Consider the following 56,148-nt stretch of genomic DNA (forward strand, 5'->3'; position numbering starts at 1 on the left):
TGCGCGCGGCTGCACCCGTGCACGACGCAGACGTCGAGCCGGCCGTCGCCGCTCTCCGCCTGCGGGCAGATCAGCAGCCCGCCGCCATAGCTTGGCAGGTTGCAGACCGAGACGAGCCAGGCCTGGTCAAAGGCCTGCTCTTTGCGTCGAGGTCACGCTCACGCGGCAAGGCCTGAAGGTGATCAGCGTATGCAATATGCCGATGATATAAGCTAGCTGCCCGGCGCCGACGGCGTTGCACAGCCGCTTGTAGCGGCTGTTATTCACGTTCACGGCGACCTGGGCATCGAAGCCGCTGGCGACGGCGGTCAGCGTCAGGCCGCCCGTGCCGGCGAGCAGATCCGCTTCCAGGCAGCGGTCCTGCAGCGCGGCGTCCAGCGCGGCCTCCGTGTCCAGCGGGATTCCGAAGCCGCGCGCCGTGTCATTGCCCGAGCCGGCGGGAATCACGCCCAGCGGGACGCCCCGGCGCCGCAGTGCGCCAAGCACGCTGTGGATCGTGCCGTCCCCGCCGATCAGGATGGCGGCACGCCAGTCCTCGCGGCGGGTGAGGGCGTGCAGCACCTGCGCCTCTGCCTGTTCGGCGCTCTTGGTAAATAGCGCTTCATAGGCAATACCGCGAGCTTTCAACATCGCTTCGATGCTCAGCCAGGTCCGCTGGCCGGCACCGCCGCCGGAACGGGGATTTATAATTAATAAGTACATGGATGTTCCTCCAGCCTGCAGATTCCTGTATGTCCTGATTCCATTGTACGGAGTAGGCAGGCAAAAGGGAATCACTATTACACTGTCTGCAGCGGGAGTAGCCGGCTACAGCTGGCGGAGCTGGCTCTCCGCAAGATCACCGGCCCAGGGCAGCTTATACCACCTGCCGCCAAGAGAATGGAACAGCATTAGCAGCCAGACAGAAAAGGCGAGCAGCGAGAGGATCGCTCCGATAAACCCGCCGATTAGCGGGATGAATCCGCTGATCACATGGGCGACCATCAGCACGCCGAACGCAATCAGCGACTGCAGCGTATGGAAGAGCACGAAACGGCTGCGCTTCTCCAGCGCCAGGAATACGACAGGGCCAACAAAGGGAAAAAAATAACAGACAGCAGCAGCGATATTCTCGGGCAGTCCGGTCGAAGATTTGAAAGGGGACATAGCGCTCACTCCTTATACTTGGAGAAGAAGGCGGAGAGCAGGCGTCCTGAGGATTTTCGGGGACGCTTTCACTGCACCTTCCTTATTAGGAGACTATGATTTGCCGGTACAAAGTATGTGAAGGAAGCATCAGGGATTCATCGCCGGAATGATATACTGCTCAACCAAACGGCGAGGATTCCTCCACCGGCTTACTGCACTTTCGGCGGTAAAGATCACTGCAGCATCCAGCTCCGGCAGCAGCCAGAGCTGCTGGCCTCCGTGCCCGTGGGCAAGCCGGTAGGGCTGGCTGCTCATGCATCCGTTCCAGAACTGGTAGCCATAGTTCCCGTAGGCAGGGTAACCGTCAGTATGGGGCTGGAAGGACGCCTCCAGCCAGTCCTGCGGGACAACCTGCCGACCGCCATAGCTTCCTCTGCAGAGCAAACAGATGCCGACCCTGGCCATATCCCTAGAGGTCAGGTACAGCCCGATGTGGCCCATGCTGTGTCCTTCAGGGCTGGGGAGCCAGGCTGCATGGGTAATGTCCAGCGGACCGAAAAGATGCTCCTTGGCATAGCTGAAGGCATCCAGCCCTGTGCATTCGCTTAGTATGGCAGAGAGCAGATGGGAGTCGCTGCTGCGGTACTGGAAACGGCCGATATTAGCGGCATCCACCGGAAGATTCAATATATAAGGCACCCAGCGGCGGCTGCGCTGCATGTTGCGCACCAGCGGTTCGCCAAGCTTATTGCCGGTAATCCAGCTGAACCCTGAGGTCATAGTCAGCAGATGATGCAGCGTCAGCCGGTTAAGCTGCGGATCTGAACGGGCAGAAAGGTAGCGCCGGAGTGTATCTGCAACTGGAAGGTCCGTGCCGGAAATCTCGCCCCTGCCGATGGCGATCCCGGTGAGCAGCGACACGAAGCTTTTGGTCGCGGACCGCAGGTCACCCAGCATGCCGGCATGGTGGTTCCCGTAATACCGTTCAAATATCAGTTTCCCGTGGCGCACGACAAGCATACTATGCATTTTAGGATATGCTTTGAGAATCGTCTCATGAGCCTGCTCCAGCAGTCCGCCGGCGGTTCCGGTCTCCTCCGGATCAGCGGACGAAATCGGGGGAGCAGCCGCATAGGGGGTGCTCAGCAGGGACAGCTGTTTGTCCATAACGTCTCCTTTCCTTTCAGCAGGTATTTTTTAGGGGCATATAGTGTATTTTAACCAGAAGGCCCCTATCTCACCTGCCGGAGAGACATAAATATTTGCAAAATTCCATACGCATATTTTACAAGGAAAGGTGGAACTTGGCCTTGAATATGATACAATAAGACGATAAGGCCCGAAAGGAGTGATTCAGCAAGTGGCTCTTCGGGTAAGTAAAGTGTCAAGATGTCTTTACCTTAAGGCGTCTTACTCTCAGCCCAAATCACGACGAACCTGCTTCACCGGCAAGGCGGACCTCCAGAACTCTGGAATGATAGTCTAGGCGGATAATGCAAGCTACGTATGTGTTACGGTTCTTATCTTGCATTTCGAGGTTACGGCGGACTTTTCATCATGCATTCTCTACAACGGAGCATTCATTTTCAATGTTTTGGGAGGGAACTGATCATGGCAAGTAAAGGTCATAACGAAGTCAAGGAAAGTCTACGGGAAATGACACGCATTTTCCGGCCCAAAGATCCCAAGAAATTTGTAAAGGAGTACGTCCGGAAGTATCGGATCACAGGAGGCTATGAAGAAGAGCTGACTATGGTCGTGGAGCATGAGATGGGCAGAATTAACTCATCTGTCTCCTGATTTACACACAAGGATAGTGTTCTGAATTGATGACATGAAATGTGCAATAACATCCATGAGGATTCTCATAAACCGTGCCCGGCTGACCTATAATGCTGGATACGGTTTTTTTGCTTGTTTTCCGGCGGGAGAGAGGTCATGCATTTCAAAATAAGTCAAGAGGTGCGGACCGAACGGGATAATATGAAATCGCTTACCAGGTATTATACTCTACTTCTATCAAAAATGTAAGCGCTATAAAATGGCGGATTGACAAGCTTTTTTGAGTTTAAAAAAGTATTTGTGAACTTGCTGTGAACGATTGACAAAACACCCCCTTGAACTTATATTAATAGTGATTGTTATAATTGACAGGAAAATCCTCTAATCTACGAAATCGGGAAAAGCGGGGTTGATCAATGATGAAAACGTGGCAGGCCGGAAAGCGGCTTCTTCCCATGACTGCAGCGCTTGGATTATTTCTGGCCGGCTGCGGACGGGAGGACCTGTCGGTACTGAGACCGCAGGGACCTGCAGCTGAAAGCTCGTTCGATCTGATGAAGCTGGCGATTACGATTATGATTGTCGTACTGCTGATCGTTTTTTCTATTGCGGCCTATGTGCTTATCCGGTTCCGCAGAAAGCCGGGCCAGCGTGAAATCCCCGAGCAGGTGGAGGGTAACTTCAAGCTCGAGGTCATCTGGACGGTCATCCCCCTGATTCTGGTAGTGATACTTGCCGTACCTACAGTCAGGGAAGTATTTGCCGCCGGCAATGACCATTCCAACGATAAAAATGCAGTCAAGGTCAAAGTGATCGGACACCAATACTGGTGGGAATTCGAATATACGGATTATGGCGTGAAAACGGCCCAGGATCTGGTGATCCCCGCCGGCAAGGATATTGCTTTTGAGCTGAGAACGGCGGATGTGCTGCACTCCTTCTGGGTTCCTTCCCTGTCCGGCAAAATAGATACCAACCCTGACGGTACGGTGAACCGCTTCAGCTTCAGTGCGCCAAATGAAGGCGTTTACCGCGGAAAATGCGCGGAGCTGTGCGGACCCTCCCACGGGTTCATGGAGTTTAAGGTAAAGTCAGTCAGCGAGGCGGAGTTTGAGCAGTGGCTGGCTTCGATGAAGGCTCCGGCCGTGCTGCCGGAAGATCCGCAGCTAGCCGAGAAGTTTAAATCGGCCTGCCTTACCTGCCATGCTGTCGGCGATCAGGGCACTGCGGTCGGCCCGAATCTGACCGGGATCGGCTCCCGGGAATCGGTGGCAGGCATTCTGCTGAATGATGATACAGGCGTGGATGGTGCGCCGATCCTCGATAACCTCAAAACCTGGCTGCATGATCCGAAGAGCGTCAAGCCGGGCAATACGATGCCTGATCCCAAAAAGGACCTGGGTCTGACCGATGAAGAGGTCGATGGCATTGCCGAATATCTGGCCGGCTACACGCTGGAATAGAGCCAGGCATCTCATAGCGGAAGCAGCAATTTTGAAAAGGGGGTACGAACCTTGGCTCAAACAGCGCAATCCCTGAATCCCGCCCGGCCGCCGGAGGCCGCCACAGTGTTAAGCGTTATACCGGGCTGATGGACTGGATCACTACCGTAGACCACAAAAAAATCGCCATCCTCTACCTGTGGGCCGGAGGTTTCTTTTTCGGAATCGGCGGGCTTGAGGCCATCCTGATCCGCATCCAGCTGATCAAGCCGATGAACACCTTTCTGGACGCCCAGACGTTCAACGAATTAATCACGATGCACGGGACGACGATGATTTTTCTCGGGGTCATGCCCGTTATCTTCGCGCTGATGAATGCGGTCATTCCGCTGCAGATCGGCGCGCGCGATGTGGCCTTCCCTTTTCTCAATGCGCTCGGCTTCTGGACCTTTTTGTTCGGCGGCCTGCTGCTCAATCTCAGCTGGGTTATGGGCGGAGCACCCGATGCCGGCTGGACCTCTTACACTCCGTTATCCAGTACAACTTACAGTGCCACCCACGGGGTGGACTTTTATACGATCGGGCTGCAGATTGCCGGACTGGGTACGCTGATCGGCGGCATTAACTTTCTGGCTACAATCATCACGATGCGTGCGCCGGGAATGTCCTATATGCGGATGCCGATGTTCGCCTGGACTACCTTTATCACCTCCGCTATTATTCTGTTCGCTTTTCCTGCTATCACTGTCGGGCTTGTATTGCTTACCTTTGACCGGATTCTTGAAGCTAATTTCTTCAATCCTCTTACGGGCGGCAATCCGGTGCTCTGGCAGCATATATTCTGGATTTTCGGGCATCCCGAAGTATACATTCTCATTCTGCCGGCGTTCGGCATCATCTCTGAGGTCATTCCAACCTTTTCTCGCAAAAGATTATTCGGCTACAGCTCGATGGTCTTCGCTACCATTCTGATCGCCTTTTTGGGCTTCATGGTCTGGGCGCATCATATGTTTACAACCGGCCTCGGTCCGGTGGCGAATGCTTTATTCTCGGTGTCCACGATGCTGATTGCCGTTCCAACCGGGATCAAAATCTTCAACTGGCTGTTTACGATGTGGGGCGGGCAGGTGCGTTTTACTACTCCGAATCTGTTCGCTGTCGGCTTCATTCCAACGTTCACCATGGGCGGGGTAACGGGCGTTATGCTCGCTTCGGCTCCGGCGGACTTCCAGTTTCATGACACTTATTTTGTCGTAGCCCATTTCCATTATGTTATCGTCGGCGGTCTGGTGCTGGGGCTGTTTGCCGGGCTGCACTACTGGTGGCCAAAAATGTTCGGGCGGATGCTAAGTGAAAAGCTGGGAAAATGGACGTTCTGGACCTTTATTATCGGCTTCCATCTGACCTTCTTCGTCCAGCACTTCCTGGGACTCATGGGGATGCAGCGCCGCGTGTTTACGTACCTGCCGAACCAGCAGTTTGATACGCTGAATCTGGTCAGTACAATCGGTGCCGGGCTGATGGGTGTCGGAATGCTGATCTTCCTGTGGAATATCTTCATCACTTCCCGCAAACCGGCTGATGCCGCGGATGATCCGTGGGAAGACGGGCGGACGCTGGAGTGGACGATTCCTTCGCCGCCGCCGGAATACAATTTCAAGCAGACGCCCCTGGTACGCGGAATAGATGCCTTCTGGAAGGAAAAGCTGGCCGGCCACAAAAGCATGACGCCGGCCGAGCCGGTCGGTTCCATCCACATGCCGTCTGCGACGATTCTGCCGTTCCTGATGTCGGTGGGGATTTTTATCGCCGGGCTTGGCTTCATGTTCAGCCGTGATACATTTGGCAGCGAGGTGCTAAGCTTCCTGTTCAACAACTATATCGTGACCGGTCTTGGTCTGGTGATTACGTTCGGGTCGATGCTGATGCGTTCCTTGTTTGACGACCATGGCTGGCATATCGAGCCTGAAGAGCTGGAAGGAAGGTGAGTAGGGGATGACGACTGTACATGCTGAAGCCGGAAAAGGCACTCTCCCGCATGAGCCTGAAAAAGCGACGCTGGAGGGCCGTAACAAGGTGCTCGCCTTCTGGCTGTTCCTCGGCGGGGAGGCCGTACTCTTCGGAACGCTGTTCGCCACCTTTCTGGCGCTGCGTAACTCGACGAACGACGGCCCCTCTGCGGCTGAGCTGTTCCACCTGCCGCTGGTAGCGGCAGCAACGTTTCTGCTGCTGGCCAGCAGCCTCACCAGCGTATTCGCCATTCAGGCGATGCACCGCAACAAGCCGAAAGAGCTGCGCGGCTGGCTGCTCATCACTGTGGTGCTTGGAGCGGCATTTCTTGCGCTGGAGATATACGAGTTCAGTGTATATGTGAGGCATGAGGAATTCGGGATGACTACGAGCGCCTTCAGTTCTGCATTCTACACGCTGGTCGGCTTCCACGGTGCACATGTTGCGTTCGGTATTGTGTGGATCGCTATCCTGATCGGGCAGCTCGTCCGCAAAGGACTGACCGTAGTAACGGCGCCCAAAATCTACGTATCTGCGATGTACTGGCATTTCATCGATGTCGTGTGGGTATTCATTTTTACGGTAGTTTACCTGCTTGGAAAGGTGGGCTGAGCCATGGCGACGGAACAGCATTCGCAGGAGGGCGGCGGCGTGAAGCACCGTCACCGGCACGAGGGGCCGCAGCGCCATATCGTAGTGTTTGTTTTTTCGGTGCTGCTGACGCTGCTTGCCTTCGCGGCTGTAGCCGCCGGAGGGGTTAACGCCACCTTTGCCGTCATTTTGCTGCTGGTAATGGCTGCGCTGCAGGTGGTGCTGCAGATGGGCTTCTGGATGCATTTGAAGGACAAAGGGCATCTGCTGCCAATTATTTTCATGCTGGGCGGTTTTTTTATCGCCGGAACCTGTATTGTTATGGCTCTTTACTGGGTCTGGTGGGATTAGCATTATATTCAGGAGGCCGGCGGGAGCTGCTGCCTCTTTTTGCTGTCGGGGGATTGCCATGGTTAAAAGACAGAGGACAAGGCGGAAGGCCGCTGCCTGCAGTTGCTGTCCGTAACAGACGCGAATGCCGCGGTCTCTAATATTTTTGATGGAGGAGGACTGTCCGATGCTTGGCTTGCAATACTTCAGCTTTGCCGATCTGTGGAGCCCGCTGCTGCTGGCGGCAACGCTGCTGCTGGCTGCGGGGTATCTCGTGCTGATCGGGCCGCTGGCTCAGCGGTTCCCTGGCTCAGCGGAGGTTCCGCTCCGGCAGAGGTCGATGTTTCTGGGCGGGCTGCTGGTGCTCTATCTGGCCCAGGGCGGTCCGGTCAGTCTGCTGGGACATATCCTGTTTTCTTTTCATATGGTCAGTATGGCGCTGTCTTATCTGATTGCGGTGCCGCTGATGATGCTGGGGATTCCGGATTGGTGCTGGCGTGCTCTGGTGAGGGTCAATCCGCTGCGGAGGCTCTCCTTTCTGGCTCATCCGGTGGTGGCTGCGCTGCTGTTCAACGGACTGTTCTCGCTGTATCATATCCCGGTAATTCACGACTATGTAATGCTGCACTTTACGGTGCACCGGCTGTATTATGCTGTGCTTTTTGTGACCTCGGCGCTGATGTGGTGGACGCTGATCAATCCGCTGCCGGAGCATCGGCGGGCCGGAGGGCCTGTCAAAATCGGCTTTATTTTTCTGAATATGGTGCTGCTCACACCGGCTTGCGGGCTGATTATTTTTGCAAGCGCTCCGCTCTATGCTACCTATAGTGATCCGGCTGTCTGGGCGCGGGCGATGGGCTATTGTGTGTCCGGTGATCCGGCTGTGCTGCTGCAGGCTTTTGGCGGACCGGGATTCTTTGGAGGGCTGTCACCCAAGGTGGATCAGCAGGTCGGCGGAATCGTGATGAAGTTCATTCAGGAATTTATTTTTGCCTCGATGCTTGCTTATGTGTTCTATCATTGGTATAAAAAAGAGAACGGGCAAGACGATCCGGATCTTTCCGGACCCTCCGGCGAGCTGGGGGATGGCGCATTGACCCGGGTATAGCTGGCAAGCACCGAGGAGGATAAGCATGGATATCTTTACAGTGTTTCCAACGATCAGTACATCGTTCATCGTAATCAGTGCGGTGCTGGTGGCTATCGGCTGGAGACAGATCATCATTGGCAAACGTGAAGCGCACAAGAAGACAATGATCGCCGCCGCCGTGGCTGCAACTCTGTTTTTCATTGTGTACATGTCAAGAACGGTATTTGTAGGAAATACATCGTGGGGCGGACCGGATCATCTGTCGACGCTGTATCATATTTTTCTGATCTTCCATATCGTACTTGCCACCGTCGCCGCCGTGTTCGGGATCACGACACTGGTGTGGGGCTTTCAGGCCAAGTACGCGAAGCACCGCAAGCTGGGCAGAATCACGGCTGTGACCTGGTTCATTACAGCTATCACAGGAGTCGCGGTATATGTGCTGCTGTACATATTTTATCCGGGCGGCCACACCAAGCCGGTCTGGGATGCCATCTGGGGCTTCTAACCTTATATGCATGTAGGCGAATCGGCCTGCGTACAGCTTTATCCACTATGGAGCGGGCTGCTGCGCAGGCCTTTTTATGTGTATGGGAGGGTGGATGGGGGAAATAACCGGATGTCCTTTGCGGGGTGGACAGATAGTGGACTGATATATGAAGGCCGGCTACCCCGCGTTACGTGGTTGGGCAGCAGGCCGTGTGGCTTAATGGGAAAAATCCCTTTAATGGTGCCCGATAGAGGTTGAAAAGGGTGGATTAAAGGGAAAAATCCCATTAATGGTGCTCAGATGAGGGTGGTTAGCCATTGGCCCCCCCGCAACCTTTATAACCTCTGCCCCCATCTAACACAGCCGCCAGCGCAGATCCTGAATAGTCCGCTTCCCTTAAACCACATGCCTATGTATTGCATCATCCATCAACGTGGAAATCCGGGCAGACGATGCCGGCTAACCTCTACCCCTGTCAAAACACATTCTCCAATGCAGGTACCTAGTAGCTCGCCCTCTTTAAACCCAATCTCTAAGCACCGAATCAGCCAACCCAGCAGTCCGAGCAGACAGACAATGCACTTTATCCAAATCTTTATCTAGCACATTCACCACCGCTGATTCCGAATAGTCCGCTTCCTTTAAACCACATCCCTAATTATTGCGTTCACAAGCGCAGGAGTCCGATTAGCCAGCAGCACCAGATCCCCCTCCGCTAACCCCTGCCTCTATCAAGTCATGGCCTTCAACCCAGATTTCCAATAGGCTCCCTTTTAAAACACATCCTTAAGTATCGTTCGCCATCCTAGCAATCCAACTAACCAGCGTACGATAACTTGCAACATCCACCAATCCGGATTCGGAAAAAGCCCCTTACTCCACGAGTCTAGAACCGCACACTAAACCCGTTAAAGGAATGCGTACCCGTGCCGAAGGAGGCCAGATTTTTCTCTCTCAGTGTCTTGGCGGCGAGTTTTACCTCAACCAGGATCTCCCGGTCCAGTCCCAGCGTATTGTGAGAGCCGAAGATCTTAGTGACACCGGGAATGTCTGCGATTCGCTCCCACGAACGGACCAGGTCTGCAGGACTTGTCGAAGGATAAAAGGCATAGACTGGCGTCTCATCATACAGCAAGTCCCCTGTAAACAGATAACCGGAGGCTCCCTCGAAAAAGCACGCATGTCCCGGTGAATGCCCCGGCGTATGATATACCTCAAGGCATCTCCCGCCCAGATCAATGATCTGGCCATCCTCTAGCAGCCCGGCCGGTCTGCCACAGTATGGTGTATAGGTATCTGCATTAAAGCCCTCCGGCAGCGGCTGACTCAGATCACGCACAAGATCCGCCCTGATGTGCTCAATTGATAAGCCCTGGATACCATGGATTAGCCAATCACAATCGCCTTCATGTACATAAATTTCGCTGAACAGCCCGTGGCCACCGATATGGTCGGTATGGACGTGGGTGGTGAGGACGCAAACCGGGAGTGTTGTCAGCCGGCTGGTTACCTCACGGATATTACCGATACCGAGTCCGGTATCAATCAGGGCAGCCTTCTGATGCCCGAGCAGCAGGAAGGAATGGACCTTCTCCCAGTGCCCGTATTCACTAATGGCAAAAGTGGAATCATCTATGCGCTGCACCGTAAACCAAGGATTATTCATCATATTGCCTCCCCTGAATAATGTTTGTCCTAAGCCGCATCTTCACAGTAGCATAACCGGCCGCGCTAAAAAATTCCAAGAATTTCTTATAAAACTATTGACGGTGGAAAAAACAGGGCATATACTGTGTATATAGATATACACAGTAAGCACACAGTAATCACAGTAATCACAGTGAGCACAGTAAGTAATTACACAGAGCACACGAAGCTTTTTTAAAGTGTTCCGGGTGATCTGCCTGATGCACTGTGCCGTATATCTGCTGAACTAAAGAGAGGTTAAAGCAAAATGACAAATTTAAAACAGGCGTTGATCATTGTAAGATGTGACTTCAACGGCGACAGGCTGAAGTTATTATGGATGCTGCTATGGGCGCTGCTGTTCATGGGTTACATGGGCGGGCTGACCAGTATGATCATTCAGGATACGCTGGATAACGGTGACGGGAAGATTCTTGCTGACATCATGTTCATGACAGTCATACCGATGCTCGGCTTCACCTTTTCCAAGCGGACGATGAAGTACCTGACGGAGGATTCCTACACCCGGATGCTGGCCTATATGCGCACCTTGCCTATTCCAACTGCTGTGATTCTCTGCAAAAGAAAGCTGAATGCACTCTTTTCCATCGGATTGAACGGAGTGGTCTTTTTCGGACTTATCTATGCAATCAGCAGTAACCTGCGGCAGGAGCTGCCGCTTCCGGATTACCTGGCGTTTGCGTTAACCTGGATCGGGCTGGGGCTGCTCATTTCAGGGCTTTACATTTTTATCGAGCTGCTGGCAAGCGGGAGGGCTTACTTTTTCTACGTGCTGCTCTTTACGGTCATTTACATCGGGACGGCACTATTGACCTGGCTGGCTGGGGGAAATCTTATTTTGTTCACTGTCAGCTATTCCAGTGAGTGGGGGCTGCTCTCCCCGCTGATGTGGGGAACGCTGATACTCGGAACCCTGTCGGTTCAGCTCTTCTCCGCTTGGACGATACACCGGCTTAAGAGCCGCGATCTCGTATGAGAGGGCGGGGGTAAGGATGTGGATACCCATTCAAATTAATGAAAACAGCGCCGAACCGCTATACTCGCAGATTGAGACGCAGCTGCGGTCACTCATTATAGGCGGCAGTATTACTGAAGGAACGCTGCTTCCTTCCATCCGTGAATTTGCGGGTGAGCTGAAGTGCAGCGTCATTACAGTCCGCCGGGTCTATCAGGATCTGGAGAATGAAGGGCTGCTGCGGACGAGGCAGGGCACAGGCACATTCGTCTCTCATGTCGGAGCAGGTGCGATGGAGGAATATAAGCGGGAAGCTATCCGCAAAGCGCTTGAAGGTGCGGTCGATGTAGGATTGTCTGTTCAATGCACTGCAGAAGAGCTGACCCGGATGTTCACAGAAATTGTAGAGAGCAAATACAACACACAGTCATGAAAGGTGGGGGCGTTTCATGGTACAGCAGGCCATAGAACTGCGGAATGTAAGCAAGAAGCGGCATAAGCGGACGGTCGGGCCGCTTAATCTCAGCCTTCCGCAAGGCTATATTACCGCGCTGGTCGGACAGAATGGCTCCGGCAAAAGCACACTGCTGCATATGCTGCTGCAGCTGAGCTTTCCTGAGAAGGGGGAAATCCGCTGGTTCGAACAGCCGCATGCCGGAGGGCTGCCGCTTGCGCTCCGTCAGGGAATGGCTTATGTGCCGGAGACTTCTCAGCCGGAAGAGAATTACTGGACAGCAGAGGAGGCGGCGGACTTCCGCCGGCAGTGGTATCCTTCATGGGACCAGAAGTACTTTGAAGAGCTGGTCCGGAAATTTGAAATTCCGCAGGATGCCCGGCTGGGTAAAATGTCCAAGGGGGAACGGCGCAAATTCGAAATCGCTGCAGCGCTGGCCGCACGGCCCCGCCTGCTGCTGCTGGATGAGCCATCTTCCGGTCTTGATCCGTTTGCCTGGAAGATCATGATTGAAACGCTGCGCAAGTTTATGGATGATACAGACGCAACTGTGCTGATCTGTACTCATATTGTTGAAGAAGTGCGCCGGCTCGCCGATTATATTGTGCTTATGCATCAGGGACAGCTGCTCGGCATGGCAGAGAAAGACAGCCTGTTCGGCTTATGGAATGAGGTATGGGTGAATGCGGCGGATGAAGCGGAGCTGCAGGAGCTGGCGGCAGAACTGCCGGAAGCATTACATTTCGGCTGGGAGCAGCCCGGGCTCGCTTCATTTATAATCCGGGAATTTTCCAGAAATGAGAAACGTATCATGGACATGGGCGTAAAGGTAATCAAGAGCCGGGCACTCGAGCTGGATGAAATTCTTAGCCTATGGACACAAGGACACAGTCCGAACCTGATAGACCAGAAGAGAGGGGATTAACCAATGGAAGCTTTAAAGCTGGAGCGGGTAGTGAAGCAGTACGGCGATAAAACAGCGGTTAACGGTATTAATCTGAAGGTGGAGCAAGGCGAGATTTACGGGCTGCTCGGTGCGAACGGAGCCGGCAAAACAACAACAATGCGTATGGTGCTTGGCCTGATCTATCCCGATGAAGGGAAGATTCTCTACAACGGCAAGGAGTTCAGCAACGAGCTGCAGCATCTGATGGGCTATCTGCCCGAGGAACGCGGGTTGTATCCGAAGGTGAAGGTCAGCGATCAGATTATCTATCTTGCCCGGCTGCGCGGCATGGCTGCCGGTGATGCGGAGAAGAGCCTGCGTTACTGGCTGGACCGTTTCGAGGTTCCGGAGTACTACAACAAAAAGATTGAAGAGCTGTCCAAGGGTAATCAGCAGAAAATGGGCTTCATTGCCGCCGTTGTCCACAAGCCGAAGATTCTCGTGCTTGATGAAGCATTCAGCGGACTGGATCCGGTCAATGTGGAGCTGCTGAAAGATACAGTCAAAGAGCTGCGCGACCAGGGAACAAGCATCCTGTTCTCCACCCACCGGATGGAGCATGTGGAGGAGCTGTGCCGGCACATCACGATTCTCGACCGTTCCAATACAGTGGTTCAGGGCGATATCCGCGAGATCAAGAAGGGTTATCCGCGGGAGGAAGTCATTCTGCGGACGGCCGGAGAAGTTGCAGGGCTTGAGGGAATTGCCGGTGTTACTGCAGTCCAGCGGCAGGAGCGGGGTTATGCAATATCAATCAGTGAAATCGGAGCAGCACAGCGCATTCTGCAGCAGGCCGTTCTTGCCGGCGAAGTTGAGCATTTCGAGATAAAAGAACCGACGCTAAACCAAATCTTTATCAGAGCGGTGGGTGAATCGAATGAATAAGATGGGAACGATTATCGGATTTACATTTAAGAACAAGGTGAAGACCAAAGCCTTTCTTGTAACAACGCTGATTCTTGTTATTCTGCTCAGCATCGGGATGAACATTCCTTATTTCATTAAAGTGTTCAAGGGTGAGGATAAGGCTGATGGCGGAAACCGCAGCCAAATCGCGGTAATAGCAGAAACGGGTAATCCTGCGGCTGAGCTGCTCCTGTCCTCTTCTGCACCTCCAGTACCAGCTGATCAGGAGGAAGACGCCTTTGCTGTAACGTTCGTGTCTTATACTTCTGCTGATGATGCGGCACTGAAGGAAGGCCTGGATAAAGGCGACATCGAAGGTTACCTGACCTTCGGGGAGGCAAGCGGTGAAGGCCTGCCGCCGGTAACCTATCACAATGAAGACGGCGAGCTTGACGGAGAACTGCAGACCTATCTGCAGAGCGCCCTGCAGGCGGTAAATACACAGCTGATTGTCGGTGACAAGCTGACGGACAGCCAGGTTGCCGCTATGTATGCCCCGGTAACGATCGATACGCAGGAGCTTAGCGCCAGCGGAGCCCAAGGCGGGGAAGAGGCTGAACAGACGGCCGCAACGATCAACTATGTAGTGGTGTATGTGCTTCTGATTCTGTTCTTCATGTCGATTATGATGACAGGCAATATGATTTCGGCGGAAGTAACCTCGGAGAAAAGCTCGCGTATCATGGAGATTCTCATTACGAGTGCTTCCCCGCTGACGCAGATGTTCGGCAAGGTGATTGGTATCTTCCTGGTCGGACTGATGCAGATTGCAATTATTGCGCTCAGTGTGACCGCCAATCTGATGCTGCCGCATAACTCCGGTATCTTGGCTGATTTTGAACTGGATCTGAGCCAGCTGAACATCGGGCTATTGGTTTACGGACTTATCCTGTATATCCTGGGCTACTTCCTGTATGCCCTGATCTACGCGGCGGTCGGATCGATTGTCAGCCGTACTGAGGACCTCGGCCAGGCGGTAACGCCGATTATGATGATCGGCTTCGTGAACTTCTACGTTCCTTTATTCAGTATCTGGGCTCCTAATACAACCCTGGTCAAGGTAGCCAGCTTTATCCCGTTCACCTCACCGCTCAGCATGCTGTTGCGCATTGGAGTCGGCCAGGTCGCTTTCTGGGAGATCATCGTTTCACTGGTTATCCTGCTGGCAACTACCTTTGCATTCGGCTGGCTGGCGGCGAAGATTTACCGCACAGGCGTCCTGATGTACGGCAAACGCCCGAGCATTAAGGAAATCAGAAAAGCTATGAAGGCTTACAAAATCTAATAATACAAAAATTTAAAATAAGAGGAGCAACCCAATATGATGAGTAAAAAAAATCAGAACCTTCTTTTTCTTGCAGTATGTGCTTTGAACATGATTATGTTTGGTCTTGTAATCGATACAGGCGGTTCTCCGGTGCGTGACTTCATCCAGGGACTGACAGTAGGCCTAAGCGGTGCAGCAGTCTTGGTTATGCTGTGGGGTCTGGCAAAAGAACGCAGAAGCAGAGCGTAACGGTCATCCTCTACTTGTCATAAAAACTTTATAGTGAAGTGTCTCAAACCTCCTGATTGTGCTTAATTATATTGTGTTCATTAGTTGACTATATGAAGCTGAAGGAGACAACGTTGATGAAGAATTGGAAGCAAATGCTATTCTCTCTTACTCTTTCCGCAGGACTGCTTACCGGGGCAGCAGCTCCGGCTCTGGCTGCTCCGCAGCAGCCAGCGGTAAAGGTGGATAACCAGACCGTAGAATACAAGACAGGATCACCGGTCAACAAACAGGGTACAATGCTTGTTCCGCTTAGGGCTACGCTCGAGGCGATGGATGCGAAGCTGCAGAATGCGGCTGGAGACACCATCTATGCAATCATTGACGGCAAAGCCGTAACATTAAAAAGCAAGCTGACGGTAATCAACGGTGTAACGTATGCACCGGTCCGGATCCTCGGTGATGCTGCAGGTTACGAGGTCAGCTGGGATGCGCAGACCCGTACTGTTATTCTGCAGACTAAGACTGCGTCTGGAGGCAGCCAGACAGCAGTAAATACTGCAGGCGGCCGCGGCTTCATGTGGGAAGTCGAAAGCAACGGCAATACCGTGTATCTGGTCGGCTCCATGCATATTGCCGATGACAGCTTCTATCCGCTGAGCCCGGAGTTTGAAGAGGCTTTTGCCGAAGCCGATTATCTTGGTGTAGAAATCGACATCAGCAAAGCAGCCGATGAAGCACAGCAGAAGCTGGTTCTGGAAATGGGAATGTACCAGGATGGCACTACACTGAAGGATCATATCTCCGGTGAGACGTATGCCAAGCTGGGCGTGGTGCTGAAGCAGGCAGGGCTTCAGGCAAATGCGCTGGATAAATTCAAGCCTTGGGTAGCGGAAACGACCCTCAGCAGCCTGAAATCAGCGACGGCCGGCTACGAGGCTTCCTCCGGCATCGACTTGTATTTTATACAGAAGGCCATTGAGCGCAAGCTTCCGATTGTAGAGCTGGAATCCTACGAATCCCAGCTGGGCATGTTCAACAATTTCTCAAAAGAGCTGCAGGAGGCTAATCTGTTAGCCGCGATAGAAAACTACGATGAGATTGATGAGAGCATTGATGTGATGGCCGAAATCTGGAAATCAGGTGATGATGAGCTGCTGCTTCAGCTGACCAACAGCTTTGCAGGGGATGCAGAATACTACAAGGCAATGCTGGTTGACCGCAATATCGGTATGGCCGACAAGATTGACGGATATCTCAAAAACGGCAAAAACGAGGAATATTTCATCGTGGTCGGCGCGGCCCATTATCTGGGTGAGCATGGCATTGTGAAGCTGCTGCAGGATAAGGGATATACAGTAGTCCGGAAATAGATGCAAGAATAGAAACGGGTGTCGTCCTAGACAGGACGGAGACCCGTTTTTATTTGGTGTAAATGGCTTAATCTGCCGGGGACTGGTGATCCGGCCGGCAATAGTGTACCTTTGTACTAAGGAGTGGTAATCTTGAACATTAATCTGAAAACACCTGTACTGGTCGCCGTTTCCGTCCTGCTGATTATAGCCAGCAGCCTGCTGCAGCCGGAAGGGAGCACACTGCTGGGAGCGCTGCAGACACTACTGCTGGGCCTGGGCATCCTTGGCTGTCTGATGGCTTTTCTGCGGTTTGCCAAGAGCAGTAAAAATAGCAGCGGCAAAGGAAAGGAATCGAAGCAATTTAAAGAACTGAAGAGAAAAAGATGAAAGAAAGCGTTATTCAGGAGGTTTCTTCCCTTCCCGGAGGTTATTCCGCCCGGTTTGGCGATTTACAAGCAGATGCTCTTAAAGGTATGATACATCTGTTTAACCCCAATTAAATAGAATATCCGCTTAATTTCCGTCTACGGAAAGCGGGGGAACCAACAACCGGAGTCAGGGTGCAAGCAGGCCGGCCGGTTATGGGGTGAATCCTGGCAGCTGCGTGAAGTGCGAAATCTCAATGCAGCGGACAGGTAGGGCGACTCTCAACGCCCGAATCCGGCAGCTAACCTCGTAAGCGTATTGCAGAGAGGATCAGCGCATTGTGACCGTTAACTGGACCACAAAGGGAATCCTTTGTGGTTTTTTGCTGTGCTTGTATAGATTCATTCAGATAGAGATGAGGGGAAAGGGGAGACGGAAATGGACGTTCAGGAGGAATACGTACTCATTTGTGCGCCGACAAAGGCCGGAGAGCAATTTATCAAGCTGCTAAAAATGAAGGGCTGCAGATTTGCCGGGCTTGCCAATAATCCGGCTGAGAAGCAGCGGCTGGCGGAGCTGGGGGTTGAGAAGATTTTTGAGGTGGATACCCGGCATCTGAATACCTGGCTTAGACCTCCGTTTCCGGTAGGCCGGATCTATCTGTTCGAGAGCAGTGTCGCTTTATGCTGCCGTTATGTGCAGATGTGCCGCACGTGGACGAGCGGGCCGATTTCCGTAATTACAACTTCCATGAGACCAAGGTTAGTCTATAAAGGGCTGGGGGCGGACAATGTCATCTACAGCCACAGCGGGCAGGTCGGCCATCTGGCTGCAGAATGTGAATAAAGATACACCGGCAGGCAGAATAAAAAGAGGTATTCCCCGGGCTTCGGACCAGGGAATACCTCTTTATTTATACTGCGGCCAATATGCTGTTATCTGGCGGCGGCAATCAGTTCCTGAAGCTCAGGCAGGTTGAAGCCTTTGACAGCACGGTCGCCGGATACCGTTACAGGGATACCCATAAAGCCGAGCTTCTCCACTTCCTCCTGGTAAACTGCGCTGGCCATAACATCACGCACCTCAAAGGGAATGCCCTGATTGGTGAGCAGCTGCTTGACCTGATTGCAGTCACTGCAGCCTGCAGTGGAATAGACAATTACCGGCTGGCTCATTTCTCAACGGCCTCCTTGATGGCACTGCGGGTGATTTTCCAGTGGGAGGTGTTCCAGCTCACTTCGCTGCCGTCCAGCAGGAAAATCTGCGGGGATTCATGCTTGATGCCGAACTCTTCGGCAATCTGATTGGAGACCGGACGGTCCTCAATGACATGGACAATCGCTGCCGGTGTATCCGAGCTTTGGACATAAGCCTGGAACTCCTCATGCGCTTTGGCGCTGATCGGGCAGGTTGTGCTGTGCTTGAAAAGCAGTTTTTTGCCGGGTTGCCCGAAATATTGGTGCAATTCATCAGAAGTATGCAGCTGTTGAATAGACATCGAATATCGCCCTCCTGGGATACAAGATTAGTATGCGGTACTGCCGGTTAAGAATAGCTGTTAACCTGTAACTATGATTGTAGCATAGTTCAAAATTAAAGCAAAAAGGCTTTTCCCTGCAAGTACCCGGAACGTTGTAAAAACCCGGAGGCCATGCTAAGGTGAGTGAGAGCGGCTTAACGGCCTAAACAGTCCTGAAATGAAAGAGGTGTGATTTCTGATGCCAGAATTGAAAGCCCTTGCACTGGGCAGCTACAGCGAAGTGAAATATCATCCATTTGCCGGAGTGGACCAGGCGTTTCAAGAGATTTTGTCGCCTGCATTTACGGTTGAGCCTTCCGAGGATTTCGGACTGCTGAACCCGCGGACACTGGCTGACTATCCGCTGGTTGTGTCTTACGCTGAGTTTTCTGATCACAAAATTGCTCCGGCCCATAGCGGCGCATTGTTGTCATATGTCGCCGGAGGCGGCGGCCTGCTGGTGGTTCATAACGGTATTTCCATGCAGCGCAATCAGGAGCTGGGAGTGATGCTGGGCGGGCACTTTACCCATCACCCTGCCTATACAGCGCTTGGGATTAATGTACCTGCGGCTGTACGGGAGCATCCGATTGTCCAGGGGATCGAAGATTTTGTGATTGAGGACGAGCCGTATTATTTTGACATGCAGCCGTATTTCGAGACAACTGTTCTGGCAGAGTATCTGCACGGAGGAGCAATGCGGCAGGCGGCCTGGTGCCACGAATTCGGGCTTGGCCGGGTGGTCTACCTGATGCCGGGGCATCATCTGCCGTCCTTTTCCAGCGAACCGTTCCGCAGACTGATCAGCAGAAGCGCCTTATGGGCAGCCAGGCAGCTGTAATACGGCTGTTGTGGCCTATAGCAGCAGGGCTGCCGGGTAAAGAAAAAAGCGGGAAGAGGCATGTGAATCATGCGCTTCCCGCTTCTTTTATAATGGACGGATTATTAAGCTTCACCGGAATCAGCCCGGGGCTTCCCGGCAACCGGCACAACCTCGTTATGATATAGCGCTTCCAGCACTTCGTTCTTCAGGCTGTCGGTGAAGGCGCTCCAGGTTTTTTTGCCTACGCCCAGCTCGTCGCGCCCAATGGACTGCAGCGTATCCAGCCAAACCCGTTTATCGTTAATAATGCCAAGCTGCTCCTGGATGTTCTTGTAGTATTCCTCATGGGTATGAAATTTCTGATTGAGTGCAAAAGAGGCGGCATTAGCGGTGTAGCGCAGCTCCTTGGCGGCAATTCTCAGGTCATGCAGGGCTTCAAAGGCTTCGTCCGATACGGCATCCGGTCCCTTGAACAATGCTTTGCAGGTTTTTTTCTTCTGATCGAAGGCGACCTCAAGCTCGCGCATAACGACATTGGCATCCTTCTTCAAGACCAGAGACTCCAGCGGTCCAGCCAGAAAATCGTTCCACAAGCCGTCCAGCTCCTTCCCGGCCAGCTGCGGAAGCTCGGCTTCCAGCTTCTTGCGGTACTTTTTACGCTGATCCTTCTGGTGTTTGATGACCGCCTTCAGCAGTCCGGCAGTTTTGTCATCGCCGTCCTTCTTGGCCACCTTGCGCCGTTCCTTGAACGATTCGATCAGCACGTCGGCATCCCGGACCTTGCCGAGCCGCTTCTGGGCTTTTTTGAAGCTGAAATAGAGCTGTCCGGCGGCGGAATGGTCCGGGTCAAGGATGGACAGCAGGGTCAGCAGCTTACGGCTGTTTACTCTCGCCTGGTGAATATCCTCCTCGCCGAAGTCCTTGAGCGCATCCTTGCTGTAATCGCGGAAATTCACATACAGCTTGATCATCGCCTGTTCCCACTGACGGGTTTTATTCGTCTGCTTGTCCTTTGCCAGTTGGTCTACGGTCATGCGGCATCACTCCTATACGTTGTGTATTGCTGTTGCATGAGCTATGGCACAGCCTCGTTCTAATGCTGGGACCTTCTTCCTTGATATAAGGATAACGGTTGCCGGAGCGGAATTCAAATGACTTTACAGCTCTTTTATGGGCGCAGACGGGGCGATAGGGTACAATAGAGCAAACTTAACAGGAAAAGGGGAATTATCAGTGGGTTCATATAAAGAAGCAGGAGGACTTGGCAAACTGTTCGAAGGGCAGAAGCAGAGCACAACCAGTGAGCTTCCTCCCGAAATGGTATTGTTCGAGCATCCGGCGGAGGAACTGACAGCTGCTGAAGCCGGCGATATGCTGGTTCCGTTCGCGTTCGAAGAGGCGCTGTGCCGCGATGTCGGAGCCGGACTGGTCCCGCCGTGCCTCCATATCTGGAGCCATCCCGGCGGGGTGGTGCTCGGACTTCGGGACAGCAAGCTGCCCCATGCGGAGGCAGCGATGGCCGGGCTGGAGCAGGCCGGCTTCCGCACGGCTGTCCGCCATTCCGGCGGGGCGGCCGTGCCGCTCGACACAGGCATTGTGAATGTGTCGCTCATTCTGCCGAAAGCTCCGGGCAAGCTGGACTTTCACGATGATTTCCGGCTGCTGGCTTCGCTCATTGCCGAAGCCGCAGCTGCCAGCCATCCGCAGGCGGCTGCACAGATCAGGGCAGGCGAAATCGCCGGCTCGTATTGCCCCGGCGATTTCGACCTGGCCATCGGCGCCGCAAATTCTGCGGCATCGCCCAGCGCAGGCAGAGCGGCGCGTACTTCGTGCACGCGTTCGTGGTGATCTCCGGCTCCGGGCGGGAGCGCGGAGAGCTGATCCGCGGATTCTATGAGACTGCGTCCGGATGGGACGAGTCACTTGACTATCCGCGGGTCCGGCCGGAGACGATCGCCGCGCTGGGCGAGCTGGGCGGTCCGGCTGCGGCGGCCGTGTACGCCGCAGGCATCCGGCAGGCCGTAGGGCGCCGGGGTGTACAGCTGACTCCGGCCGGCAGGCTGCGGCAGGAGACCGGCTATGATCTCCAGTACAGCGATCCGCGTGTACTGGAGACGGCAGCGACGCTGCGGCAGCGCTATGCCCGCTGAGAATGCGGGCTTGCGGCTATGCCTGCTGAGGATATGTGCTTGCCTGTACCGGCCGCTTGCTGTCTGCAGGCGGCCGTCTGGACGCTGGAGGAGACTTTCCTTCTTTGCACAAGAAGCCCCTCGGGCGTCCGCGAATAATTTTGCAGAGCCTAGCCCATCCAATTGAGCTAAGTGGAAAAATGTCACCTAATTCACTGGTGAAAACTGCTACCCAGAAACTAGCAGGCTCTAGTAGTACAGCTCCGGCCGCCGGTCGGCGAAGACCGGGATCTGCTTCCGCACCTCACGGACTTTGTGCAGATCGATTTCGCCCGTTACAATCTCATCTCCCTCTCCGGCTTCACATATCACATCACCCCAGGGATCAATGATCATGGAATGGCCGGCGAACTGGTTCGCCGGATCGGCGCCAGCGCGGTTGCAGGCGATGACATAGCACTGGTTCTCGATGGCCCTGCTGATCAGCAGGCGCGCCAGTGGGCAAGCCGCGGTTTCGGCCATTCAGCGCTGACGAACAGGAGCTCAGCTCCCTCAGCGGTGTGGGCACGGACCCACTCCGGAAACCGGATATCATAGCAGATCAGCCCGGCACACCGGGCATTGTCCAATGTGAACAGCCCTTTGGCTTCACCGGCCTGAAGATACAGATGCTCATCCATCAGCCGGAACAGATGCAGCTTGCTGTATTCACCGGCCAGACCGCCACTTCGGTCAAAGACGTACATACTGTTAGTAATTCCGGCAGGACGGCTGCTGGCTACTGAACCCGCGACAATATGAACACCGAGCTCCTTCGCTAGGCCAGACATTAAGGCCTTCGTTTCCTGGCCGTCAGGATCAGCGATGCGCTCCAGCCGGGTCAGATCATAGCCGGTCGTCCAGAGCTCCGGCAGGATCAGACAATCGAGCCCTGCGGCGGCAGCTTCCCGGATGCGCTGTTCTGCAGCCGCATAATTTGCAGCGGGATTGCCGAATGCTATATCAAGCTGGATTAGGGATATTTTCATGCGTCAGCCTCCTCAGACAGAACGTGAGTGTATAGTTCGAAATTATAGTTGGATCTGCTGATAAAGCAACCTGCAGTTTGGAGGATCAAGGAAATTAAAGAATAATATTTGACGGGTCAATTAAATAGGTGTAAACTAATTTTCGTCAACAAGATTTTGCGCAATCTAATGTTTGGAGGAGGATGCGATTGACGGGATATCAGTCTGAGGATGATCAGATTCTTGAGCTGCTGCAGGCACTGAACAAGGGCGTCAGCCCGAAGTTTGAGCGGTGCGCAGGCATCAGTCCCACGCGGCTCCGTCTGCTTCACCAGCTATTCCAAGTAGAAGAGATCAGCCAGATATCGCTGCAGCGGGAGATTGATATTGACCCTGCCGCCATTACCCGGCACCTGAAGGGGCTGGAGGAGAGCGGAATGATCAGCCGCCGCAACAATCCAGCCGACAACAGGGTCACTCTGGTCTCGCTGACACCGCAGGGGCGGGAGCGGGTGCATTGCTACAAGGAAGAGAAGAAGCGTTTTATCAGCAGTCTGCTGGCCGGCTTTGATGAAGCCGAGCGGAAGACGCTTGAAGACATGCTTATCCGGCTGCAGCATAACATCAATGGAATGTAGCCTTACACCATACACTAACCAACCAAAGGAGCGTAATTTTCATGACTACAACAACAAGAACCAATGATTTCAACTCCATCATTACCGGCCGCCGTTCGGTGCGCCAGTACGATCCCAGCGTGAAGATCAGCAAAGAGGAAATGACCGAGATTCTTACCGAAGCTACGCTGGCTCCATCTTCTGTTAACATGCAGCCTTGGCGGTTCCTTGTTATCGAAAGTCCTGAGGCCAAATCCAAGCTGGCTACAATCGCCAAGTTCAACCAGGTGCAGGTGGAAACCTCCGCTGCCATGATCGCTGTGTTCGGAGATTTGAACAACTTTGACTATGCCGAAGAAATTTACGGTACTGCCGTAGAACGCGGACTTATGCCGCAGGAAGTCAAGGAAGGCCAATTATCCCGTCTGGCTGTACATTTTGCCAATCTTCCCGCAGATATTAACCGGGAGACTGTAATGATTGACGCGGGTCTCGTCTCGATGCAGCTGATGCTGGCTGCCCGTGCCCACGGTTACGATACCAATGCCATCGGCGGCTTCGAGAAAGACCAGATCGCTGAACTGTTCGGAATGGACAAACAACGCTATATTCCGGTTATGCTAATTTCCATCGGTAAAGCTGCAGCCGAAGGCTACCAGTCTGTACGCCTGCCAATCGACAAAATTGCCGAGTGGAAATAATAATATATACTCATATTCAGGAGGATGAACAATGATTATTATTCATGCTACACTTCAAGTTAATCCTGAGCGCGAAGCGCAGTTTCTGGCTGAAGCCGATGCACTGATTGCCGCTACACACCAGGAGGAAGGCAATGTTTCTTATGAGCTCTACAGACACACCTCCCGCAGTAACGTATTCATTATGGTTGAAGAATGGCGTGATGCCGAGGCTGTAGCCGGACATAACGCAAGCCCGCACTTTACCGGCTTTGCCGCCAAGGCAGGGGAATTCCTGACTGCACCGCTTGATGTCAAGGTATATCAGGGCGAGCCGGTGGGCAAGTAACACTAGCTGGCATCATCTGAATAGCTGATAGAGAAGGTCATCCTGCAAGGGATGGCCTTTTTTGGCATTCCTGTCTCTGAAATTATGCACTCTTAAATATAGCAGTTGCCCCGCTACCACCGAACCGCTAGAATAAATGCAATATGTAACAGGATAAAAGGAACAGCGGAGAGGATGAGCCGGGCAGTGACTACCTTTGAACCGTCACATTTGCTGAATGCTTTGCCTAAGCAGTTTTTTGCTGCACTGGTTGCCAGGGCTGCACAGGCGGCAGCAGAAGGGCATGATGTTATCAATCTGGGGCAGGGCAATCCCGATATGCCGACACCGGCACATATTGTTGAAGCATTGCAGGGAGCGGCGCTTAATCCGTCCAACCATAGATATCCGCCGTTCCGCGGGCATGACTATCTGAAGGAAGCGGCAGCTGCATTTTACAAAAGAGAGTACGGGGTGGAACTGGACCCGCAGCGTGAAATCGCCATTCTGCCCGGAGGCAAGACCGGTCTGGTTGAGGTGGTGCAATGCCTGCTGAATCCCGGCGATACCGCGCTTGTCCCGGACCCGGGATACCCGGACTACTGGTCGGGGATCGAGCTGGCCCGGGCGGTTATGGAGCTTATGCCGCTCACAGCGGCGCGCGGATTCCTGCCGGACTATGGCAATATGAGCCAGGAAGCCGCAGCCAGAGCGAAGCTGATGTTCCTCAATTATCCGAACAATCCTACCGGAGCTGTGGCTGACGAAGCATTCTTTGCGGAGACCGTCAGCTTTGCAGCAGCGAATAATATATGTGTGGTACATGATTTTGCATATGCGGGTATCGGTTACGAGGGTCTGAAGCCGGTAAGCTATCTGCAGACACCGGGAGCCAAGGATACCGGCATCGAAATTTACACGCTGTCGAAGACTTATAATATGGCCGGCTGGCGCGTGGCGTTTGCCGCAGGCAATGCCAGCGTAATTGAGAGTCTGAACCTGCTGCAGGATCATATGTATGTCAGCCTGTTCGGGGCGGTCCAGGAGGCAGCGGCAGCAGCCCTGCTCGGCCCGCAGGATGGTGTACGGGAGAATGTGGCGCGTTACGAAGCCAGGCGGGACATCCTGATCGGCGGGCTCCGGGAAGCCGGGTGGCAGGTGGAGGCCCCGCGCGGCTCCTTTTTCGCCTGGCTTCCTGTTCCGCCCGGTTACACCTCGCAGAGCTTCGCTGATTTGCTGCTGGACAAGGCGCATGTGGTCGTGGCTCCGGGGATCGGTTTTGGCGCTTACGGAGAAGGCTATGTTCGGATCGGCCTTGTCAGTGATGAGGCACGGCTGGCAGAGGCTGTGCAGCGGATTGCAAAGCTGAAGCTTTTTGATTAATATACCGAAACTAAAGAGATGGCGGGACTATAGAGATGAAGATAACAGTAACAAGACAAGGAATCCGGAAAAACGAGGTATACTTTACAGCAGACTGCGGAGAAGGCAAGGGAATCTGGTGCGGCAGTCCCCCTGTCCTCCCCGGAGAAGCACAAGAGGTAGAATTTGAGCTGCCTGCACTGTTTATGCGCTGGGTGGATATTGTTCCGGCTGCTGCAGGCGGCAACGTCATACGGGTGGAAGGGGAACAAATCCTGTTAACAGGTATTTTGGAGAATATTGAGGAGGATGGAACGGGGTATCTGCGTCTGGGGAACGAGCTGATTATGTTTGAATGCCTGGGGGAACCGATGGCGCTTGGCGGCTGCGTAGAGATCAGAACCCGGGAGCTGATGATTTATCCGGTAAATTTGTAGGCACAGGCTGCTCTCCCCGCAGGAATAGAAATGCTGCAAATGCTGTACGGCCATAGCCACCCCGCAATAAATAATGCTAAGATAAGCTTAGAATTGAAGTACAGCTATAAGGAGCAGAAGTCCAATGAACAGCGATATTCAGCAATTTAAGACGGAGTTTTTCAAGGCGCTGGCTCATCCGATGCGGATCCGCATCCTGGAACTGCTGAGTGATGGCGAGAAAAATGTGAATGAGCTGCAGGCGATTCTCGGATCGGAAGGCTCTGCAGTCTCCCAGCAGCTGGCTGTCCTGCGCGCCAAAAATGTGGTTGCCAGCGTCAAGGAGGGCACCACCGTAATCTACTCTCTCCGCGATCCCCTGATCAAGGATCTGCTGGCAGTAGCCAGGCAGATATTCGATAATCACCTCGTAAATGCAATTTCCATCCTTGAGGGCATCCGCAGTGAATAGAATCCGCCCCTGAGCGGGCGGATTTCCCGTTGACAAGAACGGCGGGCAGGAGTAATGTTGCTCATATATTCAAATAATCAGATATTCAAAGAAAAGAAGGTTAGATGATGACAGGGTGGGGCCGTTTTCAAGGCTATAACATTGCTTCGCTGCGCAGGGATATCATTTCAGGGACGATTGTCGGCGTTATTGCCATCCCGCTGGGGATGGCATTTGCTATTGCTTCCGGTGTCAAGCCAGAGTACGGGATTTATACAACAATTGTGGCGGGAATCCTGATTTCCCTGTTCGGCGGCTCGAAATTCCAGATCGGCGGTCCAACCGGCGCATTTATTCCAATTCTGTTCGCCATTGCGATGGAGTACGGATATGAGAATCTGCTGATCGCCGGGATGATGGCCGGGGTGATTCTGGTGCTGATGGGCCTCTTCAGGCTCGGGGTGCTGATCAAATTTATTCCGAGGCCGGTCACCATCGGGTTTACCGCAGGGATTGCCGTTATTATTTTTACCGGGCAGATCGGGAATTTCCTCGGGCTTCAGGGGGTTAAGCGCCATGAGGCCTTCATCGACAATATGAAGGAGCTGGGCCTGCATATCTCCACAGTCAATCTGTACAGTGTGCTGACGGCTGTGATCTGTCTTGCAGTTGTTATACTCGGCCTGCAGTTTGCCCCTAAGGTACCGGGTTCACTGATCGGGCTGCTGTGCGCTACACTGGTTGCGGCGCTGTTCTTTAGCGGCAAGGTTACAACCATCGGCTCTGCCTACGGCGATATTCCGAATACGCTGCCGAGCTTTCACTTTCCGGTAATCACCTGGGAGCGGATCAGGCTGCTGCTCCGTCCGGCGTTTGTCATCGCCATGCTGGGAGCAATTGAATCACTCCTGTCCGCGGTAGTGGCCGACGGAATGTCCGGCAGCCGGCATAACAGCAACCGTGAGCTGGTCGGCCAGGGCATTGCCAATATTGCCGCTCCGCTGTTCGGCGGAATTCCGGCTACGGGAGCGATTGCCAGAACGGCGACGAATATCCGCAGCGGGGCTACTTCTCCGCTGTCGGGCGTCATTCACGGTGTCGTGGTGTTCCTGATCCTGCTGCTCTTTGCACCGTATGCCTCCAGTATTCCGCTTGCAGCGATGGCACCCATCCTGATGGTCGTCGCCTGGAATATGAGTGAGCGCAAGCAGTTCCTGCAGTTGCTGAAGCTGAAGACGGGGGATTCCCTGGTCATGTTCATTACCTTTCTCCTGACCATATTTGCCGATCTGACAGTAGCTGTGGAGGCAGGGCTGGTCCTTGCCGTCATCCTGTTCGTGAAACGGATGGGCGAGACCCACCTGGTCGCCAAAGTGCTGCCTGATCCGGAGTCGGTGAAGGTAGCTGCGCATATGGTAACGGACAGCCATGACTGTCCGCAGATCGGAATCTATAACGTGGAGGGTCCGCTGTTCTTCGGCGCCGCCTACCGGTTTGGCGATACGATGCCGGAGCCGGGCCCCGGCAAGCCCAAGCTGATTATTCTGCGCATGGGCAAGGTGCCGTTCATGGATACGACGGGCGAGGCCAATCTGGCTGAGCTGGTGAAGCAATTGCAGGCTGACGGCGGGAAGCTGCTGATTTCCGGCATTGAGCCGCAGCCGCTGGAGCTGCTGAAACGTACCGGCCTGTACGACAAAATCGGAGTACAGCAGTTCTTCGGGCATACCGGGGATGCGATAAATGCCGCACTGGCCATGATTCAGACAGACCGCTGCGCAGGCTGCCGGCATGCCGCGTTCCGGGAGTGTGCGGCGCTGGCCGGTGTTCAGGAAGCGCCGGGCAGAACAGGCTTCAAGAGTCATAAGCCTGCTATCGCCGGCAAGCTCAGCAGCGGCATCTGACCGCCCGGCTTCCGTCACAGCAAATAAAATATATAACAGCCCGGGTGCATCCAGACGCCCGGGCTGTTATATTTATTATGGTTGTTCCATTCTAACGGATAAGGAGAATATTCCCTGATGAAGGAACTGAATTATACGAAAGTGTTTGTGCTGTTAGCCGGCCTGTCCCTGGCAACTTTAGGGGTGTACCGGGTAGTTTCGCTGCGGACCGATACATACTTTGATTTTTTACTGTGGAACCTCTTTCTGGCCTGGATCCCTTTTTTGTTCTCAAGCGCCGCATATGTACTGGATAAACAGAGATTCAGCAGCATGCTGCTGCTGCCGCTGGGGATCGCCTGGCTGCTGTTTTTTCCGAACGCGCCGTATCTGATGACAGACCTGCTGCATCTGACCGCACGCAAAAGCATCTATATCGTCAGCGGAGAAGTACAGAGCCGGTTCTGGTATGATCTGGTCACCCTGCTGCTGTTCACCTGGAGCGGCTGGCTGACGGGCTTCTTCTCGCTGTACCAGTTTCAGAGTGTCATTTCCCGCAAAAGCAATCTGTTCTTCTCCTGGATTTTTGTACTTGCCGCATGTGCGCTTGGCGGCTACGGGGTGCTTCTCGGCCGGGTCTACCGGCTGAACAGCTGGGATGTGCTAACAGACCGGCACCAGCTGATTCAGCTGGTTAATGACAGCTTAAACCGGCAGTCGCTGTTCTTCAGCCTGTTCGTTGCGGTTGTACTGCTTGTGATCTATGCCACGCTGTACTTTTTGCTGAACGGGCTGGTCAGCAGCGGTGGGAGAGGCTACTCCAGAGGAGGCAGGAAATAATCCTCCGGGTCAGCTTCCGGTACGTACAGGTACAGCTCCAGATTGATGGCCCCGTCCGGCTCAAACTCTACGCCCTCGCCAGACAGGTAGAGCCTCTGGACCGATCCGGATTCATCATCCAGGGCAATCCTGCCCTTGGCGTTAATGACCCTGTGCCACGGCAGCTTATACTTCCGGCTCATGGAATGCAGAATCCGCACGACCTGTCTGGCGGCCCTGGGGCTTCCGGCAGCCTTGGCCACGCCTCCGTAGGTCATAACCTTTCCCTCGGGGATGGCTTGGATGACGGCGATAACGTTTGCAGTAAATGGTGTCATAGGTTCTCCTTAAGCTTGGATAGGCTTTGTTCACAGAATGAGATCTAAACCAGATTATAACAGAGGATGTGCGTGCTTTGGGAACACTTATCCCCGGTAAAAAAGGAATGGGGCTGTCACCGGGCCATCCGAAAGGGCTTGGCGGCTGGCTGGTGCTGATCCAGATCGGTCTTTATATTACGTTTATCAGATCGTTTGTACTGGTCTACGATTTCTTTACTAACACCCTCGGAAGCGAGGGCTGGTATGCCCTGACTTCCCCTGCTTCGGCGGATTATCATGCATCATGGAAGCTGGTGCTGGTTTTTGAGGTGAGCGCCAATATTATTCTGCTGTTAGCTTCTGTTTATCTGCTCACTCTGCTGTACAGCAAACGGGCGGTTTTTCCGCGCTGGCTGATTTTTTACTATATCATCGGCCTGCTGCTGCAGCTCGTCATCATGGTACTGATTGCGGGTATCCCGCAGTCGTCGGAGCTGGCTGCAAGCGGCAATCTGCTGCAGAACATTGCACGGGGTCTGGTAAACGGCCTTATCTGGACTGCCTACGTTTTGCGTTCTAAGAGAGTGCGGAATACTTTTGTTAACTGAATCCATATGAAAGCCAGTATAAAGCCGCACTTGCGGCTTTTTTGCTGTTCCGACAAACGGATATACGAATAGGACTGCAGAAGGCGGGGGATAATCAGATTAAAAGAATAGACAGGAGTGACGGCTGTGACGAATGCGGGAATTACGGATAACAGCAAACATTCAACCCCGGAGATCGATTCCTCCCAGCCCCTAAGCTGTTCTATGGATGATACGCTGGCGCTGTTCCGGCGGATCTTTAATAATGACGGCACGCTGAGAATACGGGTGATCCAAAATGACTATGACAGGAACATCCGCTGTGCAGTGGTCTATGTTGACGGAATGATCGACCGTGAGCTGATTCAAAGCGGTGTAATGAGGCCGCTAATGGCCTATGAATTTACGGATGGGGACAGGGAGCATCCGGCCAGACTGATGGAAGTGATCCGTAGCCGGGTGATTTCGATCAGCGATTTGACCGTGTCGGAGCAGCTGGACGAGCTGATTGGTGCTGTGGTCAGCGGTAAAACCGTCTTTTTGCTGGACGGTTATGCCGGTTCACTGAATATCAATGCCCAAAGCTGGGAGACCCGGGCTATAGAAGAGCCTATGACCGAGAAGGCAGTGCGCGGGCCGCGGGACGGCTTTAATGAGTCGCTGCTGACCAACCTGACCCTGATCCGCCGCCGGGTGCAGAACTCTGACCTCAAGTTTGTTTTTACCGACATTGGCACCCGAACAAAGACCCAGACTTGTATCTGCTATATGGAAAGCCTCGCCTCGCCGGATATCCTGAAGGAGCTGCAGGGCCGGCTGGCCCGTGTGGAGATCGACCATCTGCTGGATACAGGGTACCTGGCCGAACTAATCCGCGATGAGCCGTATTCCCCCTTTGAAATGATCGGAAGCACAGAGCGCCCGGATTCCGTTGTCGGCAAAATTATGGAGGGACGCATTGCCGTTCTGATCGACGGAAGCCCGTTCGCCCTGACGCTGCCGTATGTTTTTGTGGAAAACTTCCAGGCCAGCGAGGATTACTATATCAGTTATTTTTTCGCCACGTTTAACCGGCTGCTCAGAGTTCTGGGCGCATTTCTGTCAATCAGTATTCCAGCCGTTTATCTGGCAATGGTTACTTATAGCCAGGAGATGGTACCGACCCTCCTGCTGCTGAGCATTGCGGCCGCACGTTTGTCTGTGCCGTTTCCCACTGTAGTTGAAGCGGTGCTCATGCTGACGATCTTCGAAATTCTCCGTGAGGCAGGAGCGAGAATTCCCAATTCCATCGGGCAGGCGGTCAGCATCGTAGGCGCACTGGTACTGGGCCAGGCTGCGGTGGATGCGCGCATCGTCAGCGCACCGATGGTTATTGTCGTAGGACTGACAGGAATCACTACCCTGCTCAATCCCCGGCTTACCGGACCTTTAATTATTGTGAGGATGATTCTGCTGATAAGCGCGTTTTTGTTCGGCATCTTCGGCTACTTTTTCGGGCTGCTCGGGCTGGTTATTCATCTGATGAGCCTGCGTTCCTTCGGTGTTCCCTATATGCTCGGGGTGGGCTCGATCCGGCCGCAGGATATCAAGGACACGGCAGTCCGGGCCCCCTGGTGGGACATGTACCTGCGTCCGGCAGTGATCGGAGCGCGCAACATGAAGCGGAAGGCTCCGCAGCGGAAGCGGGGGAGAAGATGAGCAGAACCGCCTCCAGTGCAACGGCTGTCCTGCTTGCCGCTGTGATAATCTTCAGCCTGACCGGCTGCTGGAACTATACGGAGATCGATGATATGTCCATTGTGGCCGGAGTAGCCCTTGATAAAAATAAACCGGATAACAACATCCAATTGACCGTAGAAATGGTCGATACTCAGGGCGGGCTGCAGGACAATCAGACGGGCTTCAAAATGATGAGCCTGACCGGCGATACCATTTTTAATATTGCCCGCAATATGATTTCGCTGACCGGGCGGAAGCTGTTCTGGAGCCATGCCAAGGTCATTATTATCAGCGAGGAGCTGGCCCGGGAGGGGCTGGTAAAGGTGATTGACTGGTACAGCAGGGATACGGAGACCCGTGCGGATGTGTTCATCTTTGTTTCAGGCGAGAAGAATGCGCGTGAGGTACTGAATCTGAACAGTTCCAAGAAAACGATTATGTCCTTTGAGCTGGCCCAGATGATGAAGGATGAGCTGTTTACGGGGACCGCGCCGGTTGTAGAAATCTGGGATTTTATCGACAAGCTGGAGACTCCGGGGAAAAATGCGATCGCACCGCTGATCAGCATCAGCGAGCTGAACGGGCAGAAGAACGAGCGTGTCAACGGGACTGCGGTGTTTGTAGAGGACCGGATGGTCGGCAAGCTGGACGGAAAAGAAACCCAGTATGCTCTTTTCGCCAAAAATGATGTTAAAGGGGGTGTGCTGACCGTAGACAATGAGCGCGGCAAGCCCACCTATTCACTGGAAATTTTATCAAACCGGACAAAAGTGAAGCCTGCATGGGTTGACGGCAAGCTGCAGATTCAGGTGCATACGCTCACCCATACCGGGCTTGACGAGGTGATGAGCACGGTCAGTCTGACCGGGAATGAGAGCCTTGAGGCCATAGAAAAACGGGCAGGCGCACAGCTGCAGGAACAAATTCTCTCCGTGATCCGTAAACTGCAGCGGGAATATCAGGCGGATATTTTCGGTTTCGGCAAGGTGGTGCATAATGAAATGCCGCAGAGCTGGAGCAAGCTGGAGGAGCGGTGGCCGGAGGAATTCAAGGATCTGGATGTCAAGGTTACTTCTAAGGTCATTATTCAAAGTACGGCGAAGTCATCGAGAACGATCAAGTTAGGAGATTAAGAACGTGCCCGTCTATATTGTGCTGATTTATGCGTTTATCGTATGGCTGGATCCCTACGGCCTGCTGAAGCAGGAAAAAAAACAGGATTTCTATATATGCTCGGCGCTATGCCTGGTTTCCTTCGTTCTGGCCTTCAGTCTGGCGATGCATTGGGAGATTCCCAGTCCGTCCCCGCTGATTATCAATTTCATTAAACAGTTCTATTAAAAGTGCAGGGAGGAGGGGGTGTGCATGGGCAAAGAAATTATACCGGGGGCCAATCGGCCAGCATCGTCATTTTGTTCATCATCGGCAGCTCGCTGTTTATGGGTGTTTCAGGCCAATCAGGCAACAGCAGCTGGATTGCACTCATCCTGGCGGTATTGCTGGCCATCCCTCTGATGCTGATTTATGCACGTCTTCATACGCTTTTTCCGGGAAAGAATCTGTATGATATGCTGATTAGCGTCTTCGGCGGCGTCATCGGGCGGGTGTTCTCCTGCCTCTACATCTGGTATAGCCTGCACCTTGGCTCACTGGTCCTGCGTAATTTCGGGGAATTCAGCAAAACGGTGGCCCTGACATCCACTCCGATGCTGGCTCCGATGCTGATTATCGGCCTGCTCTGTATCTGGGTGGTAAACGCAGGGATGGAGGTACTCGGGCGGAGCGCCAAATTTCTGACCATGTTTACTTTTGCCGTGATTATTGTCGTGCAGCTGCTCTCCATTCCCAAATACGATTATGAGCATTTGCGGCCTCTGTTGGACAGCGGCTGGGGACCTGTATTTGCGGATGTGGCAGGCTCGTTTACGTTTCCTTTTGCAGAAATTGTCGTATTCCTTGGCGCCTTTAACGTTCTTCCGCGAAAAGGTTCGGCAGTCCGGGTGATGGTCGGCGGTTTGGTAATTGCAGGTGTTATCATCATTGGCGTCTCCGTGCGGAATCTGCTCGTCCTTGGTCCGGAGATTCTGTCTTCGCTCTATTTCCCCTCTTTCGTGGCGGTGAGCCGGATTAACGTCGGTGATTTTCTGACCCGGATCGAAGGCTCGGCGGCCATTATTTTTGTAACCTCATTGTTTGTAAAAGTAAGCCTCTGCCTGTATGTGACCAGCCAGGGCATTGCCAGAGTCTTCAAGCTGGAAAGCTACCGCTCCGTAGTGCTGCAGATGGGGCTGATTATGGTTTACATGTCTGGTTTCATCTATAAAGATATTACGCAGATGCAGTATTTTGCCTACCATATTTATAAGCTTTACGCGCTTCCCTTCGAATTGTTCATTCCGCTGCTGCTGTGGATTACGGCCGAAATTATGGCGCAGCGTGCAGACACAGGGGAGGAGAGCGCAACATAATAGGAAAGGCAGAAGTCTGACTTCCCGTCATTACGGCGGGAGGTTTATTTGTTATTTCCAAGCGTTGCCGAAGATCGTTATAATGAGAGACATAGAAAACGCCTTAGCAGGCGGAGTGAGTTTTACGTTTAACAAGGAGGAAGCTTATGAGTGTTTCGAGTATCATGATGTCCTCCCATTGGGGCAGAGAGGTCAGACATAAGTATGCGGCCCAGGGCTCCAAGGCGCTGGCTGTTATTTTTCCGGGCCAGAACTATTCAGCCGAACGCTCCCTGCTGGACTATGCAGGTAAGGTGGCTGCTGAGCACGGCTGTGATCTGCTGATTCTGGAATACGGCTATCAGAGCGCCCGGGCGGGATTCAAGCGGGAAGAGCTGGATATTGTCGTAGAGGAATGCAAAGCGGCGCTGGGGGCGGTCGCCGAGTACGAGCAGCTGCTGTTCATCAGCAAAAGCATGGGGACCGTCATTGCCGGACGGGTGGCGGCGGAGCTGGGTCTGCAGCAGAAGACGGCTCACCTGTACCTGACTCCCCTCGCCGAAACGGTACCCTGGATCCGCAAAAGCCGGGGGAGTGTTATCTATGGCGGCAGCGACCCGATGTTCAGCGGGCAGCACCCTGCCGAAATCAGCGGACTGCCGAATATCAGGGTGTACCGGATTGACGATGCCAATCACGCGCTTGAAGTGGGTAGTGTCAATGAATCGCTGGCGGTGCTGCTGGTAATTATCAATTTTTATCATGAATTTTTCCGCGATGCGCTTGAAGCTTAAGGTTTGTTTTTAGTAAGGAATAAAAGGAGGAAGTCAGATGATATTGGAAGCGGCCATGCTGCAGATTAAACCGGGGCTTACCGCGGAGTTTGAAGCCAGCTTCACCAAGGCCTCTCCGCTGATTGCCTCCATTGATGGCTATTTGGGACATGAGCTCCAGCACTGTCTGGAGGATGACCATAAATATCTGCTGCTTGTAAAGTGGCGGGCACTTGAAGATCATACGGTAGGATTCAGGGAATCAGCCCAGTACCAGGAATGGAAGGCCCTGCTTCACAGATATTACGACCCGTTCCCGGCAGTAGAGCATTTCACCAGTGTGAATCTGGACTAAACGGGAGGAAAGGCTATGGAGTATAACCGGCGGGTAGGAGCAGGCCGGACTGCAGAAGTATTTGAGCACGGGGATAAGACGATTGTTAAGCTTTATCTGGAGGATTTTTCTCCGGCGGCAGTGGAGCAGGAATACAGGGTAAGCTCATATGTGTATAACCAGGGCAGTGTCCGCACTCCCAGGCCTGCCGGGCTGATTGAAGCAGAAGGGCGCAGGGGCATTGTCTTTCAGCAGATTCACGGGCGCTCCCTGCTGGGCCAGATCAGCGGACAGCCCTGGCGTGTGTCCGTGTATGCCAAGCAGCTCGCCGCCCTGCATTATCAGCTGCATCAGCTGGAGGGCAGCCCGGAGCTCGGCCAGCATAAGGAGCAGCTGCACAGTCAGATTGTAGCCGCACCCATGCTGACCATGGAGGAGAAAACGGCTGTTCTGGAACATCTGCAGCGGCTGCCTGAAGGCGGCAGGCTGTGTCACGGCGACTTCCACCCTGATAATGTGCTTATTGATGCCGACGGTGCCTGGATTATCGACTGGATGAACGGCATTTCCGGAAATCCTGCGGCGGATGCCGCAAGATCAGTGCTGCTGTTCAGCATGGGGGCGATGCCTCCGGGGAGCTCATTCACCGCGCGGGTGGTCACCGGCTTCATCAGGCAGAAGCTTACGAAGGTCTATATCCGCGAATACCTCCGCTTATCGGGCCGCAGCTATGCCGAGATCAATGCCTGGGTGCTGCCGGTAGCTGCAGCGAGGCTAATCGAAGGGGTTCCGGCCGCAGAGAAGGAGCAGCTGGCCAAAGAAATCCGCAGGCGTCTCAGATCCAGGCGGAAGTCCTAGCACTTTTCCAAGAGAAGTGTATTATACCGTACGACTGCAATTGTGTAAAGGGAATTATATGATGATCCGGTCAGCCAGAGCTTCTGGCTGACTTTTTTTTGTGTGAAATGATAAGTCATGAACCATGAACCGCTAACGGACTGAAATAACCTTATTTTCTCTAAAATGGTCATTTTGCTGATCGAACGGACCTCAGTGCTCTTATTTTCCCCCAAACACCCATTTTTGCTCTAAATACGAGCCTATAAGGTCGCTGGTGTCCGTTAGGAAAACTAAAGAACGATTTTGCTGAAAATAAGCGCATTTGAGTCCGTTACAGGATGAGGTGTGTCCGGCGCGTTAACCTGTCGGGCATCCGCTGTAGAAGGTGATTAAATTTATTGTGGGTGGCCCGCGAAGTGCCTGAGCCAGCATCCATAGTAAGGCCGCACTTTCTGCCCAGGGGATTGGCGGAAGCAGGCCCGTAAATGATCCTGCCTCCGCAAAAAAACGTTCAGCAAACTTTCAGCCAGGCCTCATTGACGATTAAGGTACGGATGCAATAATACGGCTATGCAATGCTTGACACTGGGGAGAGAGCGCTGCCGAATGAGGTTCTATTGGATGAATGGGAGTGGAACATGATGAAATTATTGAAAAAATGGGTTCTGATATAGTCCTGCTGTTTATTCTGCTGCTGGCTGCCTTTCTTTACGGATTCGGGATCTGGAATGATCATTATGTAAATACGTATTACACCACTGCAGTCGGAAGCATGCTGCAGAGCTTCCACAATTTCTTCTTTGCTTCACTGGACTCTGCAGGTTCCGTAACCGTGGATAAGCCGCCGGTGACGTTCTGGATTCAGACGCTCAGCGCCTGGATCTTCGGGCTGCACGGCTGGAGTGTTATCCTGCCTCAAGCCTTGGCCGGCGTAGGCTCGGTACTGCTGGTCTACCTGCTGGTTAAGCCAAGCTTCGGCAGAACAGCGGCCCGCCTTGCTGCGCTCGCGATGGCTACAACACCAGTAGCAGCGGCAGTCAGCCGCACGAACAATATTGATGCCATGCTGGTGTTTACCCTGCTGCTGGCGGCCTGGTTTTTGTTCAAAGGGACCAGACAGCATAAAACCGGCAGTCTTCTCACCGCCTTCGGACTGATCGGGGTGGCCTTCAACGAGAAGATGCTGCAGGCCTATATGGTTGTGCCGGCATTTTATCTGTTCTATATTCTGGCCGCCAAGGTCAACTGGAAGAAAAAAACCGGCGTGCTGGCCGCCTGCACCGCAGTGCTGCTGGTAGTTTCGCTCTCCTGGGCAGTTATCGTTGACTCGATTCCTGCGGATAAACGGCCGTATATGGGCAGCAGCGGCACCAACTCTGTGCTGAATCTGGCCTTCGGGTACAACGGGGTATCCCGTCTGACGGGTGACCGCAGCACAGGAGGCGGCAGCGGCATGCCGGGCGGCGGCTTCGGCGGCGAGATGCCGGGCATGAACGGTGAGATGCCGGCCTTTGGCGGCGGAATGCCGGACATGAATGGTGATATGCCCGCTATGGATGGGGCCGGCGGCCAGGGCAGCCCGGAGGGCCAGGGGCAGGGCAGTGATGGCGGTGTCCGCGGCCAGCAGGGTACGGGCGCGGAGGACGGCGGGATGCCGGCAACCCGGCCTGACGGCGGAAGCCGGCAGTTCGGGGGCGCTGACGGCGGCCAGGGCGGCAGGGACGGCATGAACGGCGGCGGTGGCGGTATGTTCAACACCGGCACCGCCGGTCCGCTGCGGCTGTTCCAGCAGGAGCTGTCCGGACAGGCCAGCTGGCTGCTGCCCTTTGTCTTATTCGGCGTAATCGGCATTTTTGCCAGTCTGCGCCGCAGGCATTTTACGATGCAGCACAAAGAAGCCCTGTTCTGGCTGGCCTGGCTGATTCCGGCGATGGGATTCTTCAGTATCGCCGGATTCTTCCACCAGTATTATCTGATCATGATGGCGCCGCCGGTTGCGGCGCTGGCCGGAGCAGGCTGGTTCAAGCTCTGGCACTACTATAAAGAGCGTTCCGGCTGGCTGTCCTGGCTGCTTCCGGCAGCAGTCCCGGCTACTGCAGCCTTCCAGTGGTACATTATTCGTCCTTATGACAGCACCATCGGCAGCGGCTGGTCAATCGGAGTGCTGGCTGCAGGGCTTGCAGCAGCCTTGCTTCTGATTGTGCTGCGGATTCTAAAAGGCCGGGGGAAGCCAGCCCTTGTCCATGCCGCAGCTGTAGCCGGGCTGCTGGTGCTGCTGATCGGCCCACTGTACTGGGCGTTTACACCGATCACCTACGGGCTTAACAGTATGACTCCGGCCGCAGGTCCTGACAGCAGTGACAGCGGCGGCTTCGGAGGAGGCGGCGGACGAAATACCGGCACCGGAGTGAACGGGGAGCTGCTTGCCTATCTGAAGGAGCATAATACCGGTGAAGAATATCTATTCGCAGCCATGGATTACGGGACAGCAGGCCCGTATATTATCGATGAAGGTGAAAAAGTAGTTATTCTGAACGGTTTCAACAACTCGGATGTACCTTACACGACTGAGACACTGCGGGCACTGGTAGAAAGCGGCAAAGTGAAATACTTCCTCGTCACCAGCGGTGGTATGGGCGGCGGACGGGGCGGCGGCAATTCGGAGATTACCAGCTGGATTACGGAAAATGGCACAGAGGTGCCTTCAGCCGATTGGCAGGGTACCGTAACAGGCGGAGCCGGCGGGACCCTGTATGAGATCCATTTAAACTAAGCACATTTAATTTAAGGAGGAGCTGCCCATGAATATCAGCGTGCGCTATTCCGTCATTATACCGATGTACAATGAAGAAGCCGTGATTCAGGAAACCTACCGGCGGATCAAAAAAGTAATGGGTACAACAGGCGAGTCCTATGAGCTGCTGTTCGTAAATGACGGCAGTACAGATCATTGTGCACAGATGGTGGAGGAATACAGCTACTGGGACGAGAGTGTGAAGCTGATCGACCTTTCGCGCAATTTCGGCCATCAGATTGCCATTACAGCCGGCATGGACTATTCGCTGGGCGATGCCGTCATCATTATTGATGCCGATTTGCAGGACCCGCCGGAACTGATTCTGAAGATGATCGAGGAATGGAAAAAGGGCTACGAGGTCGTATATGCCAAGCGGATCAAGCGCAAAGGCGAATCCTTATTCAAAAAATGGACGGCCAGCGCCTTTTACCGTATTCTCCGCTATTCTACCGACATCTCCATCCCGGTGGATACCGGTGATTTCCGGCTGATCGACCGCAAGGTGTGTGAAGAGCTGAAACGGCTGCCGGAGAAAAACCGGTTTGTCCGCGGCCTGGTCAGCTGGGTCGGCTTCCGGCAGAAGGCGATAGAATACGAGCGGGATGAGCGGCTGGCCGGAGAGACCAAATATCCGCTGAAGCGGATGATCAAGCTGTCGCTGGACGGCATGACCTCCTTTTCATACAAGCCGCTGAAGCTGGCAGGTTATCTCGGAGGGCTGCTCTCAGCCGGCGGATTTCTGTACCTTATGTATGTGCTGTACCTGGCGCTCTTTACGGATGAGGCCGTTAAAGGCTGGGCATCAATGATCGGCATTACCTTAACGTTTAACGGGTTCGTGCTGATCATGCTGGGTATTCTCGGCGAGTATGTAGGCCGGATTTATGATGAGACCAAGGGCCGTCCGCTGTATATTGTGCAGGATTTCTATGAGGGCAGGGCGCAGCAGGCTGTTCAGGAGCCCAGAGTAGCCCAGCTTAACAAGTGAATAGGGAGAGTGACCTCTCCGGTACGAAAAAAGCTATCCCGGCAGATTTGGCCTCAGGCCAATCCACCGGAATAGCTTATTGCTGCTCTGAATTACTGAGCTGTATAGGCTTGCCTCGTAATACTAAGCCTTCAGCAAATCGTGGTCCACATATCTTGCGCCGTTCAGCTCGCTGATGATGTTGATGGCTACTTTTGCACCGTCACCGGCAGTGATGATGGCGTGTACACTGACACCGGCAACCGTTCCGGCGGCCCAGATGCCGTTAACATTGGTTTTGCCCTCTGCGTTAACCGCCACTACGGTTTTGATTCTTGGCTCAGTGCCGTCCTTCGTTTCTACTCCTGCTTTGGCGGCAAGGTCAGTCAGCACTCCAGTTGCCAGGATAACATGCTTCGCTTCGTAAGTAGCACCGCTTTCGGTTTCAATCGTAATGCCTTCGCCGCCGGCTGTGAGGTTAACGGCCTGATCGGCAATCAGCTCTGCTCCAAATTTGACCGCCTGCTTATGGCCGGTTTCAACCAGGTCGGGACCGCCGATTTCGGCAATTCCATAATAGTTCTCATACCAGCCTCTGCGGGTCATGCCTTTGTCATTGTCAATCAACAGCGTTTTTTTGCCCGCCTTGGCAGTGAACAGGGCGGCGCTTGCACCGGCAGGGCCGGCTCCGATAACAGCAACTTCATACATAGCGTTAACCTCCTGGAAATTAAGTAAAGTTAAGTATGCTTACTATTATAACGTTAATTACGGCTTATAAGCTACCAGCCTGCCAGACAGGGCAGAGTGATGGTGAAGGTAGTCCCTTTACCGGGGGCGCTCTCCGCGCTGATCTCTCCGCCGTGCGCTTCAACAAGCGATTTGGTGATGGATAAGCCGAGGCCGGATCCGCCGTATTTGCGCGTGCGCGAAGAGTCGCTGCGGTAGAAGCGGTCGAAAACATGCGGCAGATGCTCGGCTGAAATCCCCGAGCCGTTGTCGCTCACAGCAAGCTCTGCTTCATGGTTTCGGGCATGCAGGGCAATGTGGATAGCCCCTTGTTCTTTATCCGTATGCTGCACGGCATTATGAAACAGATTGAGCACAACCTGCTTGATTTTGTCAGGGTCATACATTCCGCGGATGCCCCTTGAACAGTCGAAGGTGACCCGGCGGCTGCCTGCCAGGACCAGCAGCTGCGGCTGCATCTCCCCGATAATCTCATCCAGCTGCAGCTCTTTGGCCCTGAGCTGGGGCGCGCCGTCCATCCGGGCCAGCAGCAGGAGATCCTCGACCAGCTTGTTGATCCGCCTGGATTCCCCGTGCATGCTGTTCAGCGCATTATAGAGCTGCTCTTTATTGTCCGCAGCCCCGCGCAGCAGCACCTCCAGGAAGCCGTGGATTGAGGTGAGCGGGGTGCGCAGCTCATGCGAGGCGTCGGCTGCGAACCGCCGCATCTGCTCCTTGGCCTCGCGCTCACCCCGGAAGGAGATTTCCAGCCGCTCCAGCATTCCGTTGAAGGAATGGGAGAGCTTGTCGATTTCTGTCTGTCCCTGATTAACCGGGAAGCGGACATCCAGATTGCCGGCATCTATACTCTCTGCGGCATCCCCCATATTGGACAGCGGTACGAGCGTCTTGCGCAATGCGGGCAGGTAGAGGAAGAGGCCGGCCAGCAGAGCGGCCACGGCGAGTACAGCAAAAATCATCAGTTGCTGCAGGATCACATCCTTCAGCGGTCCTGTCTCCACACTCATCTGCAGCAGAATTTTGTTCCCGCCGGGCCGGCCCAGATCCATGAAGACAGCCAGATGCTGGCTGCCGTCCGAGGCCGTAATCAGCCTGTAGCTTCCGGTTGCCTTATCCGTCGTATGAATGAGCAATTCATTGTATTGCTGATCGTTCAGCCTCGGGGCGGCAGACTCGGACAGCGTATCCTTCTGCAGGTCCGTAAAGGTGCCGTCCGAGCTGTATGCGGCAATGGTCGTATGCGCATCGAGCAGAAGCGGGCGGCCTCCCTCGCCGTTGCGCTGGCCAGACGGGTTGTTGCCCGGCATGCTGCCCATGCTGCCGCCGCTGAAGGAATTAGAGAAATCCCCGTAAATGAGCCGGTAAAAAAAATCACGCGGCACAGACCGCAGCTGGGCCTCCATCGTTTCGGCCCGGTTGCTGTAAATAAAGTTGCGCATCAGCACATACTGCAGCACTCCGATGAGCAGCAGGAGGGCGGAAAGAATAAGCAGCGAGGTAGCCAGCAGCTGCTTGCGCAAGGACCTTGGAGCGTGCAGCCTGCGCAGAAAGCGGGGCAGACGCGTTATCATAACAGGTCCACCCGGTAACCGGCGCCGCGCAGTGTGCGGATAATCCGGTGCTCCTTATCGCCCAGCTTCTCGCGGAGGGAACGGATATAGACCTCGACGATATTTTCCTCACCGCCGAAGTCATAGCCCCATACCTTGTCCAGAATCATCGGTTTGCTGAGCACCAGGCCGTGGTTAATCACGAGGTACTGCAGCAGCTCATATTCAGTCGGGGAGAGCTCAAGCACCTCGTCCCTGAACCGGATTTCCTTACGTCTGCCGTCGATCCGGAACGGGCCGCAGCGGACCTCGCCGAGCAGGCCGGGGAATTGGTTGCGCAGCCGCGCCTGTATCCGTGCCAGCAGCTCATCGAAGCTGAACGGCTTAACCATGTAATCATCTGCGCCGATGGACAGGCCCTTAACCCGGTCATCGACCTCGTCTTTGGCCGTCAGCATAATGACGGCAATTTCCGTTTCCTCCGAACGGAGATAACGGCACACCTCAAACCCGTCCATCCCGGGCATCATCACATCAAGAATCGCCACATGCGGCTTGAAATCCGCAGCAATGGCGATGGCGCTTGCGCCGTCAGGTGCCGTTTTTACTTCAAAGCCTTCATTGCAGAGTCCCAGTTCCAGAAACTGGAGTATATGAGGCTCGTCGTCAACGAGCAGGAGGCGTACGCCCTGGGTTGCTTTCATCATCATTTCCTCCATTTACAATAAGAGATAGCTATAGTATGACACATTAGGTTGAACGTTTGCTGAATAACAATGCCAAGACGATTCGAAAATGTCGTTCATGGTTAATCATAATGGTTAATCTATGTATACAGGCTGTAAATGTAAATTTATGAAGGGAATTAGCGGAAATTTTAACTTTATCAGGGTGTAAAAAGGGTTTTGACGGCGGGCCTAGAACACTTTACAATAAGGATACCAAACCGGAGGATTAAAGAAATTTCCAGCGTTCCGGCAGCGTGATACATATCCTTTTGTTTTCCCCGTTCGTCATCTTATCAAATATCCTATCAGGCACCTTTCTTTTCATTTTACTTCTTTGGGTACACTTCTTTTTGGAATCAGATTCACTTAAACCTCATTTATTTCGTTTTTATTACCCATATGTCAAGGAGGCTCTTCCATGAAGAAAAAAGAAATGGTAGCTATGCTATTGGCGGGAGGCCAAGGGAAAAGGCTGAAGGGCTTGACCAAATCGCTTGCCAAGCCCGCTGTGTATTTTGGAGGAACCTACCGGATTATTGATTTCCCGCTGAGCAACTGCTCGAATTCAGGAATCGATACGGTTGGCGTGCTGACGCAATATGAGCCGCTGGTCCTGCATTCATACATTGGAGTAGGCGGTGACTGGGATTTGAACCGCAAGGACGGCGGTGTATTTGTATTGCCGCCGCATGAACGGGAGAACGGAAGCAGCTGGTACCGGGGTACGGCTGATGCGATTTACCGTAATCTGAAGTTTGTAGACCAGTTCGATCCGGAGCATGTGCTTATTCTGTCCGGCGACCATATCTACAAAATGGATTACAACGCCATGCTGCAGTATCACAAGTCAAGAAATGCGGACTGCACGATTTCCGTCATTGACGTTTCTCTGGAGGAGGCAAGCCGCTTCGGCATCCTCAATACGGATGAAGACCTGAAAATTTACGAATTTGAAGAAAAACCCGCCAAGCCTAAGAGCACACTGGCATCGATGGGTGTATATATTTTTAAATGGGAGGTTCTGCGCAAGCATCTGCTGGAGGATGGCGAGAAGCCGGATTCCTCTCATGATTTCGGGAAGGACATCATTCCGCTGATGCTGGCAGACAACAATTCCCTGTATGCTTATCCTTTTGAAGGCTACTGGAGAGACGTCGGTACGGTAACCAGCCTGTGGGAAGCCAACATGGATCTCTTGAGCGACCATCCGCCGCTGAATCTGAATGATCCGAACTGGCGGATTTTTACCCGCAACCCGAACCAGCCTGCACAATATGTGGCTCCGGAAGCCAAAGTATCGAGCTGCATCATTAATGAGGGCTGCATTGTGCGCGGGGAAGTGAAGCATTCGGTGCTGTTCTACGGCGTGGAAGTGGGCGAAGGCAGCGTTATTACCGACTCGGTCATTATGCCCAAGGTAAAGATCGGCAAGAATGTAAGAATTCATAAAGCCATCATAAGCGAAAATACAGTGATCGAAGATTATATGGAGATCGGCAATGACCGGGAGAATGAGGATGAGATTCTGCTGATCGACAATCGTAGCAAAAAACGCAAAACAGTTGCAGCCAAAACCATATAATTTTAGAGGACGGTGACCGCGATGAAAGAGCTTATGGGCGTAATTAATCTTGATCATGAACTGGACAAATTGAATGAATTAACCTATTTCCGCTGCGGTGCGGCCGTGCCTTTTGCCAGCCGTTACCGGCTGATCGATTTCGTATTATCCAATATGATGAGAGCGGAACTGGAGAGTGTCGGGCTGTTTGTCCGCCGCAAATACCGTTCGCTGATGGACCATCTGGGTGACGGAAAGTCCTGGGATATGAACCGCAAGCATGGCGGGCTGTTCATTCTGCCTCCGGACTGGAACGATCCGACCGATACGTCAATCGGTGATCTGCAGCACTATCATAACAACCTGGATTTTTTTAAAAGAGCCTCCGCCAAGTACATTGTATTCTCGGGCAGCCAGCATATTAATACTGTTGATCTGCAGGATGCCTTCCAGTACCATCTGGAAAAGGGTGCCGATGTCACGCTTGTCTACAAAGCGATTGACCAGCTTCAGCCCGAGCATGATCCGTGCTTGCGGCTTGAATTAAATGAGGACAATCTCGTTACCGAGATTCACCAGGAGAAGCATCATCCCAATGTCTACCTGGATATATTCATCATGGAAAAGAAATTGTTCCTGGAGCAGGTGGAGTACTGCATTGCGCATGGGGAGAGCTTTTTCTTCCGTGACGTGATTCAGAAGAACCGGGCCAATTTCAAAATTGCCGGCTATGAATACAAAGGCTATCATGCCGTAATCAATTCACTGGAGAGCTATTACAAGAATAGTCTGGAGCTTCTCAAACAGGAGAATTATCTGGGTCTGTTCAAGGAAAATCCGGTGCAGACCAAGATCAAATATGAAGCGCCGACCCGTTATCTGGACAGCGCAAGTGTCACCAATTCCCTGGTAGCCAACGGCTGCGTTATCGGCGGAACCGTCGAGAACAGCGTGATTTTCCGCGGGGTACAGATCCGTGAAGGCGCGAAAATCATCAATTCTGTCATCATGCAGAAATGTGTGATTGAAGAGAACGCTGTAATTGAGAATGTTATCATGGATAAGGACGTACACCTCAGCAAGGACAGGATACTCGTCGGGGATAGCAAGCGTCCGTTTGTCATCGCCAAGAGCAGCAAAATTTAATCCCAGGATCAGCCGGACTGTGTAAGCATGCAGTCCGGCTGGTCCTGACTTTCCATAGAGGCCCTGTATCTCACAAAAATACACATCCGACTGGAGGAACCTGCTGTTGTTTAACGACAAAGAAAGCTTCAAAAAAGTATTCCGCGAGACGCTTATCGGAAAATTGGGCAAGCCGCTGGAAGAAGCATCGAATGGTGACGTATATAAGATTCTGGGCAATATGATCCGTGAGAATGCGGGAAAGAACTGGGCAGATACGAACCAGAAGTTTAAGATCAGCCAGCAGAAACAGGTATACTACTTCTCAATGGAGTTTCTGATCGGCCGGCTGCTGGGCAATAACCTGCTGAATATGGGCGTGCTGGAAGTTGTGCGGGAGGGTCTTGAGGAACTGGGCTTTGATCTGCGTGCAGTAGAGGAAGAAGAGGCAGATGCGGGTCTGGGCAATGGCGGTCTGGGCCGGCTTGCAGCCTGTTTTCTGGATTCACTCGCCTCCCTGCAGTATGCGGGCCATGGAAGCGGCATCCGTTACAAATACGGCCTGTTTGAGCAGAAAATCGTAGACGGCTATCAGGTAGAACTGCCGGACTACTGGCTGCAGAACGATAATGTGTGGGAAGTGCGCCGGGAGGACAAACAAGTGGAGGTCCGCTTCTGGGGCCGGGTTGAGACCCGCGAAGAGAACGGTGAACTGGTCTTTGAACATAAGGATTATGAAGCGGTTCGTGCAGTGCCTTACGATGTGCCGGTGATCGGCGCCGACCGTAAGCATGTCAACACGCTGCGCAACTGGAGTGCCGAATCGATTACTCCGGCTTCCCGGATGTCAGGCTCGCTAACCGGTTCGGATTACCACAAGTTTCTGGAGTACAAACGCTCTGTGGAATCTATTTCGGAATTCCTGTATCCGGATGATTCGCAGTATGAGGGCAAGCTGCTCCGGCTTAAGCAGCAGTACTTCCTGTGCAGTGCGGGCGTGCAGAGTATTATGCGCACCTTCAGCAAGACCGGCGCGCCGATTGAAGCACTGCCGGACAAAGTAGCGCTGCATATTAATGATACGCATCCGACTCTGCTGATTCCCGAGCTGATGCGCATTCTGATGGATGTGCACGGCCTGGGCTGGGATAAGGCCTGGGATATGACAACCCGTATGGTCTCGTATACGAATCATACCATTCTCAGTGAAGCCCTTGAGAAATGGCCGATGAATATGGTCAAGGAGCTCCTGCCGCGGATTTTCCTGATTATTGAGGAGATTAATGCCCGGTTCTGCGGTGAGCTGATGAGCAAATATCCCGGTGACCAGAACCGGATTAACCAGATGGCAATCATTCATGACGATCAGGTACGCATGGCCAATCTGGCTATTGTGGCCAGCCACAGCGTCAATGGGGTAGCTGCGCTGCATACGGAGATTCTGCAGAAGCGTGAAATGCGGCTGTGGAATGAGATGTATCCGCACCGGTTCAATAACAAGACCAACGGAATTACCCACCGCCGCTGGCTGCTGCATGCCAATCCCGAGCTGGCCGGCCTCATCAACGATTCCATCGGCACACGCTGGATTCATCACCCGCAGGAAATGATCGGGCTGATCAAATACTGTGAGGATGCTTCCTTCCAGGAGCAGGTGGCAGCGATCAAACGGCGCAACAAGCTGCGGCTGGCTGATTATATCACCAAGAAGCACGGTGTTCAGGTCGATCCGGATTCGATCTTTGACGTCCAGGTCAAGCGGCTGCATGCCTATAAGCGCCAGCTGCTGAATATTCTGCATATCATGCACCTTTATAACCAGCTGAAGGATAACCCGTCCATGGATATGGTGCCGCGCACCTTTATTTTCGGGGCCAAGGCAGCGCCGAGCTATCACCTGGCCAAACGGATCATTAAGCTGATCAATACAGTAGCCGATGTAGTGAACAAGGACCCGGATATCAAGGGCAAGATCCGCATCTTTTTCCTGGAGAATTATTCGGTTTCCCTGGCGGAGAAGATTATTCCGGCGGCCGATGTGAGTGAGCAGATTTCTACAGCCAGCAAAGAAGCATCCGGTACCGGAAACATGAAATTTATGATGAACGGGGCGCTGACCATCGGAACGATGGACGGGGCGAACGTGGAGATGCATGAAATGGTCGGAGATAACAACATGTTCCTGTTCGGGCTGCGGGCGGAGCAGGTTATGGATTATTACCAGTTTGGCGGATACCGCTCCCGCGACATCTATTATGGCGACGGGCGTGTGAAGGAAGTGCTGGATCAGCTGGTTACGCCTGGACCAATCTGCTGCAATACCCAGGAATTTGATACGCTGTACCAGTCGCTGCTGGATAATAATGATGAGTTCTTCGTCCTTAAAGATTTTGCAAGCTATGTAGAGACACATGTCAAAATCGACCTGGCTTACCGCAACCAGCGGGAATGGCTGAAGAAGTCGATTGTCAACATCGGCCACTCCGGCAAGTTCTCCAGCGATAATACCATCAGCCGCTATGCGGCGGAAATCTGGAAGATCAATCCGGTCGGTTAAAATAAGCGAGCTGTCAGCAAAGAGGCCGCCGCAGATCCAGGTGACTCCTGGTCTGCGGCGGCCTTATGTGTGCCGGAGTGTCTACAGCACGGCAGCAATCATGGCTGCGAAGCGCTCCAGAAAACGCCGTTCTTCGTCATCGAAGCGGTGCTTGAGCGGGCTGTCAATATCGAGTACGCCAAGGAGCTGGTCGCCCTTGATGAGCGGAACCACGATCTCGCTATTCGATGCGGCATCGCAGGCGATGTGTCCGGGGAAGGCATGGACATCATCCACCACAAGCGTCCGGCGCTCTGCAGCGGAGGTTCCGCAGACCCCGCGGCCCATCGGAATACGGATGCATGCGGGCAGACCCTGGAACGGCCCGAGAACAAGCTCTTTGCCGTCGAATAAATAGAATCCGGTCCAGTTGGTATCCGGCATAGAGAATTTGAGCAGCGCCGAGGCATTTGCCAGATTGGCAATTGCACTTGGTTCACCGTCGATCAATGCTGCAAGCTGTGAAAGCACGGCCTCGAACCGTTCGCTGCGTGTCCCGTCATAGGGCATTGCCTGAAACATGAAGTATCACCTTCCTGTACCTTAAATCAGTAATGAAATATAACTGTAATTAACAACATAGTACAGCCGGACTCGGCTCGTCAAGCGTTACCGTAAATTTGCATAAATCACAATAGGAACCTTAACTGGAGTAATAACAGTGTTTCCGCTTCCGCCTGCCAGGGTAATGCTTAATATATCATAGGCTCTTGGCCGGAAGGAGTGGAATATGCGCGCCGATGTACAGAACTTGTTCATAGGAATCCATATGCTTTATATTGCACATGAGAGGGATTTAACTTTGTCGGATATGCTGCCTGAGCTTGAAAACCTGGGATACCGGGTTGCGGAACGCGAAGTGAAGCAGGAGCTGGAGCGGCTCACCCAGGAAAACTTTCTGACTGCCCATGGCGATGCGTTCAGCATCACCGGTACGGGATTGGAAGAGTTCAAACATATTCAGGAGAAGCTTCAGGTAGTATGCGCTGAGGTGCTTACTCCGGCTCAGGCGGCAGCCAAGGCTTAAGCTGATTCCGGCTCCAGGCAGGTACAGCTGCCGGGTTTATGCAGAGTGTGCCAACTTTTTATCAAGCAATGAACAGCGTCAGTATCAGGGCGGATTTCCGCCCGTGCGGCGCTTTTTGTCATGTACAGGCGGGCAGGAAGGATCAGGACGGCAGATTTGCTATTTCCTTCGGGAAATCCTTACATATGGTGTATACTTAATGAATTGGAAAGGGGACGGATAGGGTGTACATAAGCGGCGGGGTAACCCCGGAACTGCACGGAGCAAGAATAGCGCTGCAGTCCATAGCTGTTTCTCATGCACCGGCGCTGTATGAGATATGGACCCATCCGGCTGTGGGTCCCTGGCTGGATGCCCCGCCGCTGGAATCAGCCCATGATGCCGGGCAGCTGATTGAACTGCTGCTGCAAATGTCGCGGGAGGAAGAGAGCCTGCGCTGGAGTATTGCCCTGCCGGACGGGAAGATTATCGGGAGCTGCGGCTATAACCAGTGGCAGCTGGCCGGAGCTTACCGGGGTGAGATCGGCTGCGAACTGTCACCTGTTTATTGGGGGCAAGGTTATATGCGTGAGGCGCTGGAGCTTATGCTGGATTTCGGCTTCGGCACAATGGGGCTGAACCGGATCGAAGCATTATGCCATCCCGGCAATACCCGTGCGGCGGGATTGTTCCGGGCACTGGGCTTTTCACAGGAAGGGCTGCTGCGTCAATACCGGCATACCCGTGCCGGTTTTCAGGATGCGGCACTATTTGCGCTGCTGCGCAGTGACCGGCAGAAATAGCAGCTTTTAGAGCTGCCTGATATAACATGGAGAGGATCTGAATTTCATTGAGTACACCAGGAGCAACAGAGCGAAAGCTTATCTTAACCGGGGTTCTGCTGGCCACCTTTTTGGCAGCCATTGAAGGAACAGTTACGGGGCCGGCCGGGCCGGCAATCGTCGGCGATTTTCAGGGCATCCTATGGCTGAGCTGGATCTTTACCGCCTACCTGCTGACCATGGCGGTGACAACGCCGATCTTCGGCAAGCTGAGTGACCTGATCGGCCGCAAGCCGGTATTTATGGGGGGAGCGGTTGTCTTTCTGCTCGGCTCTCTGCTGTGCGGCATTTCGCAGAGCATGGGGCAGCTCATTCTGTTCCGGGCGATTCAGGGGATTGGGGCAGGAGCACTTATTCCAATGACTTTTACCATTATCGGGGATATTTACAGCATTAAAGAGCGGGCCAAGACGCAAGGGCTGCTGAGCTCCGTCTGGGGGATCTCCTCACTTGTAGGTCCGCTGCTCGGAGGCTATGTGGTGGATTACCTGAGCTGGCGCTGGGTATTTGTGTTTAACCTGCCCTTTGGCCTGCTGTCGATCCTGTTTATTGCCCGTTACCTGAAGGAAGAAAAGGTAAAACGCGTGGCGAAGAAGATGGATATAGCCGGAGTTCTGCTGTTTGCAGCAGGGGTAAGTGCGCTGCTGTTCGGCCTTACCGCCGGCGGGCAGAATCTGGCCTGGACTTCACCGCTGCTGCTTGGCCTGCTGGGGACGGCGGTTATTCTGCTGGTTATATTCCTGTTCGTGGAGCGGCGGGCGCCGGAGCCGATGCTTCCGCTGTCGCTGTTCTCCATCCGCAATATTGCGGTGTCGACCGGAGCCAACCTCCTGGTCAGCACCTTGATTATTGGACTGTCCACCTATGTACCGCTGTGGGTGCAGGGGGTATTCGGCGAAGTGCGGCTCTTTCCGGTCTGCTGCTGGCTCCGATGTCTGTGGGCTGGACGCTGGGCTCCATAGCCGGAGGCCGGATGATTCTGCGCGCCGGCTCCCGCCGCACAGGCATGCTTGGACTCTCCCTGATCGCCGCAGGAGCAGTAGGACTAACGTTTATGACTGCAGACTCCTCGCAGCTGCAGCTTCTGATTCTGATGCTGTTCTGCGGTGTAGGCTTCGGTTATGCGTCTACCGTATTTACGATTATCGCCCAGTCCTCTGTCGGGCATGACCAGCGCGGCGCTTCGACGGCGCTGAATACCTTCACCCGATCACTCGGCCAGACGGTCGGGGTGGCGGTATTCGGGTCCTGGCTGAATCTGAGCATCGACAGGCTGCTTGCAGACCAGCCCGGTGCGGCAGTTAGCGGAGCGGATATTAACAGCCTGCTGAACCCGCATGGCGGCAGCACCCTGACCGGCGATGCCTGGAACAGCCTGCATGGAGCGCTGGAAGGCGGCCTGCATTCCCTGTTTATTATGATGGCTGTACTGGCCGTTCTGTCGCTGATTATTTCCTCAGGCCTGCGCCAGGGGTTACCTTCGCTGGGTGAGGAGAAGGCGAAGCTGAAAGAAGCGTAGTATCTGGGACACAGGCCTCTGTAGATTAAACTAGTACAGCAGTTATAAGTCCGGGCATTCCCTGGAGTCAAATTCCCAGACTAAATAATCAGCATAGGGCTGCTTACATAGTACGTATACCTGTGCGTTCATCAGACTAAGTGGATTTTCTCCATCTATTTTTCGAGTATAAGGATGTTTTGAGAAATTAGGTGGAAAAACGCTACTTAATTTCTCCGGATTTGCTTCATAAGGCTGTTTTGCCCCGATATAAGTGACGTTTATCCACTTAGTTATCGTAAATGCTGCTAAAAGGGGAAATTAAGTGGCGAAAATCCACCTAAATGAATTGAGCTTGTGCGAAATCAGGAAATACGAAGATAAACGTGGCCGGAGGCTTAACCTTCCTTCCCTGGATCCGCGCCCTCACTTATACAGAAACGGCTGCACTGTCCAAAAGGACGCTGCAGCGTTTTTGTGTAGCGATATTTCTGTAAAAGACGTTTAAAGTGAAGACAGAGATAGTGAATGAATTCACTATCTCTGCTCTGCCTGTATTATTTGCGGGGCAGTGGCGAGAGCTTCTCGGCCTGAAGGCCCATCTTCTTGAGCAGGACAATCATCTGCTCCTTCTCTTCATCGTTCAATCCGCTGAAAGCCAGATGCAGGCGTTCTGAATATTTCGGATACATTTCGCTCATCAGCTGTTCGCCTTCGGCTGTCAATTCAGCAAAGATCACACGGCGGTCATTGGCACAAGGCTTGCGCTGCAGGTAGCCGCGTTCTTCAAGCTTATCAATGACGTAAGTGACGTTGCCGCTCTGCAGCAGCAGCTTGGCTCCGATCTGCTGAATCGGCTGAGGACCTTTGTAGTACAGGACCTCCATGACAGCAAAGGCAGTAGGGTTAAATCCTTCAATCTTGCTTCCGGTAACGGCATGCTCGTTAATACTCTTGAAAGACTTGGCAAAAACCCGGTACAAATGAAGTGTTAACTGAGTATCGCGTTCATAGGATTGTATCATGCTTCTCCACCCTCTATCGTTATCGTTAGTCGTACAGGTCGCCCTGTACGTAAGGAATCATGGACCCGGCGGCACCTTAAAAGTGCAGTTAAATTTGAGATACCCTTACAATACGGCAAACAATGGCTTCAAGAACATGTGATTTGTCACAATGAGCACACTTTTAATTATTAAAAATCAAACAATTTTTTGACGGTGACTCTGTTTTGGGCAAAAGAGTGTCAAATTTGCGGTCCGCCCCGCGCAGGAGAGGGGTCTCCGCTCCGGGAACCACCGATATTTACAGCCGGGGATTGATGAGGAACCCGGCAATTTTCCCGTACTATTAATTCAAATATGCAGATGCGGGAGGATTAAATAATGAATGAACCAAACAATGCAGCGCTTGCGGATGAAAAGCTGACCGCTAACCGGCCGTTTATGCTGCTGATTGCTGCACAGCTGATTTCGAATATAGGCGATTGGCTGCATTTCCTTGCCCTGCTGACCATGGTCGGGCTGAAGTGGCAGGCCAGTCCGTGGGAGATTACGGCAATTTCTCTGTGTATGGCTGTACCGATGCTGCTCGGGGGAGCACTGGGCGGGTATCTGAGCGATACCTTTGACCGCAAGTCTATTATGATCTGCTCGGATGTGGCCCGTGCCGGGATTGTAGCCTGTCTTGTATTTGCCGGCTCCCTATGGCAGGTTTACCTGCTGCTCATAGCCAAAGGCATGATGGATGTCCTGTTCTCTCCGGCGAAAAGCGGCAAGCTCAAGGAGCTTGTCCCCTCTGCCCAGATGGACCGGGCGGTTGCTTTAAGCTCATCCATTGAGCAGATCACCAAAATTATCGGTCCGGCATTCGGTGGTTTGCTCGTCGCGGCATTCGGAATTTCCGCCTGCTATCTGCTGGATTCGGCCACCTATATGCTCTCTGCCGCCATCCTGCTGGCAGTGCCGCGGGCAGGGAAGTACAAGACAGCCCGCGGGGCGGAAGCCGCGACGAAATTGCCGGGACGGGCATCCTTTCTCCGTGAGGCAGGCACCGGCCTGCGGCTGATTACCGGAATGCCGGCTGCACTGGGCGGGCTTGTCATGCTGGTGACAGTACTGCTGGTGCTGCAGATGGCCGATTCCCAGACGATAACGCTGTTCCGGGACATTCCCGGCATCAGCGGGGACATGCTGGGCTGGTGCCTGGCGGCGAGCGGTCTCGGCACACTGCTGCCAGCACTTGCCGCAAGCCGTACCGGCAGGCGTCCGCTGATCTTTATGAGTGCCGGGGCCATCCTTATGGGTTCTGTATTTGCCGCCGCTGCACTGGTAACAGCCTACGGGGAGGCAGGATTGTGGATGAACATTATACTGTTCGGCTCGTTTGCGGCGGCGGGAGCAGGGGCGGGCCTTGTGTTTATCCCATTCTATGCGATGCTGCAGCGGCGGACACCTGAAGCCTACACAGGGCGGGTATTCGGTACGGTGAACAGCCTGACCAGCGCTGCAGCCATTCTCGGGCCTGTAGCAGGCGGTGCACTTGTGACAGCATCCGGAGCAGTTCCCGCTTTTATCTTGTCCGGTGTGCTGTCAGCCCTGCTTGGCCTTGCCATGCTGCTGCTAAGCGGACGGATCGAGGCCAGGGACAGAACGGCCGGAACGGAGCCGCAAGTAATGTTTGAAGTCTCCCAGCCATAGTCCTTATAATGGTAAAAAGCCCGGATATACAGCCGGGACAAAGGGTATTCAACATTAGGAGATGGAAAGCGGAATGGAAGAGACAGAAGAGTTGGGGGAAGAACGGGAAATTGTTCTGGATGTCGATATTGAAGAGGCCGGGTATGAGGCGGGGGACAAACGGATTTCCGACATCTCCTTTCAGGTCCGGCGCGGAGAGCTGTTGGGACTGATCGGCCCGAACGGTGCCGGTAAAAGCACCACGATCAAGACACTGCTCGGCCTGCTAAAGCACGCCAAAGCTAAAGTAACGATTGGCGGAGCGAATAAATCGTATGCTTATGTACCGGAGCAGCCGGTATTCTATGAAGATCTGACACTCTGGGAGCACTTGGATCTGGCTGCTGCCGCATACGGCCTGCCATATGACCAGTTTGAGCCGGCAGCAGAGAAGCTGCTGGTGCAGTTCGGCATGGGTCATGTGCGCGACGATCTCCCGGCAGGCTTCTCCAAGGGCATGAAGCAGAAAATGATGCTGATGCTCGGCTTTCTCGTTCAACCTGACGTATACATCGTGGATGAGCCGTTTATCGGGCTGGACCCGCGTGCGACCAAGGATTTCCTGCGCTTGCTGGAAGCTGAGCGGAAGCGCGGGGCGGGCGTGCTCATGTCTACGCATGTCCTTGACACGGCGGAGAAAATCTGTGACAGCTTCGTGCTGATCTCCGGCGGTGAAATAGCAGCAACAGGCACGCTGGAAGAAATCCGTGACAGTGCCGATCTGCCGGAGGGGTCGTTGTTTGATTGCTTCGACGAATTGACATGAGGGGGCGCGAACATACGGCTGGAGATAACAGCCCCCGTCCAGCAGGAGCTGGCTATGCTTTCCCTACCGGACCGCGCCTGTTCCGGCGGCGGCTGTTCTCGCATTGGCGCGAGCAATCGGCCATCATCCGGACAGCTGCGGACTGGACGGTGCTGCTCTATATTGTAATTCCCGGCGGCCTGCTGGGCGGCCGGTTCTATTATGGCTTCTGGTCAGGCGAGGTCCCTGCCTGGACTACGGTTGTACCCTTCGTTACGCTTCTTCTGCTGCTTGCAGTCCTGCTGCTGACCGGCGGGATGGTACTGCTGCTGCAGGAAGGTGATCTGCTGTTTCTCAGACAGCGGCAGAACTGGATAAGAAGTATCCTGCTGCGCGGGATGATTTACAGCCTGACCGTAACTGCACTCAAAATAGCTGCGGTATACGCTGTTCTACTGCCCTTTATTATCCGCGGCTACGGGCTCAGTCCGGCAGCGGCCGGAGCGCTGCTGCTGCTGACGGTCACTGCCGGCTGGAGCATCAAGCTGCTGGGGCATATCGTCAGGGTGCAGCGTCAGGGCTTACGCCGCTGGCTGCTGCTGCTTCCCGCTGTTACAGTGCCCGCCGGGCTGTATGTCTGGCTGGCACTGCTCTGGCAGGACAGTCCGTTACTGCTCCTGGCTGCTGCCGCTGTATACGCAGCAGTTACCGTATGGGCACTGCGCTCCCGCCTCCGGCTGCAGGGAACCTTCCTCAGCGATGTGCGCGAGGACTACAAGCAGCGGATGCGAATTGCCGGCCTGCTGCTGCGGGGCGTGCTGGATAAGCCGCGTCCCACCCGGTACAAGCCGTGGATCTTCCGCAAATCGCAGCCGTTGCTGTCCTCCAGGCAGCCGGAGAGCCGCTTTACTGCTGCCGGAATCAAAGCACTGGTGCGCAATCCGGCTCACCTGAAGCTGTACTTATCGTTTACGGGAGTATCCATGAGTGCACTCCTTATTGCTCCGGCCTTCCTGAAATGGATCCTGCTTGCCGTGCTTGCTTTATTAATGTGCTACTGGCTGAGCTCCTTCTGGCTGCTCTTCGCCGGAGATGATTATATCGGCATCCTGCCGTTTACGAAGGAGCAGAAGGCCGCAGCCGG

General features: G+C 53.7%; 58 protein-coding genes, 2 pseudogenes and 1 riboswitch (1 of these 61 only partly in view). Of the genes and pseudogenes, 46 read left to right on the plus strand and 14 right to left on the minus strand.

The annotated features are described in order from the left end of the window. Positions 1-126: 126 nt before the first annotated feature. From AWJ19_RS09160 to AWJ19_RS09170, 3 genes are all read right to left on the minus strand, one after another. A complete protein-coding gene (locus AWJ19_RS09160) occupies positions 127-702 on the minus strand; it encodes a diacylglycerol kinase family protein (RefSeq protein WP_068723111.1) in 576 nt (191 codons plus the stop codon). A 105-nt stretch (positions 703-807) separates the two neighbouring features. Then, complete coding sequence (locus AWJ19_RS09165) at positions 808-1,146, minus strand: hypothetical protein (RefSeq protein WP_068723112.1); 339 nt, start codon at positions 1,144-1,146, stop codon at positions 808-810. Between the two features lie 129 nt (positions 1,147-1,275). Continuing rightward, entirely contained in the window at positions 1,276-2,295 is a 1,020-nt protein-coding gene (locus AWJ19_RS09170; RefSeq protein ID WP_068723113.1) for a serine hydrolase, read from the minus strand. Between the two features lie 444 nt (positions 2,296-2,739). On the opposite strand from AWJ19_RS09170, the gene AWJ19_RS09175 reads away from it, so the two are divergent. The 7 genes from AWJ19_RS09175 to AWJ19_RS09205 all read left to right on the plus strand — a co-directional run bounded on the left by AWJ19_RS09175 (position 2,740) and on the right by AWJ19_RS09205 (position 8,881). Beyond that, positions 2,740-2,928, plus strand: coding sequence for a hypothetical protein (locus AWJ19_RS09175; protein ID WP_039869425.1), 189 nt, complete (start codon positions 2,740-2,742; stop codon positions 2,926-2,928). A 398-nt stretch (positions 2,929-3,326) separates the two neighbouring features. After that, positions 3,327-4,373: a cytochrome c oxidase subunit II gene (gene coxB / locus AWJ19_RS09180; protein ID WP_068723114.1), complete on the plus strand. Its 1,047-nt coding sequence runs from the start codon at positions 3,327-3,329 to the stop codon at positions 4,371-4,373. 128 nt (positions 4,374-4,501) lie between these two features. Further along, entirely contained in the window at positions 4,502-6,340 is a 1,839-nt protein-coding gene (ctaD, locus tag AWJ19_RS09185) for a cytochrome c oxidase subunit I (protein WP_068723115.1), read from the plus strand. A gap of 7 nt (positions 6,341-6,347) precedes the next feature. Continuing rightward, positions 6,348-6,974 (plus strand): cytochrome (ubi)quinol oxidase subunit III, encoded by a 627-nt coding sequence (locus AWJ19_RS09190; protein WP_068723116.1) that lies wholly within the window; start codon positions 6,348-6,350, stop codon positions 6,972-6,974. A 3-nt stretch (positions 6,975-6,977) separates the two neighbouring features. Then, positions 6,978-7,304 (plus strand): cytochrome C oxidase subunit IV family protein, encoded by a 327-nt coding sequence (locus AWJ19_RS09195; protein ID WP_068723118.1) that lies wholly within the window; start codon positions 6,978-6,980, stop codon positions 7,302-7,304. A 166-nt stretch (positions 7,305-7,470) separates the two neighbouring features. Next, positions 7,471-8,391 carry a cytochrome c oxidase assembly factor CtaG gene (ctaG, locus tag AWJ19_RS09200; protein WP_068723119.1) on the plus strand — a complete coding sequence of 307 codons (921 nt, stop codon included), beginning with the start codon at positions 7,471-7,473 and terminating at the stop codon, positions 8,389-8,391. A 25-nt stretch (positions 8,392-8,416) separates the two neighbouring features. Next, positions 8,417-8,881 carry a DUF420 domain-containing protein gene (locus tag AWJ19_RS09205; protein ID WP_068723121.1) on the plus strand — a complete coding sequence of 155 codons (465 nt, stop codon included), beginning with the start codon at positions 8,417-8,419 and terminating at the stop codon, positions 8,879-8,881. Between the two features lie 868 nt (positions 8,882-9,749). Here AWJ19_RS09205 and AWJ19_RS09210 read toward each other — a convergent pair. Further along, complete coding sequence (locus AWJ19_RS09210) at positions 9,750-10,532, minus strand: MBL fold metallo-hydrolase (RefSeq protein WP_068723123.1); 783 nt, start codon at positions 10,530-10,532, stop codon at positions 9,750-9,752. A gap of 285 nt (positions 10,533-10,817) precedes the next feature. On the opposite strand from AWJ19_RS09210, the gene AWJ19_RS09215 reads away from it, so the two are divergent. From AWJ19_RS09215 to AWJ19_RS09255, 9 genes are all read left to right on the plus strand, one after another. Continuing rightward, positions 10,818-11,546, plus strand: a complete 729-nt coding sequence (locus tag AWJ19_RS09215; RefSeq protein WP_068723125.1) for a hypothetical protein — start codon at positions 10,818-10,820, stop codon at positions 11,544-11,546. Positions 11,547-11,562: 16 nt separating this feature from the next. Then, a complete protein-coding gene (locus tag AWJ19_RS09220; protein ID WP_068723127.1) occupies positions 11,563-11,958 on the plus strand; it encodes a GntR family transcriptional regulator in 396 nt (131 codons plus the stop codon). A 16-nt stretch (positions 11,959-11,974) separates the two neighbouring features. Next, complete coding sequence (locus tag AWJ19_RS09225; RefSeq protein WP_068723129.1) at positions 11,975-12,904, plus strand: ABC transporter ATP-binding protein; 930 nt, start codon at positions 11,975-11,977, stop codon at positions 12,902-12,904. 3 nt (positions 12,905-12,907) lie between these two features. Next, on the plus strand, positions 12,908-13,810 hold the full coding sequence (locus AWJ19_RS09230; protein WP_068723131.1) for an ATP-binding cassette domain-containing protein: 903 nt from the start codon (positions 12,908-12,910) through the stop codon (positions 13,808-13,810). Further along, entirely contained in the window at positions 13,803-15,116 is a 1,314-nt protein-coding gene (locus AWJ19_RS09235) for an ABC transporter permease (RefSeq protein WP_068723133.1), read from the plus strand. The genes AWJ19_RS09230 and AWJ19_RS09235 overlap by 8 nt, the downstream gene beginning before the upstream one ends. A 36-nt stretch (positions 15,117-15,152) precedes the next feature. Further along, positions 15,153-15,347, plus strand: a complete 195-nt coding sequence (locus AWJ19_RS09240) for a hypothetical protein (RefSeq protein WP_068723135.1) — start codon at positions 15,153-15,155, stop codon at positions 15,345-15,347. A 116-nt stretch (positions 15,348-15,463) separates the two neighbouring features. Next, a complete protein-coding gene (locus AWJ19_RS09245) occupies positions 15,464-16,699 on the plus strand; it encodes a TraB/GumN family protein (RefSeq protein WP_068723137.1) in 1,236 nt (411 codons plus the stop codon). 132 nt (positions 16,700-16,831) lie between these two features. Beyond that, complete coding sequence (locus tag AWJ19_RS09250) at positions 16,832-17,068, plus strand: hypothetical protein (protein WP_068723138.1); 237 nt, start codon at positions 16,832-16,834, stop codon at positions 17,066-17,068. Positions 17,069-17,181: 113 nt separating this feature from the next. Then, positions 17,182-17,380, plus strand: a riboswitch (cyclic di-AMP (ydaO/yuaA leader). A 105-nt stretch (positions 17,381-17,485) separates the two neighbouring features. Beyond that, positions 17,486-17,893, plus strand: coding sequence for a hypothetical protein (locus AWJ19_RS09255; protein WP_068723140.1), 408 nt, complete (start codon positions 17,486-17,488; stop codon positions 17,891-17,893). A gap of 89 nt (positions 17,894-17,982) precedes the next feature. On the opposite strand, the gene AWJ19_RS09260 is transcribed toward AWJ19_RS09255, so the two are convergent. Together AWJ19_RS09260 and ytxJ are read right to left on the minus strand one after the other, a co-directional pair. Further along, positions 17,983-18,222 (minus strand): glutaredoxin family protein, encoded by a 240-nt coding sequence (locus AWJ19_RS09260; RefSeq protein ID WP_068723142.1) that lies wholly within the window; start codon positions 18,220-18,222, stop codon positions 17,983-17,985. Continuing rightward, the gene (gene ytxJ, locus AWJ19_RS09265) at positions 18,219-18,545 is read right to left on the minus strand and encodes a bacillithiol system redox-active protein YtxJ (protein ID WP_068723144.1); all 327 of its coding nucleotides are present in this window, start codon (positions 18,543-18,545) and stop codon (positions 18,219-18,221) included. The genes AWJ19_RS09260 and ytxJ overlap by 4 nt, the downstream gene beginning before the upstream one ends. A gap of 220 nt (positions 18,546-18,765) precedes the next feature. Between ytxJ and AWJ19_RS09270 the strand changes: the two genes are divergently transcribed. Then, positions 18,766-19,407: a ThuA domain-containing protein gene (locus AWJ19_RS09270; protein WP_068723146.1), complete on the plus strand. Its 642-nt coding sequence runs from the start codon at positions 18,766-18,768 to the stop codon at positions 19,405-19,407. Between the two features lie 104 nt (positions 19,408-19,511). Here AWJ19_RS09270 and AWJ19_RS09275 read toward each other — a convergent pair whose 3' ends face one another. Continuing rightward, complete coding sequence (locus tag AWJ19_RS09275) at positions 19,512-20,423, minus strand: CHAD domain-containing protein (RefSeq protein WP_068723148.1); 912 nt, start codon at positions 20,421-20,423, stop codon at positions 19,512-19,514. A gap of 199 nt (positions 20,424-20,622) precedes the next feature. Between AWJ19_RS09275 and AWJ19_RS09280 the strand changes: the two genes are divergently transcribed. After that, the gene (locus AWJ19_RS09280) at positions 20,623-21,237 is read left to right on the plus strand and encodes a hypothetical protein (protein ID WP_068723150.1); all 615 of its coding nucleotides are present in this window, start codon (positions 20,623-20,625) and stop codon (positions 21,235-21,237) included. Then, a complete protein-coding gene (locus tag AWJ19_RS09285; protein ID WP_128083549.1) occupies positions 21,219-21,539 on the plus strand; it encodes a hypothetical protein in 321 nt (106 codons plus the stop codon). Before AWJ19_RS09280 ends, AWJ19_RS09285 begins: the two co-directional genes overlap by 19 nt. Before the next feature lie 228 nt (positions 21,540-21,767). Here the strand turns inward: AWJ19_RS09285 and AWJ19_RS09290 are convergent. After that, positions 21,768-22,546, minus strand: a pseudogene (locus AWJ19_RS09290) (carbon-nitrogen family hydrolase). 188 nt (positions 22,547-22,734) lie between these two features. Between AWJ19_RS09290 and AWJ19_RS09295 the strand changes: the two are divergent. The 8 genes from AWJ19_RS09295 to AWJ19_RS09330 all read left to right on the plus strand — a co-directional run bounded on the left by AWJ19_RS09295 (position 22,735) and on the right by AWJ19_RS09330 (position 29,102). Next, entirely contained in the window at positions 22,735-23,163 is a 429-nt protein-coding gene (locus tag AWJ19_RS09295) for a MarR family transcriptional regulator (protein ID WP_068723154.1), read from the plus strand. A gap of 41 nt (positions 23,164-23,204) precedes the next feature. Then, on the plus strand, positions 23,205-23,843 hold the full coding sequence (locus tag AWJ19_RS09300) for a nitroreductase family protein (RefSeq protein WP_068723156.1): 639 nt from the start codon (positions 23,205-23,207) through the stop codon (positions 23,841-23,843). A gap of 31 nt (positions 23,844-23,874) precedes the next feature. Further along, positions 23,875-24,171 (plus strand): putative quinol monooxygenase, encoded by a 297-nt coding sequence (locus AWJ19_RS09305; RefSeq protein ID WP_068723158.1) that lies wholly within the window; start codon positions 23,875-23,877, stop codon positions 24,169-24,171. A gap of 186 nt (positions 24,172-24,357) precedes the next feature. Beyond that, positions 24,358-25,533, plus strand: coding sequence for a pyridoxal phosphate-dependent aminotransferase (locus AWJ19_RS09310; protein ID WP_128083551.1), 1,176 nt, complete (start codon positions 24,358-24,360; stop codon positions 25,531-25,533). 35 nt (positions 25,534-25,568) lie between these two features. Further along, on the plus strand, positions 25,569-25,949 hold the full coding sequence (locus tag AWJ19_RS09315; RefSeq protein ID WP_068723162.1) for a hypothetical protein: 381 nt from the start codon (positions 25,569-25,571) through the stop codon (positions 25,947-25,949). Between the two features lie 124 nt (positions 25,950-26,073). Continuing rightward, a complete protein-coding gene (locus tag AWJ19_RS09320) occupies positions 26,074-26,400 on the plus strand; it encodes a metalloregulator ArsR/SmtB family transcription factor (protein WP_068723164.1) in 327 nt (108 codons plus the stop codon). Between the two features lie 107 nt (positions 26,401-26,507). Beyond that, positions 26,508-28,283, plus strand: coding sequence for a sulfate permease (sulP, locus tag AWJ19_RS09325; RefSeq protein WP_068723165.1), 1,776 nt, complete (start codon positions 26,508-26,510; stop codon positions 28,281-28,283). Between the two features lie 117 nt (positions 28,284-28,400). Continuing rightward, a complete protein-coding gene (locus AWJ19_RS09330) occupies positions 28,401-29,102 on the plus strand; it encodes a DUF1361 domain-containing protein (RefSeq protein WP_068723167.1) in 702 nt (233 codons plus the stop codon). Here the strand turns inward: AWJ19_RS09330 and AWJ19_RS09335 are convergent. Further along, on the minus strand, positions 29,078-29,419 hold the full coding sequence (locus AWJ19_RS09335) for an MGMT family protein (RefSeq protein WP_068723171.1): 342 nt from the start codon (positions 29,417-29,419) through the stop codon (positions 29,078-29,080). The genes AWJ19_RS09330 and AWJ19_RS09335 overlap by 25 nt on opposite strands. Positions 29,420-29,496: 77 nt before the next feature. On the opposite strand from AWJ19_RS09335, the gene AWJ19_RS09340 reads away from it, so the two are divergent. The 10 genes from AWJ19_RS09340 to AWJ19_RS09385 all read left to right on the plus strand — a co-directional run bounded on the left by AWJ19_RS09340 (position 29,497) and on the right by AWJ19_RS09385 (position 39,886). After that, complete coding sequence (locus AWJ19_RS09340) at positions 29,497-30,009, plus strand: DUF2569 domain-containing protein (RefSeq protein WP_068723173.1); 513 nt, start codon at positions 29,497-29,499, stop codon at positions 30,007-30,009. A gap of 126 nt (positions 30,010-30,135) precedes the next feature. After that, positions 30,136-31,686: a spore germination protein gene (locus tag AWJ19_RS09345; RefSeq protein ID WP_198536529.1), complete on the plus strand. Its 1,551-nt coding sequence runs from the start codon at positions 30,136-30,138 to the stop codon at positions 31,684-31,686. Continuing rightward, positions 31,683-32,840, plus strand: coding sequence for a Ger(x)C family spore germination protein (locus AWJ19_RS09350; RefSeq protein WP_068723182.1), 1,158 nt, complete (start codon positions 31,683-31,685; stop codon positions 32,838-32,840). Before AWJ19_RS09345 ends, AWJ19_RS09350 begins: the two co-directional genes overlap by 4 nt. A gap of 4 nt (positions 32,841-32,844) precedes the next feature. Next, positions 32,845-33,048: a hypothetical protein gene (locus AWJ19_RS09355; RefSeq protein WP_068723184.1), complete on the plus strand. Its 204-nt coding sequence runs from the start codon at positions 32,845-32,847 to the stop codon at positions 33,046-33,048. 20 nt (positions 33,049-33,068) lie between these two features. Further along, on the plus strand, positions 33,069-34,175 hold the full coding sequence (locus AWJ19_RS09360; protein ID WP_157889976.1) for an endospore germination permease: 1,107 nt from the start codon (positions 33,069-33,071) through the stop codon (positions 34,173-34,175). Between the two features lie 146 nt (positions 34,176-34,321). Next, on the plus strand, positions 34,322-34,948 hold the full coding sequence (locus tag AWJ19_RS09365; RefSeq protein WP_068723186.1) for an alpha/beta hydrolase: 627 nt from the start codon (positions 34,322-34,324) through the stop codon (positions 34,946-34,948). Positions 34,949-34,985: 37 nt separating this feature from the next. Beyond that, entirely contained in the window at positions 34,986-35,282 is a 297-nt protein-coding gene (locus AWJ19_RS09370; RefSeq protein WP_068723187.1) for an antibiotic biosynthesis monooxygenase, read from the plus strand. A gap of 15 nt (positions 35,283-35,297) precedes the next feature. Then, a complete protein-coding gene (locus tag AWJ19_RS09375) occupies positions 35,298-36,119 on the plus strand; it encodes an aminoglycoside phosphotransferase family protein (protein ID WP_068723189.1) in 822 nt (273 codons plus the stop codon). Positions 36,120-36,759: 640 nt separating this feature from the next. After that, positions 36,760-38,874: a glycosyltransferase family 39 protein gene (locus AWJ19_RS09380; protein WP_241781670.1), complete on the plus strand. Its 2,115-nt coding sequence runs from the start codon at positions 36,760-36,762 to the stop codon at positions 38,872-38,874. Positions 38,875-38,902: 28 nt separating this feature from the next. Next, positions 38,903-39,886, plus strand: a complete 984-nt coding sequence (locus tag AWJ19_RS09385; protein ID WP_068723193.1) for a glycosyltransferase family 2 protein — start codon at positions 38,903-38,905, stop codon at positions 39,884-39,886. A gap of 123 nt (positions 39,887-40,009) precedes the next feature. Here AWJ19_RS09385 and AWJ19_RS09390 read toward each other — a convergent pair whose 3' ends face one another. The 3 genes from AWJ19_RS09390 to AWJ19_RS09400 all read right to left on the minus strand — a co-directional run bounded on the left by AWJ19_RS09390 (position 40,010) and on the right by AWJ19_RS09400 (position 42,869). Beyond that, positions 40,010-40,576 (minus strand): FAD-dependent oxidoreductase, encoded by a 567-nt coding sequence (locus AWJ19_RS09390; RefSeq protein ID WP_068723195.1) that lies wholly within the window; start codon positions 40,574-40,576, stop codon positions 40,010-40,012. A 71-nt stretch (positions 40,577-40,647) separates the two neighbouring features. Then, positions 40,648-42,186: a HAMP domain-containing sensor histidine kinase gene (locus AWJ19_RS09395; RefSeq protein WP_068723196.1), complete on the minus strand. Its 1,539-nt coding sequence runs from the start codon at positions 42,184-42,186 to the stop codon at positions 40,648-40,650. Further along, complete coding sequence (locus AWJ19_RS09400) at positions 42,183-42,869, minus strand: response regulator transcription factor (RefSeq protein WP_068723197.1); 687 nt, start codon at positions 42,867-42,869, stop codon at positions 42,183-42,185. Before AWJ19_RS09400 ends, AWJ19_RS09395 begins: the two co-directional genes overlap by 4 nt. Before the next feature lie 442 nt (positions 42,870-43,311). Between AWJ19_RS09400 and AWJ19_RS09405 the strand changes: the two genes are divergently transcribed. The 3 genes from AWJ19_RS09405 to AWJ19_RS09415 all read left to right on the plus strand — a co-directional run bounded on the left by AWJ19_RS09405 (position 43,312) and on the right by AWJ19_RS09415 (position 48,136). Next, on the plus strand, positions 43,312-44,475 hold the full coding sequence (locus AWJ19_RS09405; protein ID WP_068723198.1) for a glucose-1-phosphate adenylyltransferase: 1,164 nt from the start codon (positions 43,312-43,314) through the stop codon (positions 44,473-44,475). 21 nt (positions 44,476-44,496) lie between these two features. Beyond that, positions 44,497-45,600, plus strand: a complete 1,104-nt coding sequence (gene glgD / locus AWJ19_RS09410) for a glucose-1-phosphate adenylyltransferase subunit GlgD (RefSeq protein WP_068723200.1) — start codon at positions 44,497-44,499, stop codon at positions 45,598-45,600. A 106-nt stretch (positions 45,601-45,706) separates the two neighbouring features. Further along, positions 45,707-48,136 (plus strand): glycogen/starch/alpha-glucan phosphorylase, encoded by a 2,430-nt coding sequence (locus AWJ19_RS09415; RefSeq protein WP_068723202.1) that lies wholly within the window; start codon positions 45,707-45,709, stop codon positions 48,134-48,136. A gap of 81 nt (positions 48,137-48,217) precedes the next feature. Here the strand turns inward: AWJ19_RS09415 and AWJ19_RS09420 are convergent, their stop codons facing one another. Continuing rightward, positions 48,218-48,697, minus strand: a complete 480-nt coding sequence (locus AWJ19_RS09420) for a GAF domain-containing protein (protein ID WP_068723204.1) — start codon at positions 48,695-48,697, stop codon at positions 48,218-48,220. A gap of 208 nt (positions 48,698-48,905) precedes the next feature. Here AWJ19_RS09420 and AWJ19_RS09425 point away from each other — a divergent pair, with 208 nt between their 5' ends. From AWJ19_RS09425 to AWJ19_RS09435, 3 genes and pseudogenes are all read left to right on the plus strand, one after another. Further along, positions 48,906-49,202 (plus strand): hypothetical protein, encoded by a 297-nt coding sequence (locus AWJ19_RS09425; protein ID WP_068723206.1) that lies wholly within the window; start codon positions 48,906-48,908, stop codon positions 49,200-49,202. A gap of 224 nt (positions 49,203-49,426) precedes the next feature. Beyond that, entirely contained in the window at positions 49,427-49,984 is a 558-nt protein-coding gene (locus AWJ19_RS09430; RefSeq protein ID WP_068723208.1) for a GNAT family protein, read from the plus strand. Positions 49,985-50,031: 47 nt separating this feature from the next. Then, positions 50,032-51,542: pseudogene (locus tag AWJ19_RS09435) on the plus strand (MDR family MFS transporter). Positions 51,543-52,078: 536 nt separating this feature from the next. On the opposite strand, the gene AWJ19_RS09440 reads toward AWJ19_RS09435, so the two are convergent. Continuing rightward, positions 52,079-52,546, minus strand: coding sequence for a MarR family transcriptional regulator (locus AWJ19_RS09440; RefSeq protein WP_039869523.1), 468 nt, complete (start codon positions 52,544-52,546; stop codon positions 52,079-52,081). Between the two features lie 360 nt (positions 52,547-52,906). Here AWJ19_RS09440 and AWJ19_RS09445 point away from each other — a divergent pair, with 360 nt between their 5' ends. From AWJ19_RS09445 to AWJ19_RS09455, 3 genes are all read left to right on the plus strand, one after another. Further along, a complete protein-coding gene (locus AWJ19_RS09445; protein WP_068723210.1) occupies positions 52,907-54,220 on the plus strand; it encodes an MFS transporter in 1,314 nt (437 codons plus the stop codon). Positions 54,221-54,293: 73 nt separating this feature from the next. Continuing rightward, complete coding sequence (locus AWJ19_RS09450) at positions 54,294-55,025, plus strand: ABC transporter ATP-binding protein (protein ID WP_068723211.1); 732 nt, start codon at positions 54,294-54,296, stop codon at positions 55,023-55,025. Then, positions 55,004-56,148, plus strand: the 5' portion of a protein-coding gene (locus AWJ19_RS09455) for an ABC transporter permease (RefSeq protein ID WP_128083552.1). 169 nt of this gene lie beyond the right edge of the window; only the first 1,145 of its 1,314 coding nucleotides appear in the window; its start codon is at positions 55,004-55,006; its stop codon lies off the right edge, out of view. The genes AWJ19_RS09450 and AWJ19_RS09455 overlap by 22 nt, the downstream gene beginning before the upstream one ends.

Source organism: Paenibacillus sp. DMB5 (assembly GCF_001517085.1).
Lineage (GTDB): Bacteria > Bacillota > Bacilli > Paenibacillales > Paenibacillaceae > Paenibacillus_AQ.

What these genes read in the sequence shown, in the direction of transcription:
- AWJ19_RS09160 (WP_068723111.1), bottom strand. Translation starts at nt 702, where the DNA reads ATGTACTTATTAATTATAAATCCCCGTTCCGGCGGCGGTGCCGGCCAG.
- AWJ19_RS09165 (WP_068723112.1), bottom strand. Translation starts at nt 1,146, where the DNA reads ATGTCCCCTTTCAAATCTTCGACCGGACTGCCCGAGAATATCGCTGCT.
- AWJ19_RS09170 (WP_068723113.1), bottom strand. Translation starts at nt 2,295, where the DNA reads ATGGACAAACAGCTGTCCCTGCTGAGCACCCCCTATGCGGCTGCTCCC.
- AWJ19_RS09175 (WP_039869425.1), top strand. Translation starts at nt 2,740, where the DNA reads ATGGCAAGTAAAGGTCATAACGAAGTCAAGGAAAGTCTACGGGAAATG.
- coxB (WP_068723114.1), top strand. Translation starts at nt 3,327, where the DNA reads ATGATGAAAACGTGGCAGGCCGGAAAGCGGCTTCTTCCCATGACTGCA.
- ctaD (WP_068723115.1), top strand. Translation starts at nt 4,502, where the DNA reads ATGGACTGGATCACTACCGTAGACCACAAAAAAATCGCCATCCTCTAC.
- AWJ19_RS09190 (WP_068723116.1), top strand. Translation starts at nt 6,348, where the DNA reads ATGACGACTGTACATGCTGAAGCCGGAAAAGGCACTCTCCCGCATGAG.
- AWJ19_RS09195 (WP_068723118.1), top strand. Translation starts at nt 6,978, where the DNA reads ATGGCGACGGAACAGCATTCGCAGGAGGGCGGCGGCGTGAAGCACCGT.
- ctaG (WP_068723119.1), top strand. Translation starts at nt 7,471, where the DNA reads ATGCTTGGCTTGCAATACTTCAGCTTTGCCGATCTGTGGAGCCCGCTG.
- AWJ19_RS09205 (WP_068723121.1), top strand. Translation starts at nt 8,417, where the DNA reads ATGGATATCTTTACAGTGTTTCCAACGATCAGTACATCGTTCATCGTA.
- AWJ19_RS09210 (WP_068723123.1), bottom strand. Translation starts at nt 10,532, where the DNA reads ATGATGAATAATCCTTGGTTTACGGTGCAGCGCATAGATGATTCCACT.
- AWJ19_RS09215 (WP_068723125.1), top strand. Translation starts at nt 10,818, where the DNA reads ATGACAAATTTAAAACAGGCGTTGATCATTGTAAGATGTGACTTCAAC.
- AWJ19_RS09220 (WP_068723127.1), top strand. Translation starts at nt 11,563, where the DNA reads ATGTGGATACCCATTCAAATTAATGAAAACAGCGCCGAACCGCTATAC.
- AWJ19_RS09225 (WP_068723129.1), top strand. Translation starts at nt 11,975, where the DNA reads ATGGTACAGCAGGCCATAGAACTGCGGAATGTAAGCAAGAAGCGGCAT.
- AWJ19_RS09230 (WP_068723131.1), top strand. Translation starts at nt 12,908, where the DNA reads ATGGAAGCTTTAAAGCTGGAGCGGGTAGTGAAGCAGTACGGCGATAAA.
- AWJ19_RS09235 (WP_068723133.1), top strand. Translation starts at nt 13,803, where the DNA reads ATGAATAAGATGGGAACGATTATCGGATTTACATTTAAGAACAAGGTG.
- AWJ19_RS09240 (WP_068723135.1), top strand. Translation starts at nt 15,153, where the DNA reads ATGATGAGTAAAAAAAATCAGAACCTTCTTTTTCTTGCAGTATGTGCT.
- AWJ19_RS09245 (WP_068723137.1), top strand. Translation starts at nt 15,464, where the DNA reads ATGAAGAATTGGAAGCAAATGCTATTCTCTCTTACTCTTTCCGCAGGA.
- AWJ19_RS09255 (WP_068723140.1), top strand. Translation starts at nt 17,486, where the DNA reads ATGGACGTTCAGGAGGAATACGTACTCATTTGTGCGCCGACAAAGGCC.
- AWJ19_RS09260 (WP_068723142.1), bottom strand. Translation starts at nt 18,222, where the DNA reads ATGAGCCAGCCGGTAATTGTCTATTCCACTGCAGGCTGCAGTGACTGC.
- ytxJ (WP_068723144.1), bottom strand. Translation starts at nt 18,545, where the DNA reads ATGTCTATTCAACAGCTGCATACTTCTGATGAATTGCACCAATATTTC.
- AWJ19_RS09270 (WP_068723146.1), top strand. Translation starts at nt 18,766, where the DNA reads ATGCCAGAATTGAAAGCCCTTGCACTGGGCAGCTACAGCGAAGTGAAA.
- AWJ19_RS09275 (WP_068723148.1), bottom strand. Translation starts at nt 20,423, where the DNA reads ATGACCGTAGACCAACTGGCAAAGGACAAGCAGACGAATAAAACCCGT.
- AWJ19_RS09300 (WP_068723156.1), top strand. Translation starts at nt 23,205, where the DNA reads ATGACTACAACAACAAGAACCAATGATTTCAACTCCATCATTACCGGC.
- AWJ19_RS09305 (WP_068723158.1), top strand. Translation starts at nt 23,875, where the DNA reads ATGATTATTATTCATGCTACACTTCAAGTTAATCCTGAGCGCGAAGCG.
- AWJ19_RS09315 (WP_068723162.1), top strand. Translation starts at nt 25,569, where the DNA reads ATGAAGATAACAGTAACAAGACAAGGAATCCGGAAAAACGAGGTATAC.
- AWJ19_RS09320 (WP_068723164.1), top strand. Translation starts at nt 26,074, where the DNA reads ATGAACAGCGATATTCAGCAATTTAAGACGGAGTTTTTCAAGGCGCTG.
- sulP (WP_068723165.1), top strand. Translation starts at nt 26,508, where the DNA reads ATGACAGGGTGGGGCCGTTTTCAAGGCTATAACATTGCTTCGCTGCGC.
- AWJ19_RS09330 (WP_068723167.1), top strand. Translation starts at nt 28,401, where the DNA reads ATGAAGGAACTGAATTATACGAAAGTGTTTGTGCTGTTAGCCGGCCTG.
- AWJ19_RS09335 (WP_068723171.1), bottom strand. Translation starts at nt 29,419, where the DNA reads ATGACACCATTTACTGCAAACGTTATCGCCGTCATCCAAGCCATCCCC.
- AWJ19_RS09350 (WP_068723182.1), top strand. Translation starts at nt 31,683, where the DNA reads ATGAGCAGAACCGCCTCCAGTGCAACGGCTGTCCTGCTTGCCGCTGTG.
- AWJ19_RS09365 (WP_068723186.1), top strand. Translation starts at nt 34,322, where the DNA reads ATGAGTGTTTCGAGTATCATGATGTCCTCCCATTGGGGCAGAGAGGTC.
- AWJ19_RS09370 (WP_068723187.1), top strand. Translation starts at nt 34,986, where the DNA reads ATGATATTGGAAGCGGCCATGCTGCAGATTAAACCGGGGCTTACCGCG.
- AWJ19_RS09375 (WP_068723189.1), top strand. Translation starts at nt 35,298, where the DNA reads ATGGAGTATAACCGGCGGGTAGGAGCAGGCCGGACTGCAGAAGTATTT.
- AWJ19_RS09380 (WP_241781670.1), top strand. Translation starts at nt 36,760, where the DNA reads ATGGGTTCTGATATAGTCCTGCTGTTTATTCTGCTGCTGGCTGCCTTT.
- AWJ19_RS09385 (WP_068723193.1), top strand. Translation starts at nt 38,903, where the DNA reads ATGAATATCAGCGTGCGCTATTCCGTCATTATACCGATGTACAATGAA.
- AWJ19_RS09390 (WP_068723195.1), bottom strand. Translation starts at nt 40,576, where the DNA reads ATGTATGAAGTTGCTGTTATCGGAGCCGGCCCTGCCGGTGCAAGCGCC.
- AWJ19_RS09395 (WP_068723196.1), bottom strand. Translation starts at nt 42,186, where the DNA reads ATGATAACGCGTCTGCCCCGCTTTCTGCGCAGGCTGCACGCTCCAAGG.
- AWJ19_RS09400 (WP_068723197.1), bottom strand. Translation starts at nt 42,869, where the DNA reads ATGAAAGCAACCCAGGGCGTACGCCTCCTGCTCGTTGACGACGAGCCT.
- AWJ19_RS09405 (WP_068723198.1), top strand. Translation starts at nt 43,312, where the DNA reads ATGAAGAAAAAAGAAATGGTAGCTATGCTATTGGCGGGAGGCCAAGGG.
- glgD (WP_068723200.1), top strand. Translation starts at nt 44,497, where the DNA reads ATGAAAGAGCTTATGGGCGTAATTAATCTTGATCATGAACTGGACAAA.
- AWJ19_RS09420 (WP_068723204.1), bottom strand. Translation starts at nt 48,697, where the DNA reads ATGTTTCAGGCAATGCCCTATGACGGGACACGCAGCGAACGGTTCGAG.
- AWJ19_RS09425 (WP_068723206.1), top strand. Translation starts at nt 48,906, where the DNA reads ATGCGCGCCGATGTACAGAACTTGTTCATAGGAATCCATATGCTTTAT.
- AWJ19_RS09440 (WP_039869523.1), bottom strand. Translation starts at nt 52,546, where the DNA reads ATGATACAATCCTATGAACGCGATACTCAGTTAACACTTCATTTGTAC.
- AWJ19_RS09445 (WP_068723210.1), top strand. Translation starts at nt 52,907, where the DNA reads ATGAATGAACCAAACAATGCAGCGCTTGCGGATGAAAAGCTGACCGCT.
- AWJ19_RS09450 (WP_068723211.1), top strand. Translation starts at nt 54,294, where the DNA reads ATGGAAGAGACAGAAGAGTTGGGGGAAGAACGGGAAATTGTTCTGGAT.